The 57,671-nt window shown below is 53.4% G+C and carries 49 protein-coding genes and 1 tRNA gene (2 of these 50 only partly in view); 25 read left to right on the forward strand and 25 right to left on the reverse strand.

Annotated elements, in window-relative coordinates; translation table 11 throughout:
- The 4 genes in view from ABJM21_RS15655 to purE are tightly spaced (at most 35 nt apart) and all read right to left on the reverse strand, a layout consistent with a single transcriptional unit that may run on beyond the window.
- Positions 1 to 1,272: the 5' portion of a dipeptidase gene (locus tag ABJM21_RS15655; protein ID WP_348301860.1), read on the reverse strand. Its footprint begins 9 nt before the window's first position; 1,272 of the gene's 1,281 nt are visible here — the first part of the coding sequence; its start codon is at positions 1,270 to 1,272; the stop codon falls past the left edge of the window.
- 2 nt (positions 1,273 to 1,274) lie between these two features.
- Positions 1,275 to 1,763, reverse strand: coding sequence for a dihydrofolate reductase (locus ABJM21_RS15660; protein WP_348301861.1), 489 nt, complete (start codon positions 1,761 to 1,763; stop codon positions 1,275 to 1,277).
- A gap of 35 nt (positions 1,764 to 1,798) precedes the next feature.
- Entirely contained in the window at positions 1,799 to 2,869 is a 1,071-nt protein-coding gene (locus ABJM21_RS15665; RefSeq protein WP_348301862.1) for a 5-(carboxyamino)imidazole ribonucleotide synthase, read from the reverse strand.
- A gap of 9 nt (positions 2,870 to 2,878) precedes the next feature.
- Positions 2,879 to 3,379, reverse strand: coding sequence for a 5-(carboxyamino)imidazole ribonucleotide mutase (purE, locus tag ABJM21_RS15670; protein WP_348301863.1), 501 nt, complete (start codon positions 3,377 to 3,379; stop codon positions 2,879 to 2,881).
- A gap of 327 nt (positions 3,380 to 3,706) precedes the next feature.
- Between purE and ABJM21_RS15675 the strand changes: the two genes are divergently transcribed.
- Positions 3,707 to 4,186, forward strand: a complete 480-nt coding sequence (locus ABJM21_RS15675; RefSeq protein ID WP_348301864.1) for a GGDEF domain-containing protein — start codon at positions 3,707 to 3,709, stop codon at positions 4,184 to 4,186.
- A gap of 10 nt (positions 4,187 to 4,196) precedes the next feature.
- On the opposite strand, the gene gpmA is transcribed toward ABJM21_RS15675, so the two are convergent.
- The 4 genes from gpmA to ABJM21_RS15695 form a co-directional block, all read right to left on the reverse strand.
- The gene (gpmA, locus tag ABJM21_RS15680) at positions 4,197 to 4,883 is read right to left on the reverse strand and encodes a 2,3-diphosphoglycerate-dependent phosphoglycerate mutase (RefSeq protein ID WP_348301865.1); all 687 of its coding nucleotides are present in this window, start codon (positions 4,881 to 4,883) and stop codon (positions 4,197 to 4,199) included.
- A 296-nt stretch (positions 4,884 to 5,179) separates the two neighbouring features.
- Positions 5,180 to 6,151, reverse strand: coding sequence for a HupE/UreJ family protein (locus ABJM21_RS15685; RefSeq protein ID WP_348301866.1), 972 nt, complete (start codon positions 6,149 to 6,151; stop codon positions 5,180 to 5,182).
- Positions 6,148 to 6,990, reverse strand: coding sequence for a peptidylprolyl isomerase (locus tag ABJM21_RS15690; RefSeq protein ID WP_348301867.1), 843 nt, complete (start codon positions 6,988 to 6,990; stop codon positions 6,148 to 6,150). The genes ABJM21_RS15685 and ABJM21_RS15690 overlap by 4 nt, the downstream gene beginning before the upstream one ends.
- Positions 6,991 to 7,097: 107 nt before the next feature.
- Positions 7,098 to 9,005: a DUF3604 domain-containing protein gene (locus ABJM21_RS15695; protein ID WP_348301868.1), complete on the reverse strand. Its 1,908-nt coding sequence runs from the start codon at positions 9,003 to 9,005 to the stop codon at positions 7,098 to 7,100.
- A 265-nt stretch (positions 9,006 to 9,270) separates the two neighbouring features.
- Between ABJM21_RS15695 and ABJM21_RS15700 the strand changes: the two genes are divergently transcribed.
- The 7 genes from ABJM21_RS15700 (at position 9,271) to ABJM21_RS15730 (ending at position 19,603) form a co-directional block, all read left to right on the forward strand.
- Positions 9,271 to 11,745 (forward strand): TonB-dependent receptor, encoded by a 2,475-nt coding sequence (locus tag ABJM21_RS15700; protein WP_348301869.1) that lies wholly within the window; start codon positions 9,271 to 9,273, stop codon positions 11,743 to 11,745.
- A gap of 347 nt (positions 11,746 to 12,092) precedes the next feature.
- Positions 12,093 to 14,594, forward strand: a complete 2,502-nt coding sequence (locus tag ABJM21_RS15705) for a TonB-dependent receptor (protein ID WP_348301870.1) — start codon at positions 12,093 to 12,095, stop codon at positions 14,592 to 14,594.
- 124 nt (positions 14,595 to 14,718) lie between these two features.
- On the forward strand, positions 14,719 to 15,879 hold the full coding sequence (locus ABJM21_RS15710; protein WP_348301871.1) for an iron-containing alcohol dehydrogenase: 1,161 nt from the start codon (positions 14,719 to 14,721) through the stop codon (positions 15,877 to 15,879).
- Positions 15,869 to 16,312, forward strand: coding sequence for a thioesterase family protein (locus ABJM21_RS15715; RefSeq protein ID WP_348301872.1), 444 nt, complete (start codon positions 15,869 to 15,871; stop codon positions 16,310 to 16,312). Before ABJM21_RS15710 ends, ABJM21_RS15715 begins: the two co-directional genes overlap by 11 nt.
- A 24-nt stretch (positions 16,313 to 16,336) precedes the next feature.
- Positions 16,337 to 17,479, forward strand: a complete 1,143-nt coding sequence (locus ABJM21_RS15720; RefSeq protein ID WP_348301873.1) for an acyl-CoA dehydrogenase family protein — start codon at positions 16,337 to 16,339, stop codon at positions 17,477 to 17,479.
- Positions 17,480 to 17,520: 41 nt separating this feature from the next.
- Complete coding sequence (locus ABJM21_RS15725) at positions 17,521 to 18,435, forward strand: DMT family transporter (protein WP_348301874.1); 915 nt, start codon at positions 17,521 to 17,523, stop codon at positions 18,433 to 18,435.
- Position 18,436: 1 nt separating this feature from the next.
- Positions 18,437 to 19,603: a crosslink repair DNA glycosylase YcaQ family protein gene (locus ABJM21_RS15730; protein ID WP_348301875.1), complete on the forward strand. Its 1,167-nt coding sequence runs from the start codon at positions 18,437 to 18,439 to the stop codon at positions 19,601 to 19,603.
- 7 nt (positions 19,604 to 19,610) lie between these two features.
- On the opposite strand, the gene ABJM21_RS15735 is transcribed toward ABJM21_RS15730, so the two are convergent.
- Complete coding sequence (locus ABJM21_RS15735) at positions 19,611 to 20,177, reverse strand: hypothetical protein (RefSeq protein ID WP_348301876.1); 567 nt, start codon at positions 20,175 to 20,177, stop codon at positions 19,611 to 19,613.
- 251 nt (positions 20,178 to 20,428) lie between these two features.
- Between ABJM21_RS15735 and ABJM21_RS15740 the strand changes: the two genes are divergently transcribed.
- Entirely contained in the window at positions 20,429 to 22,579 is a 2,151-nt protein-coding gene (locus ABJM21_RS15740; RefSeq protein WP_348376476.1) for a BamA/TamA family outer membrane protein, read from the forward strand.
- Positions 22,579 to 26,760 carry a translocation/assembly module TamB domain-containing protein gene (locus tag ABJM21_RS15745; RefSeq protein WP_348301878.1) on the forward strand — a complete coding sequence of 1,394 codons (4,182 nt, stop codon included), beginning with the start codon at positions 22,579 to 22,581 and terminating at the stop codon, positions 26,758 to 26,760. Before ABJM21_RS15740 ends, ABJM21_RS15745 begins: the two co-directional genes overlap by 1 nt.
- 42 nt (positions 26,761 to 26,802) lie before the next feature.
- On the opposite strand, the gene ABJM21_RS15750 is transcribed toward ABJM21_RS15745, so the two are convergent.
- From ABJM21_RS15750 to ABJM21_RS15775, 6 genes are all read right to left on the reverse strand, one after another.
- Positions 26,803 to 27,447, reverse strand: coding sequence for a hypothetical protein (locus ABJM21_RS15750; RefSeq protein WP_348301879.1), 645 nt, complete (start codon positions 27,445 to 27,447; stop codon positions 26,803 to 26,805).
- Positions 27,448 to 27,581: 134 nt separating this feature from the next.
- A complete protein-coding gene (gene glnA / locus ABJM21_RS15755; protein ID WP_348301880.1) occupies positions 27,582 to 28,994 on the reverse strand; it encodes a type I glutamate--ammonia ligase in 1,413 nt (470 codons plus the stop codon).
- 82 nt (positions 28,995 to 29,076) lie between these two features.
- Positions 29,077 to 29,415 (reverse strand): P-II family nitrogen regulator, encoded by a 339-nt coding sequence (locus ABJM21_RS15760; protein WP_108811770.1) that lies wholly within the window; start codon positions 29,413 to 29,415, stop codon positions 29,077 to 29,079.
- A 233-nt stretch (positions 29,416 to 29,648) separates the two neighbouring features.
- On the reverse strand, positions 29,649 to 31,808 hold the full coding sequence (locus ABJM21_RS15765) for a PQQ-dependent dehydrogenase, methanol/ethanol family (RefSeq protein WP_348301881.1): 2,160 nt from the start codon (positions 31,806 to 31,808) through the stop codon (positions 29,649 to 29,651).
- A 94-nt stretch (positions 31,809 to 31,902) separates the two neighbouring features.
- Positions 31,903 to 32,730 (reverse strand): type I methionyl aminopeptidase, encoded by an 828-nt coding sequence (map, locus tag ABJM21_RS15770; protein WP_348301882.1) that lies wholly within the window; start codon positions 32,728 to 32,730, stop codon positions 31,903 to 31,905.
- A 42-nt stretch (positions 32,731 to 32,772) separates the two neighbouring features.
- A complete protein-coding gene (locus ABJM21_RS15775; protein ID WP_348301883.1) occupies positions 32,773 to 33,435 on the reverse strand; it encodes a hypothetical protein in 663 nt (220 codons plus the stop codon).
- 115 nt (positions 33,436 to 33,550) lie between these two features.
- Between ABJM21_RS15775 and ABJM21_RS15780 the strand changes: the two genes are divergently transcribed.
- Positions 33,551 to 34,309, forward strand: coding sequence for a competence/damage-inducible protein A (locus ABJM21_RS15780; RefSeq protein WP_348301884.1), 759 nt, complete (start codon positions 33,551 to 33,553; stop codon positions 34,307 to 34,309).
- A gap of 2 nt (positions 34,310 to 34,311) precedes the next feature.
- On the opposite strand, the gene ABJM21_RS15785 is transcribed toward ABJM21_RS15780, so the two are convergent.
- On the reverse strand, positions 34,312 to 34,959 hold the full coding sequence (locus ABJM21_RS15785) for a heme exporter protein CcmB (RefSeq protein ID WP_348302077.1): 648 nt from the start codon (positions 34,957 to 34,959) through the stop codon (positions 34,312 to 34,314).
- On the reverse strand, positions 34,959 to 35,573 hold the full coding sequence (ccmA, locus tag ABJM21_RS15790; protein ID WP_348301885.1) for a heme ABC exporter ATP-binding protein CcmA: 615 nt from the start codon (positions 35,571 to 35,573) through the stop codon (positions 34,959 to 34,961). Before ccmA ends, ABJM21_RS15785 begins: the two co-directional genes overlap by 1 nt.
- A 45-nt stretch (positions 35,574 to 35,618) precedes the next feature.
- On the opposite strand from ccmA, the gene ABJM21_RS15795 reads away from it, so the two are divergent.
- Entirely contained in the window at positions 35,619 to 35,948 is a 330-nt protein-coding gene (locus ABJM21_RS15795; RefSeq protein ID WP_348301886.1) for a 4a-hydroxytetrahydrobiopterin dehydratase, read from the forward strand.
- On the opposite strand, the gene ABJM21_RS15800 is transcribed toward ABJM21_RS15795, so the two are convergent.
- The gene (locus ABJM21_RS15800) at positions 35,945 to 36,778 is read right to left on the reverse strand and encodes an SDR family oxidoreductase (protein ID WP_348301887.1); all 834 of its coding nucleotides are present in this window, start codon (positions 36,776 to 36,778) and stop codon (positions 35,945 to 35,947) included. The two genes, ABJM21_RS15795 and ABJM21_RS15800, sit on opposite strands and share 4 nt — an antisense overlap.
- A gap of 118 nt (positions 36,779 to 36,896) precedes the next feature.
- Here ABJM21_RS15800 and ABJM21_RS15805 point away from each other — a divergent pair, with 118 nt between their 5' ends.
- Genes ABJM21_RS15805 through ABJM21_RS15815 form a run of 3 tightly spaced genes read left to right on the forward strand, consistent with a single transcriptional unit; the run spans position 36,897 to position 39,769 of the window.
- Positions 36,897 to 37,697 carry an ABC transporter ATP-binding protein gene (locus ABJM21_RS15805; RefSeq protein ID WP_348301888.1) on the forward strand — a complete coding sequence of 267 codons (801 nt, stop codon included), beginning with the start codon at positions 36,897 to 36,899 and terminating at the stop codon, positions 37,695 to 37,697.
- Positions 37,694 to 39,241: an ABC transporter permease/substrate-binding protein gene (locus tag ABJM21_RS15810; RefSeq protein WP_348301889.1), complete on the forward strand. Its 1,548-nt coding sequence runs from the start codon at positions 37,694 to 37,696 to the stop codon at positions 39,239 to 39,241. Before ABJM21_RS15805 ends, ABJM21_RS15810 begins: the two co-directional genes overlap by 4 nt.
- Positions 39,242 to 39,769, forward strand: coding sequence for a hypothetical protein (locus tag ABJM21_RS15815; protein ID WP_348301890.1), 528 nt, complete (start codon positions 39,242 to 39,244; stop codon positions 39,767 to 39,769).
- A 19-nt stretch (positions 39,770 to 39,788) separates the two neighbouring features.
- On the opposite strand, the gene ABJM21_RS15820 is transcribed toward ABJM21_RS15815, so the two are convergent.
- On the reverse strand, positions 39,789 to 40,406 hold the full coding sequence (locus ABJM21_RS15820) for a DNA-3-methyladenine glycosylase 2 family protein (protein WP_348301891.1): 618 nt from the start codon (positions 40,404 to 40,406) through the stop codon (positions 39,789 to 39,791).
- Positions 40,407 to 40,509: 103 nt separating this feature from the next.
- Here ABJM21_RS15820 and ABJM21_RS15825 point away from each other — a divergent pair, with 103 nt between their 5' ends.
- Positions 40,510 to 40,827, forward strand: coding sequence for a 2Fe-2S iron-sulfur cluster-binding protein (locus ABJM21_RS15825; protein ID WP_108811779.1), 318 nt, complete (start codon positions 40,510 to 40,512; stop codon positions 40,825 to 40,827).
- Positions 40,828 to 40,896: 69 nt separating this feature from the next.
- On the opposite strand, the gene ABJM21_RS15830 is transcribed toward ABJM21_RS15825, so the two are convergent.
- Both ABJM21_RS15830 and rlmB read right to left on the reverse strand, forming a co-directional pair.
- Positions 40,897 to 41,826, reverse strand: coding sequence for a hypothetical protein (locus tag ABJM21_RS15830; protein ID WP_348301892.1), 930 nt, complete (start codon positions 41,824 to 41,826; stop codon positions 40,897 to 40,899).
- Complete coding sequence (rlmB, locus tag ABJM21_RS15835; RefSeq protein WP_348301893.1) at positions 41,827 to 42,579, reverse strand: 23S rRNA (guanosine(2251)-2'-O)-methyltransferase RlmB; 753 nt, start codon at positions 42,577 to 42,579, stop codon at positions 41,827 to 41,829. It abuts the gene before it with no gap.
- Between the two features lie 156 nt (positions 42,580 to 42,735).
- On the opposite strand from rlmB, the gene ABJM21_RS15840 reads away from it, so the two are divergent.
- Together ABJM21_RS15840 and ABJM21_RS15845 are read left to right on the forward strand one after the other, a co-directional pair.
- Positions 42,736 to 42,821 (forward strand) — tRNA-Tyr (locus ABJM21_RS15840).
- A 274-nt stretch (positions 42,822 to 43,095) separates the two neighbouring features.
- Positions 43,096 to 43,872, forward strand: a complete 777-nt coding sequence (locus ABJM21_RS15845; RefSeq protein ID WP_348301894.1) for a glucose 1-dehydrogenase — start codon at positions 43,096 to 43,098, stop codon at positions 43,870 to 43,872.
- An 81-nt stretch (positions 43,873 to 43,953) separates the two neighbouring features.
- On the opposite strand, the gene ABJM21_RS15850 is transcribed toward ABJM21_RS15845, so the two are convergent.
- The gene (locus ABJM21_RS15850) at positions 43,954 to 46,821 is read right to left on the reverse strand and encodes a TonB-dependent receptor (RefSeq protein ID WP_348301895.1); all 2,868 of its coding nucleotides are present in this window, start codon (positions 46,819 to 46,821) and stop codon (positions 43,954 to 43,956) included.
- 189 nt (positions 46,822 to 47,010) lie between these two features.
- Complete coding sequence (locus ABJM21_RS15855; RefSeq protein ID WP_348301896.1) at positions 47,011 to 47,814, reverse strand: LytTR family DNA-binding domain-containing protein; 804 nt, start codon at positions 47,812 to 47,814, stop codon at positions 47,011 to 47,013.
- A 439-nt stretch (positions 47,815 to 48,253) separates the two neighbouring features.
- Here ABJM21_RS15855 and ABJM21_RS15860 point away from each other — a divergent pair, with 439 nt between their 5' ends.
- From ABJM21_RS15860 to ABJM21_RS15875, 4 genes are all read left to right on the forward strand, one after another.
- Positions 48,254 to 48,925 (forward strand): TetR/AcrR family transcriptional regulator, encoded by a 672-nt coding sequence (locus ABJM21_RS15860; RefSeq protein WP_348301897.1) that lies wholly within the window; start codon positions 48,254 to 48,256, stop codon positions 48,923 to 48,925.
- Positions 48,926 to 49,068: 143 nt separating this feature from the next.
- Positions 49,069 to 50,679 carry an N-6 DNA methylase gene (locus tag ABJM21_RS15865; protein ID WP_348301898.1) on the forward strand — a complete coding sequence of 537 codons (1,611 nt, stop codon included), beginning with the start codon at positions 49,069 to 49,071 and terminating at the stop codon, positions 50,677 to 50,679.
- A gap of 103 nt (positions 50,680 to 50,782) precedes the next feature.
- Positions 50,783 to 52,030 (forward strand): Na+/H+ antiporter NhaA, encoded by a 1,248-nt coding sequence (gene nhaA / locus ABJM21_RS15870; protein ID WP_348301899.1) that lies wholly within the window; start codon positions 50,783 to 50,785, stop codon positions 52,028 to 52,030.
- Entirely contained in the window at positions 52,030 to 53,358 is a 1,329-nt protein-coding gene (locus ABJM21_RS15875; protein ID WP_348301900.1) for a hypothetical protein, read from the forward strand. Before nhaA ends, ABJM21_RS15875 begins: the two co-directional genes overlap by 1 nt.
- Positions 53,359 to 53,417: 59 nt before the next feature.
- On the opposite strand, the gene ABJM21_RS15880 is transcribed toward ABJM21_RS15875, so the two are convergent.
- Entirely contained in the window at positions 53,418 to 53,921 is a 504-nt protein-coding gene (locus tag ABJM21_RS15880) for an N-acetyltransferase (RefSeq protein ID WP_348301901.1), read from the reverse strand.
- A 10-nt stretch (positions 53,922 to 53,931) separates the two neighbouring features.
- Positions 53,932 to 54,189 carry a YjhX family toxin gene (locus ABJM21_RS15885; protein ID WP_348301902.1) on the reverse strand — a complete coding sequence of 86 codons (258 nt, stop codon included), beginning with the start codon at positions 54,187 to 54,189 and terminating at the stop codon, positions 53,932 to 53,934.
- A 336-nt stretch (positions 54,190 to 54,525) separates the two neighbouring features.
- Between ABJM21_RS15885 and ABJM21_RS15890 the strand changes: the two genes are divergently transcribed.
- The 3 genes in view from ABJM21_RS15890 to ABJM21_RS15900 are tightly spaced (at most 5 nt apart) and all read left to right on the forward strand, a layout consistent with a single transcriptional unit that may run on beyond the window.
- On the forward strand, positions 54,526 to 56,088 hold the full coding sequence (locus ABJM21_RS15890) for an NAD(P)/FAD-dependent oxidoreductase (RefSeq protein WP_348301903.1): 1,563 nt from the start codon (positions 54,526 to 54,528) through the stop codon (positions 56,086 to 56,088).
- A gap of 5 nt (positions 56,089 to 56,093) precedes the next feature.
- Positions 56,094 to 56,546 (forward strand): GtrA family protein, encoded by a 453-nt coding sequence (locus ABJM21_RS15895; RefSeq protein ID WP_348301904.1) that lies wholly within the window; start codon positions 56,094 to 56,096, stop codon positions 56,544 to 56,546.
- Positions 56,543 to 57,671: the 5' portion of a sulfatase-like hydrolase/transferase gene (locus ABJM21_RS15900; RefSeq protein ID WP_348301905.1), read on the forward strand. The gene runs 242 nt beyond the window's last position; 1,129 of the gene's 1,371 nt are visible here — the first part of the coding sequence; its start codon is at positions 56,543 to 56,545; its stop codon lies beyond the right edge, outside the window. The genes ABJM21_RS15895 and ABJM21_RS15900 overlap by 4 nt, the downstream gene beginning before the upstream one ends.

The following is a 57,671-nucleotide window of genomic DNA, read 5'->3' on the forward strand; positions in this document are numbered from 1 at the left end:
AGTTTCACTGGTTTGTTCAACAGCTTGTTTTGGTAAATCGTTGAGCGGTATCAGACCTTGCTGCAAAACCCGCAGAGCATTGCCGCCCATGATCGCGCGAATCTCGGCTTCGGTAAAACCGGTATCCATCAGCGCCTGAGTGATATGAACAATGCCGCTGGTGTCAAAGCGGGTGGTCGTCGCGCCGTCAAAATCGCTGCCCAGTGCAGCATGTTCAATGCCAACCAGATCACGGATGTGTTTGGCGGCTTTGGCAACACTTTTGGGATCGGTATCACACATAGCGCCGGCCCAATAGCCAAGGCCGATGATGCCGCCAGTGGCAGCTACGCCTTTGATTTCCGCATCGCTGAGATTGCGATTGACGCCGCAAACCGCTTGCACGCCGCCATGGCTGGAGACGACGGGGCGGCGCGCTATTTTCAGAATGTCGGACACTGTCTCGTGACTGCTATGGGCGATATCGACGATCATGCCTTTTGCTTCCATGTCGCGGACAATTTGCCGGCCAAAGTCGGTCAGGCCGCCTTTCTCTTCGCCATGCATTGAACCGGCCAATTCATTGTCGAAAAAATGCACGAGACCCGCCATACGCATTCCTGAATTGTAGAGCTTGTCGAGATTTTCACGCTTTCCTTCCAGCGTTTGCAGGCCTTCAGCAGAGAATAGCGCGCCCACCATTTTTTCATTTTTGGATCGCGCCAGTGCGAGGCCATTAACATGGCCAGACGTGCTGATCGCGACCATGGCGCCATCTGAAGCGGTGACGGCCTCATCAAGCTTTTGGGCATGGTAGAGTTGGCGCTCCAGCAAAGAAAACCAGGTCCGGATCGGTTGCAACTGTGCGACTGCCAATAGCGTTATATTATCTGTATCGGCGCTGTTGCGATCATAATTCTGGTCTTTTGGTGTTTTGGTGACGCTGGAAAAAATCTGCAGACCGACATTGCCTTTCTGCATCCGTTTGAGATCAACATGACCATAGTCAACCGCGTCGGTAATCCGGCGTTTCCACAACAAGGTATCGGCGTGCAGGTCCACAATCATCAAACTATCATGCAGCTTCTGCGCTTCCGGCCGTATTATGGGTAAGCTTTTGTCGTCTATCTTGTTGATTTGCGTTTCGATAGCGCTGGAATCATGGTTCATTTCCGGCAAAGCATCTGCCTCCACCCGGTTTGTCTGCTTTTCGAACAGAGCGGGAGCGAAGGTGAAAAAGCCGATGGCCAGCACAACCACAATGATCAGCAAGGTCACCAAAAATTTCTTCATGCCTATTTCCGTTTCAACGTGACAAAGGAAAAGGCCGGTTTACCATTTGCGGCATCATGGCTCTCCCGCTGGCTTTCTTGCCAAATGGCTGGGTCAAAGCCATCCATGACCGTGTCCCCATCCACTTCCATGTGCACTTCCGTGAGCACAATCCGGTCGGCCTTGGGCAGGAACAGACGATAGATTTCTGCGCCACCAATAATGGCAATATGCGGCGCATTGGCAGTTTTCAGGGCACCCTCAACATCATGGACGACTTCGGCGCCTTCCGCTTCCCAATCCGTATCCCGGGTCAGCACGATATGCCGGCGACCCGGCAACAAGCCCGGCAAGCTATCAAAGGTTTTGCGTCCCATGATCATTGGCTTGCCTTGGGTAAGCGATTTAAAATGCCGCATATCGGCGGGTAAATGCCATGGCATCGTGCCGTCCTTGCCGATGGTGCCATTATCTGCGCGTGCAAGGATCAGAATGATTTCGGGATGATTCATAGCGTGGGCCTAGCTCAGATCAAATCCTGTGCAAATCAGAAAAATAATTTCGTGACATGGCCCATTTTACGCCCTGGCCGACTTTCGCCTTTTCCGTAAAGATGCAGGTGGTTTGCCGGGTCGGATAACAGTGCCTGCCATTCTTCTGCATTGCCGCCGATAAGGTTGATCATCTCGACCCTTTCAGCCGCCAATCCCGTGTCGCCCAATGGCAATCCGCAAATGGCCCGGATGTGATTTTCAAACTGGCTGGTGATCGCGCCTTCGATTGTCCAGTGCCCGCTATTGTGGACGCGCGGGGCCATTTCGTTGAACACCGGCCCGTCAGCAGTGGCAAAAAATTCGCAGGTCAGCACACCGGCATAATCCATAGCCTCTGCCATTTTCGCGGCAAGGGCACGGGCAGCATCCTGATGTTCCAATATTTCGGCCGGGGCGGGGGATGACGACATGGCCAATATCCCATCTTCGTGGACATTGTGCGGTGTATCCCAGTAGCGGACCTCTCCATCCTGGCCGCGGACGAGAATGACCGAAAATTCATGGGTAAAGGTTACGAACCCTTCTGCGACGCAAGGCTGCTGCCCCACAATATCCCAACATGCTTCAAGATCATCACCGTCTTTTATCCGGGCCTGACCTTTGCCGTCATAGCCCATACGGATCGTCTTAAGGATCGCCGGTGTACCGACTTGCGCGATAGCGCTGCTCAAGGAAGCGAGATCAGTCACTTCGGCAAAAGGGGCCGGGGTACCGCCATGGGTGCGCGCGAAATTTTTCTCGGCGATCCGGTTCTGGGCAATGTCTAGCGCGCCCACTGGTGGATGAAGGGGTGCTCTACCTGCAATCGCCCTCAGCGGAGCAACGGGAACATTTTCAAATTCAAAGGTGATGACATCACAGGCATCGGCAAATTTTTCCAGCGCCGGAATGTCGTCATCCTGCGCGCAGGTAAATTCCGCGGCGACATCCGCCGCAACGCTGGCTTCATCCGGTGCATAGATATGGCAGCGATAGCCAAGCTGCGCTGCAGCCACGCCCAGCATCCGGCCCAATTGACCGCCACCCAATATGCCAATGGTCGAACCGGGAGGAAGCGGAGTCATAGCAGCCGATTATTCCGGCTGCTCTGCAACAGCATCGCTTTGCACGGCGCGCCACGCATCTAGGCGCTCTGCCAAACCAGCATTTTCATTGGCCAATATGGCGGCAGCCAGCAAGGCTGCATTTTTGGCACCCGCGTCCCCTATCGCCAGAGTTCCAACCGGAATACCGGCAGGCATTTGCGCAATGGATAGCAAGCTATCGACACCGTTCAGGGTACGGGATTGAATCGGCACACCCAAGACGGGCACCCGTGTCATCGCTGCAGCCATGCCAGGCAAATGCGCCGCGCCGCCTGCCCCCGCAATGATCACCTTCAGATTACGATCGGCCGCTGATTTCGCATAATCATAGAGCCGATCCGGCGTCCGGTGTGCGGAGATGATTTTTACCTCATGCGCGACGTCCAGTTGCTCGAGAATTTCAGCAGCCAGACGCATAGTAGCCCAGTCGGACTGACTGCCCATGATAATTCCAATTTGTGGTCCAATATGCTGTGGGGCTTCGGTCATGCTTGCACCTGAATAGTGTCGCGGAAGCAAATTCGTTTAGCCATGAAATGCCTGTCGCGCAATGCGGCAATGATGATGAACGGTCATTTCGCGCTGTATTTTTACAAAACAGGACTCTGGACAGTCTCGGCCTATCAATTTTGTTGACGAAACTACTTTTACCAAACTAAAGAACAATAAAGCGTAAATACTAGTAAACAAGAGTATCGCGGCGGGGGTAAAAGGTTGATTAGTGAAGTTATCAGTAGAAATGAAGACAAACAAAAATGTACCGATTGTACAGCTCTTCAGTCAGAAAATTTGCGATTAAAAGAAGAACTTGCTGAAATGGAGAGACGAGCGAATCATGATGTTCTAACGGGACTGCCTAATCGCCGCTATTTTATTGAAAGTTTGGAAAAACGGATCATGCGGTGCCAGCGCTATGGCGATAATACTGCTTTGCTCTTCCTCGACGTGGATGATTTAAAACTAATTAATGATGCGCATGGCCATGTGGCTGGCGATATTTTGCTGACCCATCTTGCCGAAATATTGAAAGAGAATATCCGCGGCTGTGACATGGTGGCACGGATAGGCGGCGATGAATTTGCGTTGCTGCTCGACAATCTTGATGCTGACCAGGTCGAGAGCAAGATCCTGTCTTTGATTGATCGAATCAAGACCGCCAATCTGGTTCATGAAGGTCAGGCCCTAAAAATTGGCGCTGCAATCGGTTATAGTTTTGTTGGGCCGACTGATACCGTGGCGGCGCTGATGTCACGGGCAGATGAAGCCATGTATCAATCCAAAAAGGACGGTGCTTGAGCGCTCCGGCCTATCGTTCGGACAGATAATAGCGTTCTTTTTCGTTCAGATCATCATCAAGATCATAGATAATCGGCTGTCCGGTCGGGATTTCCAGACCAGTGATTTCATCATCCGAGATACCTGAAAGATGCTTGACCAATGCGCGCAGGCTATTGCCATGGGCGGAGATCAGGACGCGTTTGCCTGACTGTAGTTCCGGTGCAATCCGCGTTTTCCAATAAGGCAGTACGCGGGCGATAGTGTCTTTCAAACTCTCCGTCGCCGGTACTTCAATGCCGGCATAGCGGGGATCGGTCGACATTTGATATTCGCTATCAGCAGCCATGGGCGGCGGCGGTGTGTCAAAGCTGCGGCGCCAGATATGGACCTGTTCGTCGCCATGCTTGTCACGGGTTTCCTGTTTGTTGAGGCCGGTTAGCCCGCCATAATGGCGTTCATTGAGGCGGTAGTTTTTTTCCACTGGTAGCCACATCCGGTCCATTTCTTCCAGCGCTAGGTTCAGCGTCTTGATTGCGCGGCTTTGCAAGCTGGTGAAACACAGGTCCGACTCAATGCCTTTTTCTTTCATCAGACGCCCGGCGGCTTTGGCTTCTTCAATCCCTTTTTCAGTGACATCAACATCCCACCAACCGGTGAAGCGATTTTCGAGATTCCATTGTGACTGGCCGTGACGAAGAAGGATGAGCTGAGGCATAGAATGTCCTTAAATTTGCTGTTGAGGCTTCTGTAGCGGTGAAGGCGGGGTCCGCCAAGTCAGATATTCATTCATATTGAGACAGAAAAAGCTGAACTATTTATACAGTTTCTACGCAAAATGGGGGTCAAATTGCGACGAACCGAGTGGTGAATTAGCGGCTGCGCGATCCGTCTGGTGACGATTGCGAACGGGTGCAAATGGCAAAAAATGAAATGGCGAAGTCATAGCCCGCAAAGCCTATGAAAAATCCGCCGTGTAGGAAAGTCAGTTTTATCACCGCAGCCGTTCGGTGATCATAATATCCGGCTGAGCGTGTAAAAGGCACCGAGCCCGCCAACCAGATAGAGCGCCGGTGTCTCGATCCATTTGCGGCGATCCACACTGACAAGCCGCGTGCACCACAGCAATGTGAGGGCCAGAGCCACGAACATTATCTGCCCGATCTCCACGCCCAGGTTGAACAATAGCAAGGCCGATATTTCTTCACCTTTAGGCAAACCAATATCGGCCAGCGCGCCAGCGAATCCGAGACCATGTAGCAAGCCGAAAGCCAGAGCGATCAGCCAGGGCTTACGAATGGTGAGGCTGGTCTTGCCATTCCATTTCCGCACCACTTCCATGGCAAGGAAAAATATCGAGAGCGCTATCAGCAATTCCACCGGTTCGCTTGGCAGAGTGAACAGGCCCAGCGCGGTGATCGCAAGCGTGACACTATGACCGAGCGTGAAAGCGGTGATGACCCATAAGAGCTGCCGCGTCGCTGTCAGCAATAACAGGCCGAGCACGAATAACAGATGATCCCAGCCGAATAGCATATGCTCTGCGCCGATGCGCAGATAAGCGCTGGCCGGAGAACCGCTCGTTGTGCCCAAAGCAAAAGAAGCACTGGCGGGGCGCAAGATATGGGCGGTTTCCGCTCCATCCAAAAGGCGGATGCGGACAAACACATCGGTGAGCGTGCGGTCAAGTCCCTCTATTGTTATGCGCCCTGTGTTGAGCTTGCACTGTACTTGCCAGCTTTCGACAATCGCGTCGCCCGATATGGTCTGACTGGTCACCGCCGGTGGTGGACATTGGTCCGGCAGGATGGGGCGCATCTTGAGTTTGCGGCCAGACAATATCGGCTGTTTCCAGATCACTCCGACCAGGCCGTCCGGTTGCTCTGTCAGTTCCAGCGCTGCGGGTCTGATTTCATGGGCGCTGGCCGCTGCCGCGTTCAGCCAAATGATGATACAGCATAACAGACCAAGCCGGATGAAGGTCACTCGCTTGCGCTCTCAATCACCACATCATAACCGCGCACCAGTTTCTCCAATGCCGCCTGTTTGGCTTTACTGGTCTGGTCTTCCTGCCACGCGGCGGCAACCTCCGCTTTGATCGGTTCAAAACTTGCCTCGGCCGCGTTGTCGATGGTTTCGATGCGCACCAGATGCAGACCGAAAGCAGAGCCAATGGGCGGGCTCCACTCTCCAGCCGTCAGCTTGAACATGGCGCTAGCGAAATCCGGTCCGAACAATCGGGTGACTTCGCTCTCCGGTATGGCGGCATAGCTACGTTTTTGAATGAACGGATCGCCAAGACCTTTCCAATCGGTGCCTGATTTTGCCGCGCGCAGGGCGTTAGCAGCCGCTGTTTCAATGCTGCCGCCATGTTTTTCCGGACTGAAATAGATGTGCACAAAACTCCGTCGTTCGGGGGCGGCAAACTTGTCACGATTTTGTTCAAACCATATTTCCAAATCTGCATCGGAAGAAGGCGTGACCGCCTTGCTTTCGCCGCTGACCAGAAAATCCATTTTTTGGGCCAAACGACGTTTGATAATCGTGTCATCATCGCCAAGGCCAAGCCGCTCGGCCTCACGCACCAATGCTTCTTGTTGCACATATTGATCAATAATCTGCTGTTTATCTTCGCCGGTGGGCAACCGGCCAGCAGTATTGGCCCATAGGACGCTCAGCCGATCAATCTCGGCGGCGCTAACCGTGATCGTCCTACCCTGCTCGCCCTGATAGTTAGCCCAAAAATGGTTTATCGCGACCAGCGCCAGCCCGATCAGAACAAAATGCGTGATCGGATCTCGGAGGGCTTTTTTCAATATGCTCATGGCTTTTGCTATGATCTCAAACTGCGCTCTCCCTGAGCTTGTTGAAGGGCCGTGAGACCGGCTTCGACAGGCTCAGCCTGAGCGCCAATGGGTATTCGGGGCTGCAATCAGACCTTGGTCGGCACATACCAGATGGGCGAAGACCAGGCGCGTTCCTGAATGGTTTTCTGCAACGCTGGGTTTGGCGGCACGCCTGCGCGTATGGCGTCCCATGTGGACCAGCGACAAACCGGGTTCTCCAGCACCCGGACATAATAGGAAGCGCGTTGCCCCGCTTTATGCTCTGGATCACGCCAGAAGGTTTTGAGTTCCGGTGCGCCTTTGTCGGTGGAGATGGAGCAGTCTGCCAGATTGACTTTCGCGCCATTGTCGGGACAGCGCGCGGTTGCCGGGTCGACCTTCCCGCCATCGGAACAGGCAACATCAAACAGTTTTTCATTGGTCTTGCCGCCATCGGTCCAGACTTTGACAATCTGTACCCGTTGCAGCGGCGCGCTCATCGCATCGCGCATCGCCCAGACGATGAAGCCTGGGGCTTTGCCCTGACCAACGAGATCGCCGCCCATGCTGACGCCGTCCTTATAGGCTTTGGATACCATCTCCGGATCATCCAGCATCGCCGCGTCAAAACCAAAACCGCCAAAGAAGCGCAATTTAATCCGCGTTCCGGTGGTCGCGTAGGTTTCCTTGCGCCGCATCGCGTCAAATATCGCCTCGCGGGTATTTTCCTCGGCCCAGACTGCCGCATAGCCAGAAGCGCCCCAGCGAGAGAACCAGCTGGCCGCGCGCGGATCAACCGTCACGCCTTCCCAGCTTTTCTTGCCGCCCGGCGGAACCGAACCACGGGCTTCCGGCGTGCCATCCACAACGCCGACTTTGGACCAGAAATTCTTTTCATCAAACGAGCCGCCAGCGACATGGCTGTCGGTGGACCCGATCAGACCGAATTGGAAAGGATTGCTGCCGATCTTGTCTTCCAGCATCAGGCCATTGGCTAGTGCTTCGCGCACATAGCTTCCGTTGACCTTGGATTTGATCTGCGAGGACAGCAGATATTCGTAAATCCCGAAATCGGCCCATTCATCATTGGGTGAGAGTGACGGGTGGGTTTCGGATGTGCCCTTGACCTGCGTGATTTCTACAATCGGTTCATTGCGGATACGCTGATCGGCATAAGCCTTGGTCAGCGGCTGGCCATTATAGGTTTCCAGCTTGAACATCTCGCCGTCCGACACATTGCTGTTATGCGGGATCGAAAGCCCGTCATGTCCGGCGGCGCGCTGTTCGTCCATCCAGTTCCACAGCTCTTCAGGATTGGTGGAATCGAGTGTGCCAAAGGGCATGTCGGGGGCCGAACCGCGGAAGACGACATTGCGGTGGAGATTGCCGCCCGCAAAACCGCCACCTTCACCTTGCGTCACCCGCGTGGCGGTATATTCATAGGCGGAGAAGGTCGTGAATTTGCCGGGCTTGTAATATTTATCCGCGGCGTCGATCGTGGCTTTCCAGACGTCACCGATAATTTTCGGATCATAGACACCGTCCATCTTGCGGCCATCGCGCACCGCGCCGCCGATCAGCTGGAACGCCGCGATGATCTTGTCCGGATCGGCGCTGAACATATCCTTGGCCATGTCGAGCTTGGAAATTTCCGTGCCTTCGGTGTCCATCGCGGGCAGGTGACCGAGATAGGCTGCGTGATCGGTGACCGCCATGAAATCCAGCGCGGGACCTTCGAGTTTCAAATCATAGCCGGACGGGTGGGTAATACCTTCGCCCATACCGAATTTATAGGCATCTTCCGGTGTCGTGCGGACGTTGAAAATATAAGCATCAAAACTGTTGCGGGTATGGATATGGAGGTCGCCAAAATAGACATTGCGATCGGGATTGGGTTGTTCTGTCGTTTCGCCCGGTGCCAACGCGACATCATTTTGCTCGGTTGATTCGCTGCCGCCAGAACAGCCGGCCATCAATCCGCCAACTGCAGCCATAGCCAATAAATTGCGTTTCATTTCTTTCCCCTCCGCACGCCTCATTGACTGGGCGCATCCCTTTCATACCCCTTTTCACAATGCCTAGCCATATGGCTACACATCGCTGAGAAACGCTTGTTTCTCTAATATCACAGCGCCGTTTAATCTGCGCTGGATCGTGTTTCTCCGGTTGATTTAATGGCCCAGTTAAATGACTTATGCAAGCGTAACTGCGGCACGTAAGACCATTCCCCACCCCACCCAATGGCAATGCTGTGGTTACGTTCAACTGGAGAGAATGATTATGAAGAGTATGAATCGCGTCCTCATGGCGGCCTTGTGCAGCACCGCCATCGCAACCCCCGTTTTTGCTCAGGATCAAGGCGCTGAAGAAGCAGCGGTGGATGACAATATCATCATCGTGACAGCGACTCGCCGTGCGCAGGATGTCCAAGATATTCCGCTCGCGGTGACGGCGGTAAGCCCGGTTCAGCTGGAGCGGCAGGGCGTGGTCAATGTTCAGGATATCACACAGGTCTCTTCCAGTTTCTCAACCTCCAATGCCCAGGCAGCCTCGGGCAGTGTCGTGCTTCAAATAAGAGGGGTTGGCACAACTTCTAACAATATCGGTTTTGAAAGTGCGGTGGGCATTTTTATCGATGGTGTTTATCAGTCCCGTCCCGGTGTGGCCCTTTCCGAATTTGTCGATGTGGAACGGGTTGAAGTCCTGCGCGGACCACAGGGTACATTATTCGGCCGCAATACCTCGGCCGGCGCGCTGACCATTACAAATGTACGTCCGGATGTCAGTGAATTTGGCGGTTTCGTGAATGCAACCTACGGCAATCATGACCTGATAAACGTTCAGGGCGCGGTTAACGTGCCGATTGTAAAAGACACTTTGGCGCTGCGTTTAACCGGTGCCTATCGCGAGCGTGACGGTTTTATTGATGTGGTCGATGAGACCGGCAAGATTGGCGAGTCTAACGAGAAAGACCAATATCTTATTCGTGGTCAGCTTGGTTATGAAGGTGACAGCGGTCTGACCGTGCGCGTAATTGGTGATTTCTCCAAAAGCACGGCCAATTGCTGTTCTGCGATCGAATTACTGCCCTCGCCGCTCGAAACAGGCGGTGTGTTTGACGCCGTTGGCCTCGGTCCACGCGGCGGCCAGTTCCAACCCAATAACGGTCAGCAGTCTGCGGATGACCGAATCGCGTCTGCGAATTTCGCACCCCGCGGCGAGCTGGAGCAATGGGGCGTTACGGCGGAAGTAGAGTTTCCGATCAGCGACAATGCCGACATTATCTATATCGGCTCCTATCGCGAGTTTGATAGCAGAGAATCTTATGATTCCGATTTCACGGCGCTCGATATTTTCGATGTCGATCTGGCACGTGCCAATATCAACACGATGACCCATGAACTCAGGGTGCAGGGTGAAGCCTTTGACGGTGCGCTCAACTGGCTGGTTGGCGGCTATTATTCGGATGAAGATATCAAGCAAGATGTCGATTTCTCGCTGGGTGAAGATTATGATGCCTTGGTCGGGGCTCTTCTGGGCGGTGCCTTGGGCGCCAATCCGTTGCAGCAAATATCAGGCGGCGTCGATCCTTCGGTTGTGACGGCAACCAATAGCTATTCGCAGAGCAGCAAAAGCTGGTCCTTGTTCACCCATAACACGCTGGAAATTGTCGATGGTTTAGAATTGACCGTCGGGCTGCGCTATTCTGATGAAAGCAAAGATGGCGGGTTCGAACAGACCGCGAGCAACAATCCGCTGTGCACCGGTATTCGCGCGGCCTTTGCGAACAATCCAGCCGCCGTGCCGCCAGCGGTTGTATCCTTGGGGTGTTTTGCATTTCTTGCCCCTGCCGTCGGATCGGATGCAACGGATACAGAAATCCCATTCGCATTTTTGCCGCGGCCATTTGACGGTGATTTTAATGACAGCGAGCTCATCTATACCGGTAAAATTGCCTATGAGTTTGCAGCACCGATCAATATCTATGCGAGCTTTACGCACGGTTATAAATCAGGCGGGTTTAACCTCGATTCAACGGCAGCTGCCGGCGGCGCGGATCCCCGTTTCGATTCAGAAGAAGTTGATGCTTATGAAATCGGCCTGAAAGCCAAGTTCCTCGACAATGCTGTAACCTTGAACATCGCTGGCTTCCATGAAGAATTCTCGAATTTCCAAATTCTCGAATTCACCGGTGCCCAGTTCCAGACATTCAATGTCCCAAAGGCAAAAACCACCGGTGTTGAAATTGAGACAGTTATTCGTCCGGACGATAATTTCACGTTGAATGCTGGCCTTACTTATACGGATGCCAGATATCCTAATGACTGTGCCGGCAACCTGACGGATCGTCAGGTTCTCAATCTCTGCGGTGCCTCGCTCACCAACGCGCCGGATATCGTGGCTATTGCCGGTGCAACTTATGAAAGAGATATTGGCAGTAATCTGGACTTCTTCCTGAACGGGCAGATCCGTATGGAAAGCGATCGCCGGACATCGACTCAACCTTCTAATCCCGCTGATCTCGACGATCAGACGCCGCTTGCTTTCGATATTCAGGACGGCAACACCAAGATCAACCTGCGTGCTGGTATCGGCAGTCAGGATGATGTTTGGGCGATTGAGGCTTGGGTCAATAATCTGACCAATGAAGTTACCCGAGGTGTCACCTTTAACACGGTCCTGCGGTCTGGATCACGCTCCGCCTATATTCAGGAACCACGGACATTTGGTGTTACGCTGCGCGGAAAATTCTAAAACTATAGTGGTTTAGGGGGCATTTCGTCAGCATGATTGGGGCCGGTTTTCCGGCCCCTTTTTTGTGCGCGCAGCCAATCAACCATCGTCAGCTGGTATGAAAACAGCATCATATATACCACAGATTGTGTTTCTTTCGGCTGATCGCGTCGGAAATCTCGCTGTTTTCAATGTAACATTTTTACCACGGCTGGCTATTTTCTGCACAAACATGTGCATATCTCCTTGATTTAATGGTCCGATTAAAGGACCTATGCCTGTGAAGCCGACGCGACAAGATCATGGTCCTTCCCCAAAATACAGGGACAAATGACAAGCGGCGGTGAGTTCAACGGGAGAGAATAGTTATGAAAAGTTTGAATCGCGTCCTCATGGCAGCATTGTGCACAAGCGCAATGACAGCCCCCGCTTATGCACAAGATGCTGGTGCGGAAGAAGTTGATGATAATGTCATCATCGTGACCGCGACCCGCCGTGCACAAGATGTTCAGGATATTCCGCTCGCCGTAACCGCGGTTAGCCCGGTACAGCTGGAGCAACAGGGCGTCGTCAACGTTCAGAATATCGGTAGCGTATCGCCAAGCTTCTCAACCTCCAATGCGCAGATCGCATCCGGTTCGGTTGTTTTGCGAATTCGCGGTGTTGGTACGACGTCCAATAATATTGGCTTTGAGTCAGCCGTCGGTATTTTTGTTGATGGTGTTTATCAGTCTCGCCCCGGCGTAGCGCTTTCAGAATTTGTTGATGTTGAACGGGTTGAAGTTCTGCGTGGACCGCAAGGCACATTGTTCGGACGGAACACATCAGCTGGTGCTTTGAATATCACCAACAAACGTCCTGATGTTTCGGAATTTAGTGGTTTCGCAAATGCAAGCTATGGCAATTATGATCTGCTTAGCGTGCAGGGCGCGGTAAACGCACCAATTATTGAAGATACGCTCGCGGTTCGTTTGACCGGTGCTTATCGTCAACGCGACGGCTATATTGACGTTGTAGATGGTGCAGGTAACGATATTGGCGAAACCAATGATATTGATCAATACCTGATCCGTGGCCAGATTGGCTATGAAGGTGATAGCGGTTTGACGGTTCGCCTGATCGGTGACTATTCAAAGAGCACTTCCAGCTGTTGTGGTGCTGTAGAGCTGTTGGCGTCTCCGCTCGCAATTGGTGGCATGGCTGCCCCCAATGTCGCTACAAGCGCGTTTGACCAAACCGCTGCTGAAGAAGCATTGAATGACCGGGTATCAACACAGAGCTTCCTTCCCGAAGCAGATGTTGACCAATGGGGCGTAAGCGCTGAAATCGAATTCCCGCTCGGGGACAATGCAGATGTGATCTACATCGGCTCTTATCGCGATTTCGAATCAGTCGAGTCCTATGATTCTGACTTTTCTGGTTTGAGCGTATTCGACGTTGATCGTTTGAACACTGAAATTACCACGATGACACATGAACTTCGCTTCCAGGGTGAATTGTTTGACGGTAGATTGAGCTGGTTAGTCGGTGCTTACTATTCTGACGAAGAAATTCGCCAGCAAACCGATTTCTCACTGGGTGCTGACTATGACGCGCTCGTTGGGGCAATTTTTGGTGGCGCAGTTGGACCTGCACCGCTGACTTTGTTCTCTGGGGTTAGCCCAGCGACGGTAACAGCTACCAATGCTTATGCGCAGGACAGCGAAAGCTTCTCGTTCTTTACGCATAATACGTTTGAGGTCACAGACAGTTTGGACTTCACTGTTGGCCTGCGTTATTCTGATGAAAGCAAGACCGGTAGCTTTAGCCAACCTGCATCGAATAACGGTGTCTGCCCGGCAATTGTTAGTAACCTTGGCGGCGTAACACCTGCTGGCGCTGCTCCAATACCGCCTGCTTCACCCGCTACTGCTGCTTTGCGTGGCGGTTTGTTCGGACTGGGTTGCTTTGCCTTTGTTGCTCCAGCCGATCTGGCCGGATCAGCGACCGCGCCAGGTAATGGCCTGCCGTTGCCGCGTACCTATTCGGAAGATTTCAGTGACAGCGAGCTGATCTATACGGTCAAGGCTTCCTACGAATTTGCCGATCCAATCAACATTTATGCCAGCTTTACGCATGGCTATAAATCTGGCGGCTTCAACCTTGACTCTACAGCAGCGGTGAACGGTGCAGACCCAAGCTTCCTGTCCGAAGAAGTTGATGCCTATGAAATCGGTTTAAAAGGTAAGTTCCTTGATAATGCTGTGACATTGAATGTCGCCGCCTTCTATCAGGAATTTTCCAACTTTCAGGTCCTTGAATTTACGGGCGCTCAGTTCCAGACGTTCAACGTACCGAAAGCAGAAACGCAAGGTGTTGAAATCGAAACTGTGATCCGGCCTGATGACAATTTAACCATCAACGCTGGCCTCACATATACTGACGCAAACTACCCGAATGATTGTGCGGGCACACAGACATCAAACAATGTTCTTTCGCTATGCGGAAACTCATTGACCAACGCGCCTCAGATTGTTGCCATTACCGGTGCAACCTATGAGCGTGATCTTGGCGATAGTCTGGATTTCTTCCTGAACGGCTCCATCCGTTTCGAGAGCGATCGCCGGACGTCAACACAAGCGTTTGATCCATCGGATCTGACGACACGGACGCCAGTTCCATTTGATGTTCAAGACGGCAATGTCAAAATCAACCTGCGCGCCGGTATCGGTAGCCAGGATGACACATGGGGCATCGAGGCCTGGGTTCAGAACCTGACCAACGAAACGACGCGTGGTGTTACCTTTAACACTGTGCTGCGTGGCGGTTCACGTTCTGCTTTCCCGCAAGAGCCGCGGACATTTGGTTTGACCCTTCGCGGAGCATTCTAAAACGACATAAGGTTTGGGGGCATTTCGTCACCACCAAGGGGGGGCCGGTTTTTCCGGCCCCTTTTTTATTGCCCCTTAATCAATGCCGGTTGCGCGCACGCATGATCGGTGCAAAAGTCCGGCCATGAACAGCTATAGTTTTCAAACCGTACCGGTCCTGCATTTTGGTGAGGGTTGCCTTTCGATGCTGGCCGATCAGATCGCTGCCTTGGGCGGAACCCGCCCGCTCATTGTGACCGACAAAGGGATTATCAACGCCGGGTTGATTGCACCGGTGGAACAGGCTTTATCCGACGCCGGTTTAACCGCGCAGATATATGACGCAGTTATTGCCGATCCACCTGAAACAATTGTCGAGCAAGCCATTGATATGGCTAAGAACGCAGATGTTGATATTGTCATTGGTCTGGGTGGCGGCAGCTCGCTGGATACCGCTAAGGTGGTTGCCGCGCTAGCGATTGATGGAGCCCAGGGGCTTTCCGACATTTACGGGGTAGGTCAGTTGGCGCGCAAAGGCTTGCCGACCATCCTGATCCCCACAACATCGGGTACGGGTTCCGAGGTTACCGCCATTTCCATTCTTACCACTGGTGAGACAACCAAGGCCGGGATTGTTTCACCACATCTATTCGCCGACGCCGCGATCCTCGACCCCACGCTAACACTTGGCCTGCCAGCCGATGTCACGGCGGCCACGGGCATCGATGCGATGGTCCATGCGATCGAAGCTTATACAGGCCGCAATGCTAAAAATCCGGTGTCGGATATGCTGGCGATCGAGGCGCTCAAATTACTGACCGGCCATATCGAAACCGCCTGTTCGGACGGCACCAACATGGTGGCACGCGAAGCGATGCTGCGCGGTTCCATGCTAGCGGGACAGGCTTTTGCCAATTCCCCCGTTGGCGCAATCCACGCACTCGCCTATCCGCTCGGCGGAATTTATCATATCCCGCACGGTCTCTCCAATGCGCTGGTCATGCCGCATATCATGCAGTTTAATCTCGACGCTGCCGCCCCGCTTTATGCAGAACTGGCCGATGCGCTGGGTGTTCCGAAAACAGGCCCGAACAGCGCGGAGGCCAGGGCGCAGGAATTGATCGATTATCTTGAGGGTCTCGCCGTTAAGGTGAAAGCACCCCGACGCTTGCGGGAGGTTGGCATTGCGGAAGACGCGGTGGATGAACTCGCTGAGGCGGCCATGTTGCAAACGCGGCTATTGGTAAACAATCCCAAGGAACTGGACCTTGCCGACGCCAAACGGATTTATGCCGATGCCTGGTAAAGAGCGTACGCCGCCACCGCTATGGGACGACTACCGCGACGGTTCTTCCATCACTACCCGCTGGAATGACAATGACCCTTATGGTCACGTCAATAATGCGGTCTATTATTTCTGGTTCGATAGCGCGGTGAACCGCTATCTGATCGAACAAGGGGCACTCGACATTGGCAAGAGCAATGTCATTGGTCTGGTCGTGCAGACGTCTTGCGAATATTTTGCTCCGATTGCGTTTCCCGATCTGGTCGAAGCCCGCATCCGTGTCGAGAAGCTAGGTCGAACCAGTGTTACTTATGGTGTTGGCCTGTTTCGTGGCGATGAAAAAACTGCGTCCGCCGCAGGCAGCTTCACGCATGTCTATGTGGATCGGGAAAGCCGGCGGCCTACCCCGCTGTCCGCGCCCTTGCGTTCTGCGCTGGAATTGATAACCTTTTAACTGATCAGTTAAAGGACCGAAACCATGCGCCACGCCGAGGATACTGAAGAACGCCAGCAATTTCGGGAAATGACCCGGCGCTTTACCGAGACGGAATTGCAGCCCTTTGCCAATGACTGGGATGAAGCAGGCGAAATCCCTTGGGAAATCCATGAAAAAGTCGGCGCGCTGGGCGCCTGGGGCTTTGGTGTCGCAGAGCAATATGGCGGCCTTGGTTTTGACGATATGTATATGCGCTGCATCTGGGGCGAGGAAGCCGCACGCGCGCATAATGGCGGGACATTGGCGGCACTGGGTGGGCGCAGTATTTCCATTGGCCCGATCGAAAAAATGGCATCGCAAGAGATTAAAGACCGCATTCTCAAAGATATTGTCGAAGGGCGCACAGGCTCGAGTCTGGGCGTAACAGAACCAGGCGGTGGCTCTGATGTCGCCAATATGAAAACGACCGCGCGGCAAGATGGCAATCACTGGATCATTAATGGCTCCAAAACCTTTATCACGGGCGGGATGACATCGGACTATTTCGTCGTCGGCGCGCGCACCGGTGGGGAGGGACTGAACGGCATTTCACTCTTCTTGGTCGAGAAGGATATGGAAGGCTTTTCGCGCACCGCGCTGGACAAGAAAATGGGCTGGTGGGCGTCGGATCAAGCAACGCTCTACTTCGACGATGTCCGGGTTCCGGCAGGCAATATGCTCGGTGACGAAGGCCGCGGGTTCATCCAGATCATGCATAATTTCAACTATGAACGGCTTGGCATGGTTGCACAGTGCCTAGGCATGATGCGGGTGTTGCTGGAGGAATCCATCGCCTATGCCCAACAGCGCGAAACCTTTGGTAAGCCGCTGAGCCAGCATCAGGTTATCCGCCATAAAATTGCGGAAATGTCGGCCCGTGTCGACGCCACCGAAGCATGGGTCAACCAGATTTGCTTTCTCACAGAAAACGGCCAGATGCCGGTCGATCAAATTTGCAAAGCCAAATTTTTCAGTACCAAAAATCTCGAATATTGCGCGAGTGAAGCCATGCAAATCTGGGGCGGGGCCGCCTATTTGCGCGGCAATGTCGTCGAACGCTTTTATCGCGAAGTGAAAGTCATGGCAATTGGCGGCGGATCAGAAGAAATTATGCGCGATCTCGCAGTCCGGCAAATGGGACTTTAACATAGCTAGACAATTCGAGCCTCCGGTCCGATAGCGAGTTGATGTCCGTCTCCTCCGATTCCCAACAGCAAGGCACTCCCCTATTCCCGATTGGCTCGGTGCTGATCGGCCTAGCCTTTTTCTGTCTGATGGATGTGACGATGAAAAGCCTCAGCATCGCGCTGGGTGCTTATAATGCGATATTATGGCGCGTGCTGCTGGCACTGTTATTGGTGGGTGTGCTTTATTTTGCACGCCGTCCCAAAATGCCGGCGAGAGCCACCTTGAAAATCCATCTCCAACGCGGGATTATTACGGTTTTCATGGCGTTCCTGTTCTTCTGGGCGCTCGTCCGCGTACCGATTGCGGAAGCCGTGGCCCTGTCTTTTATCGCACCGATTATCGCGCTTTATCTGGCAGCCGTGTTTCTCGGCGAAACCATCCACCGCAATGCGATTTTTGCATCGATTCTTGGTCTCGCCGGTGTGATCGTCATCGGTTGGGGCAAGATGAGCGGCGATTATACGAACGACGAATTGCTCGGCTTTGGAGCAGTCCTGCTATCGGCGCTTCTCTATGCCGCCAATCTCGTGATCCAGCGCAGCCAGGCTTTGTTGGCTGATCCGATAGAAATAAGCTTCTTCCAGAATCTCCTTGTCGGGGTCAGCTATGCGCTGGTCGCTCCATTCCTGGCGGTTGTTCCGGACATTCAATATGCACCGGAGTTTCTGGCGGCCGCCCTGTTGTCGATCATTTCCGCGCTGTTCATCGCTTGGGGTTATGCCCGGGCACAGGCGCAAATTCTAATCAATCTGGAATATAGCGCCTTTATCTGGGCGGCAATTTTTGGTTGGTTTTTCTTTTCGGAACCTGTCACCCTGCCAACAATATTTGGCACGGTATTGATCGTTGCCGGGTGCATATTGGCGACCCGCCGCGGCCGATCAGTTGCTCATATCGAAACCACCGCTATCTAATATGGCGCTGAGGATCAAAAACCGCGATGCGCGTCGCTTGTGGCTGGACCGTCAGGGTCTTGCCCGTACACCAACCGGCCCGCTCGACCTTTTGCAGATCATCACAGATTTGGGATTTGTCCAACTCGACACGATCCGCAATGTAACCCGGGCGCACCATCACATCCTGTGGAGCCGCAACCAGAATTATCGCGAGCCGATGCTCAACAAATTGCTGGCCAACGACCGGTCGGTGTTTGAACATTTCACCCATGATGCATCCGTTCTACCAATGGAATTTTATCCGGTCTGGCAACGCCAGTTTCGCCGTCTTGGAGAACGGGCGGGCAAGCACAAGGTGATGGATGACGACGGCATATCAGCAATCAAGGCGCGTATTGCTGCGGAAGGGCCGTTATCGACCCATGCGTTCGATACAAAGATTGAGGGCAAGAAAGAAATGTGGGCGCGGCCGCCGCATAAGCGGGTCTTGGATCAACTCTGGTATGCCGGGGAATTAGCGACCTCGCACCGCGAAAAATTCATCAAATATTACGACCTGAGCGAACGCGTGGTTCCATCGCCCTATCGAGATATTGCGCATAGCGATGCGCATCAGATGGACTGGCTTTGTCGGGCGGCACTGGAGCGGCTGGGCTTTGGCACATTGGGTGAGATTCAGAGGTTTTGGGCTGCACTGGATGCCCGGGAAGTTAGATCATGGGCTGACAAAGCTGCTGATCATTTGGTTCCGGTCGAACTGGAAACGGTAAATGGCGATTGGATCAGCATGTTTGCGTCGTCCGATATCGAACGGCTGTTGGCCGAGACCAATGCACCAACATCACGGCTGCGAATATTAAGCCCGTTTGATCCGGCGGTGCGAGACCGCACGCGGCTTGAGCGGCTATTCGGCTTTGATTACCGCATCGAGATTTTCGTGCCCGCCGCCCAGCGCCGCTGGGGCTATTATGTCTACCCGCTGCTGGAACGAGACCGGTTCGTCGGCCGCATTGAACTGAAGGCCGACCGCAAGGCAGGAATAGTGAAAGTCATTCAGATCTGGCCGGAGCAAGGCGTCAGATGGACCAGCGATCGCGCGGAAAAGCTCGATGCCGAACTGGCGCGTCTGGCTCGTCTAGTAAGTGCGGAAATTGTCGAATGGCAATGCCAAAAACCAAGCCGTTAGGGCAAAGTTATTTTACGACACCGCTAAAGCGCAATTCGCCAGAGGCACCGGCGGCAATAGCCTTGTTGAAGGCCCAGCGGATATGAGTCACGTCATTGGGCTGTGCAGCACGGGTGATGCTCGCGCTTTCTGCCTCAGCAGTTTCAGCAGCGGCATCGGTGATGGTCAGTGCGGTCAATTTGCCGAAGTTTTTACCGCCATCGACAGATACCATGGCCCAATCCTCTTTGACATCGGCAAAGGCCACCGCTGAATGGATCGGGTTATTCACAACAAAACCAGTCACCGCTGTACCGCCGTTGTTGCGATAGCTATTTACGAAGACCAGCTTGTCGCCCGGAATGACCTTTACGTCACTTGGCGCGTATAATTTTGTAACTGGCTGGCCAGCGGCGTCTCTTTCGGCTCGCTCAACCAGAACCTTGCTTTCGATTTTGACATTAGCGCGCGGATCGGCGGCCTGTACGGCGGCTTGAAGCGGTGCCCCCTGCGCGGCTTGAGCTGTCGCTATTCCAGCGCCCAACAAGCCAATGACTATAGCTGTTTCGATCAATATGGTCCGTTTACTCGACATATTCGTACATTCCCACTGCGTTTCCCCCCCGATACGCGAGGGATGTCAGATTAACCTGCAAAATATGAGCTAAGTTGGTTAACAAACTGTTAAAATCACTGATAACGATCCTACAAAGTAAAAAGCACCAAGCGGTTTATGAGATACCCGTTTGTCCGATAAAATAGCGGATTATCGGGTTAATTGATGGACTTGCCCCATACCGACCTATTTTATTAGCTTCCTGCAGAACGAACGGCTAAAGAACCGGCATGGGCCTGACCATGTATCGTGACCGCCTTTTTTTGCCGCTGGTTGGAAGTATCGTTGCGGCCTTGTCGCTGGCGATATCATTCCCGGTCTTTGCACAAACGCCCGCAATTGAAAGCAGAACAGACAAGGCGGACATCTCCGTCGCACCGGATGTCGCGCCGCTTGATCCCGATAAACCGCTAACCGAGTTCCCAGATTTTGGTGTGGATTGGCCGGATCTTGATGTACCGATTGAGGATGGGTCCCAGCAGCAGGAGCAAATCGAGGAAACACCTCGCGATCTCGAGATGGATCGCCGCCTTGCCGAAGAGGAAATTGCCGAAATAGAAGATGATGGAATTCGAGAAGAAGCGGAGGCCGAATTGGAAGAGGGTATAGCGGCCAACTTTCAACCTGCAGACACTTTGGCGGAACGCCGCTACCAGGTCAGTTTTAACGGCCTACCCGATAACTTGGACACAATGTTTGATGAACGCTTCCAAGCGCTTTCCGCCCTAGAGGAATATAGGGATAAAGAAGCCAATTTTGCGCAGATCAGGCGTCGTGCGGAAACGGATCGCGAATTGGTCGAAAGACTGCTCCGCATAGAAGGCTATTATGATGCAATAGTGCGCAACAGCTTTGCAGCCGGGCGCGGTACCGATATCGTAGTGACGATCGCGATTGCCGCTGGCCCGCAATATCAACTCGACGCGATCACGCTGGAGGGCTTGGAGAAAAACGGAGGCGGCGACGCGGAAAAATTCCGCGACGCTTTTGTGCTGAAATCGGGCGATATTATCAATAGCGACCGGATCATTGAAGCTAAGGCCAAGCTGAACCGGGAAATGACCGAAAATGGTTATGCCTTCGCCGAAACGGCAGAACCGGAACTGACCGTTGATCATGCGGAACGTAAAGGCGATCTCGATATTGTCGTAACGCCTGGCGGGAAATATGTTTTCGGTTCGATCCTCATGGAAAATACCGACTTGTTTGGGCCTGACCATGCTGAGCTTATTGCGCGGTTTGATGCCGGCGATCTCTACCAGCAGTCCGAAGTCGAAGACCTCCGGCGCGCCCTCATTGCAACCGGACTGGTATCAACGGTGGCGCTAGAACCGGTGGCATCCAAGGAACAGCCAGGCGTTGTTGACGTTTCGGCCAGTGTTACGCCCGCACCACTGCGCACGATATCCGGTGCGTTGGGCTATGGCACCGGTGAAGGACTGCGTTCAGAGGTTAGTTGGGAACATCGCAATTTCTTCCCGCCAGAAGGACTGATCCGGTTGACCGGCGTTTTGGCGACCCAGGAGCAATCGGGTAGCATCATCTACCGCCGCAATAATTTCCGCCGGCGGGATAATGTCCTGAACGGTCAGGTCGCGCTGAGCAATATCGACAATTCCGCCTTTGAAGCGCGGACATTTTCCGTCTCTGGCAGTCTGGAGCGGCAAAGCAATTTGATTTTCCAAAAGAAATGGAACTGGTCAGCAGGGTTCGAACTTCTCGCCTCACAGGAACGCGATATTGACGGCAATATCCAGACGACGGCGCGCGATACTTTCTTCATCGGTGCGCTGCCCCTCACGCTGTCTTATGATGGCAGTGACGACCTGCTGGACCCGACGACCGGATTTCGGTTGAGCGCCCGTCTGTCGCCAGAGGCATCGCTGCAGTCCGGCAGCTTCTTCTACGCGCGCAGCCAGCTGGACGGCAGCGCCTATTTCCCAGTGTCGGAGAAAATCGTGTTGGCGGGCCGGGCGCGCATTGGTTCCATCGTCGGCGCAGGGCGCAACCGGATAGCGCCATCACGCCGGCTCTATTCAGGCGGCGGTGGCTCCGTGCGCGGTTTTGGCTTTCAGCGCATCGGTCCGCGCGATGTGAATAATGATCCTGCCGGTGGCCGTTCGCTCGTGGAATTTTCGCTAGAGGCACGGGTGCGGCTTGATGTATTCGGCGGAAACTTTGGCGTTGTGCCGTTTATTGATGCCGGCAATGTGTACAGTGCATCGCTGCCCGATTTTACCGGCATGCGGTTCGGGACCGGACTGGGTGTGCGCTATTATAGCGACTTTGGCCCCATTCGCGTTGATCTTGGCACGCCGATTAATCCGCAACCGGGCGATTCCCGGATTGCAGTCTATGTCTCGCTTGGGCAGGCATTTTGATGGATAGCGAAGAACTAGAAACCGATATTCAATCGACGAAACCGCGCCGGTCGATCGGCCGGAAAATACTCTTTGTCCTTGGCGGTCTATTGCTACTCGCGGCCATTGCTCTGGCGGCCGGGGCCTATTGGCTGGATAGCGATAGCGGTCATGAATTTATCATCCGCGAGGTCGAAGCACTGGAACCCAGTGACGGTCTGCGTATCCGCATCGGCGACATCAACGGATCCATCTATAACGAGATGGAGATTGTCGATCTCAGTCTCGCGGATCCCAAGGGCGTATTTTTTGAAGCGGGTAGTGTCGCACTGGACTGGAACCCGTTGGCATGGATTTTCAATGAACTGAACATCTCCAACGCCGTGATAGCCAAATCGCGGCTCAAGCGGTTGCCAGAGCTTCTTGATACGCAGGAAGACACGCCGCTGCTTCCCGACTTTGACATTTATCTTGGTGATTTTCGGGCCGAGAATCTGCTCTTGGAGGAAGCCGTCATCGGAGAGGAACAGCGCGCTGATTTGTCTGGAGCAGCCGATATACGATCGGGGCGCGCGATGATCAATCTTGATGCCGCGACCACACGCAGCGGTGACAAGATTATTCTCAGCCTTAATGCTGAACCGGACAAGGAAAAGCTCGACCTCAATGCGGAAATCATTGCACCGGCAAATGGCGCCATTGCCCGCCAAACTGGCTTCCAGCGGGATTATATAATCACTCTCGCCGGTGAAGGAGACTGGGCAAAATGGGACGGCAGCCTTTTGGCCAAGAGCGCGGACCAGCCGCTTGCCGAGCTAACGCTTGAGGCGCGGGATGGTTTATTTGGTTTTGATGGCAATATTGAATCAGATCTTTTTCCCAAAGGTCTCGGTGCAAAGTTCGCTGCGCCGCGGCTGGTGGTCAATGGCAACGCATCTGTCGAAGACAGGCTGGTCCAACTCGATCTGGTGGCCCGTTCTTCCGCCGCCAATCTGACGGCCAAGGGTGGGGTTGATCTCGCCCGCAATGCGTTTGATGCGCTGCGGATCGAATTTGACGTGCGTGATCCTTCGGTGCTGGCGGCCAATATGAAGGCGCAGGATTTGGAATTCAAAGCGCTGCTCAACGATAAATTTTCTGAGTTACGCTATCAATATCTGCTGACGGCGCCGCAATTGGCTTTTGGCAAAACCTTGCTAACGGGTGTTGCGGCGTCGGGCGAAGGACAGCGGGATGCTGCGGGCTTTGACATTCCGGTGGAACTCGCCGTTGGGTCGCTTATCGGCAATGGAGACCTGCTCAAACAACTTTTGTCCGGTTTCAACGGCAAGGCCTTTTTGCGGTTGGAGCAAGGTCGTCTATTTGCCGAAAGAGCAGCGATTGCAACGGATAGTGCCAAAGGAACCGCTGATATAGAGGCGCGACTGGCGACTGGCGAATATGTGATTGATCTTGATGCGCAAGCGCCGGGTTTTGCGCTGCGCGGTGTTGGTATTGCTGACATTATAGCCGGTCTGAAAATCGGACCGGGCGCTGCGGGTGTTGCCATTGACGGCACGGTGACGGCGAACCTGCGGCGGTTTGACAATAGTTTCTTGCGCGAGCTAGGCGGCGGCCTTCCGGTGGTCAAGACTGGACTGGTTCTCGGTGCCGATCGAAAGCTGCGCTTTCCTGATCTGAGCATCGAAGCACCGAAGCTGCGTTTTAAGGGCAGCGGTGTGCAACAAACGGCCACCATATTCGAATTTACCGGGCGCGGAGATCATGATCAATATGGCTCTTTCGATCTTGATCTTAACGGTCCTTTGGAGCGCCCCCAGATTGCATTATTGCTGGATAGCCCGCTGCCCGCTGCAGGTCTTGCCGCGGTAAAGCTTGATCTTGATCCTGCTGAAAATGGCTTTGCCTTTACGGCCGCTGGTGGCTCTACGCTCGGGCCGTTTACCGGCAATGGCTCGATTATCACCATCGCCGGGCAAGATGCCCAGATACGTGTCGACCGGCTAAAACTATCGGATACGCTGGCCACCGGGACTATTCGTCCGACCAATCTTGGTCTTGCCGGCAATCTTGCGATTAGCGGCGGTGGGGTAAATGGAAATGTCCTGTTTGAACCCGGCCAGAACCGCCAATTGATCCGCGCGAAACTCACGGCAAAAAATGCCCGTTTTGATGGTGCCCCGCCGATCCTCATCCGGACGGGCAAGCTGGATGCAGACGTTATACTCGTTGAAGGGCAGTCTGACATTGACGTGACCGTAAGCGCTCAAGGGATTAGTCGCGGGGATCTGATGGTTGGCCGGATCGCCGGCAATGCCAAGCTGATAAACGGAACCGGCGATGCGACATTTTCGATCGCTGGTACGCGCGGCAGCACCTTCAATTTTCAGGCAAAGGCGGACGTCACCCCGGATCGCTATGTCATGACCGGTAATGGTTTGTTTGAAGGTCGAACCTTGCGGTTTCTCCAGCCGCTTGAGCTTCGCCGGGTCAGTGGTGGTTGGTCGGTTTCGCCGACGATATTGGGCTATGGCAAAGGTCGCACACGCTTTTCTGGCCAATGGGCCAGCGGGAGCTCGCGGCTCGATATGACATTATCGAAAATGCCGCTCACTCTTGTGGATATTGTGGCGGATGATCTAGGCCTCGGCGGAGAAGCCAATGGTACAGTCAAATTAACTCAGACAGGCTCGCAAATGCCGGCCGGCGAAGCGAAATTGAATATCAAGGGTCTGACCAGATCCGGACTGATCCTGACGTCAACCCCGATTGATCTGGGTCTGAACATTGCCATTTCCAATCGCAACGCGGCGGCGCGCGGGATTATTCAGTCGCAATCCGAAACAATCGGTCGCTTTCAGGGGCGTGTCACCGGCTTTGGTAGTGGTAATTGGAAAGATGAATTGCAGCGCAGTCCTTTGTTCGCGCAAGCGCGGTTCAATGGCGCGGCCGATGCCCTGTGGCGCCTCACTGGGGTGGAAACATTTGATCTCACCGGCCCGCTTAGCCTCAGCGCCGATGTGCGGGGAACGCTAGCTAACCCACAAATAAATGGACAATTGCGTACAACCAACGCGCGGCTGGAAAGCGGTCTGACCGGAACGGTCATCTCCGGTATCAAGGCGCAGGGCCAATTTGACGGATCGCGGCTGGTCATGCCGGAGATTACGGGGTCGACCAGAGGCGGCGGATCGGTGAGCGGTAGCGGCAGCTTCAACTTCGCAGTGGCTCCGGGTGACGGCATTGGCATCATGCTTGACCTGAATGCCAAAAATGCCCGACTGATTGCTCGCGATGATTTTGCGGCAACAGTGACCGGGCCGATCCAAATTCGTAGCTCCGCTGATGGCGGTTTGATATCCGGTGATCTTACTTTGAACCGTAGCTTTTTCCAATTTGGTAATGCCACTGAAACCGTGGCACTGCCCAAGATCAAGGTAACCGAAATTAATCGCCGCGCTGATGAACGTGCCTCCGCCGTTCGCAGCCGCCCATGGCGCTTTGCCCTCAACGCAACGGCACCCAATCGCTTGCAGGTCGAGGGGCTGGGTCTCGACAGCGAATGGCGTGCTAATCTTAAAGTATCGGGTCCGGTCGATAATTTCGCTATGACCGGCAGCGCGGACCTTATTCGCGGAAATTATACTTTTGCCGGGCGCCGATTCCAGCTGGAACGCGGACGGATCCGCTTTGTCGGAAGTCAGCCGCCCAATCCGATATTGGATATTGAGGCAGAGGCAAATCTAACTGGTCTCAACGCCACTATTAATGTCACTGGTCGCGGCAACAGTCCGGAAATCGCCTTTAACAGCGTACCGGCCCTGCCAGAGGATGAGCTTCTATCGCGCGTCCTGTTCGGGGCATCGATATCCGATCTATCGGCACCTGAGGCGGTCCAGCTTGCCGCTGCTGTCGCATCGCTCAATAGTGGTGGCGGGCTGGATCCGATTAATCAGCTGCGCAAAGCAGTCGGCCTTGACCGCCTGCGGATATTACCAGCCGACGTGACAACGGGCCAGAGCACTTCAATTGCAGCAGGCAAATATATCACCCGCCGCGCCTATGTAGAGCTGATTACCGACGGTCAGGGTTATAGCGCGACACGGCTGGAATTTCAGATCACCCGCTGGCTATCGATATTGTCGAGCATTTCGACCATCGGCCGACAAAATGTCAATGTGCGGGTGTCGCGGGACTATTGAATTTCCTGTATTGCTGTGAATATTTAATGGTGCCCGCAATGACTATTTGGACAATGCTTGGTCGATCTGCTGCATGAGCAAGTCCTGAGCATGGGGATTGCGAAGGAGAATTTGTGGCATGGTTCTAGGAGAGCAAAGGAAACTCAGAATTTGCCCGTCTTCTCTCATTTGGCCATCTACCTTCATTGGCTTTTGCTTTGACGAATAGCGTGACTGACCCTGAGACGCATTGGTGTTGATATCGAGATCGTACCGTTCACCCATCTTGTCCATGAACTTTACACAATCAGGAATACTGCGGCCTAGCCAAGGCACGTCGTTGGAATATAGCCGCGCCGAAACGACAACCAGCCGGTCGACAAAAGGCATGAAGGAGACCAGCAAATGGCCCCGCTCGGTTTCGTAGCGCAGCTTGCTGGTTAGAGTATAGCCTGTGAACCGTTTTGGATCCTCCCGCTTTACAGAAACCAGATCTTGGAAGCTCGCCTTGTATTTCAACCTGTCGTCTTTGTCTTTTCCGGCTATGGGATTGCCTCTAGCTTGCATAGCGGCGCGCACTTGGTTCGCTGTCATTTCCAAGCTGACCCCCTCGAGTTCGAGAAAATCAGATATCTGTGCTGCGGCAAGATTACCGAACAATAGATGTGCTATTACTGCCAAAAACAACGTCAAGTTTCGTCGCATCATATCATACTCCCTATATTTTCATGTGCATGCGGAGCCTGTCGAGTTGCTGAACAGTGCCCGTTTGGAGATGACCAGAACAAAAAAACCCGGAGCAATTGCTTGCCCCGGGTTTCTCAATTTTATGATCGCCAGGCCTAGGACGAATAATACATATCGAACTCAACCGGGCTTGGCGTTGTTTCCAAACGGCTGACTTCTTCCCATTTCAGTTCGGCATAAGCGTCGATCTGGTCCTTGCTGAACACATCGCCTTTGAGCAGGAATTCATGATCCGCTTCCAATGCTTCCAGCGCTTCACGAAGCGAGCCACAGACGGTGGGCACTTCAGCCAGCTCTGCTGGCGGCAGATCATAGAGGTTTTTGTCCATCGCATCGCCGGGGTGGATTTTATTCTCGATGCCGTCAAGACCAGCCATCAACAGCGCCGCTGCCGACAGATATGGGTTAGCCAGTGCATCCGGGAAACGGAATTCAACGCGTTTGGCTTTGTCGCCTGCGCCGTAAGGAATACGGCAAGAGGCTGAACGGTTGCGGCTGGAATAAGCCAGCAGCACCGGTGCTTCAAAGCCGGGAACCAGACGCTTGTAGCTGTTGGTCGTGGCATTGGTGAACGCGTTACAGGCCTTCGCATGTTTGATCACGCCGCCAATATAGTGGAGGCACATTTCCGAAAGACCGGCATATTCATTGCCCGCGAAAAGCGGCTTGCCGTCTTTCCAGATCGACATGTGGGTGTGCATGCCAGAACCGTTATCATCCTTGATTGGTTTGGGCATGAAGGTCGCTGTTTTGCCATAAGCGTGAGCAACCTGCTGCACGACATATTTATAAACCTGCGTGCGGTCAGCGGTTTCCACCAGCGTGCCGAATGTAATACCCAGCTCATGCTGTGCAGCGGCAACTTCGTGATGATGCTTGTCCATCGGCAGGCCCATTTCCATCATGGTCGCAACCATTTCGCCGCGAATGTCCACGGCGCTATCAACAGGTGCTACGGGGAAATAGCCACCTTTGGCGCGTGGGCGGTGGCCCATATTGCCGATTTCATAATCGCGGCCGGTATTGGTTGGCAGCTCAACATCATCAATTTTGAAGCCGGAGCGGTCATAACCGTCTTCAAATTTGACATCGTCGAACATGAAAAATTCAGGTTCCGGTCCAACATAAACAGTGTCGCCAATGCCGGTGGATTTCAGATAAGCCTCAGCGCGCACAGCTGTGGAGCGTGGGTCGCGACCATAGAGCGAGCCATCGCCGGGCTCGACAATGTTACAAACCAGAACCATCATCGGTGTGGCTGAAAACGGATCCATATAAACAGCATCCAGATCGGGGCGCAGGATCATGTCGGATTCGTTAATCGCTTTCCAACCTTCGATGGACGAGCCATCAAACATGAAACCTTCTTCCAGAACATCTTCGTCAACAACTTCGGCACACATGGACAAATGTTGCCATTTGCCACGCGGATCGGTGAAACGCACGTCGACCCACTCAATCTCGTGTTCCTTGATCATTTTCATGACATCTGCGGTGGTATTGCCCATTATTTCGTCCCTTGGTTTGTTTTAAAGTTTGGTTTGTTGAAAAGTGAAAATTAAATGGCGTCGTTTGTCCTTTGGCGCTGCCCTAAATCGCATCGCTGTCACGTTCACCGGTGCGGATACGCAGCGCTGATTCGACTGGAATGACGAAGATTTTGCCGTCGCCGATACGGCCGGTTTGGGCGGCAGTGGAAATGGCTTCGACCACCCGTTCAGCGAGATTGTCATCAACGACAACCTCCAGCTTCACTTTGGGCAGGAAGTCCACGACATATTCCGCGCCGCGATAGAGTTCCGTATGGCCTTTCTGACGGCCAAAGCCTTTTGCTTCGGTGACAGTGATGCCGGATACGCCAACCTCGTGAAGCGCCTCTTTCACTTCATCGAGTTTGAAAGGTTTGATGATCGCTTCGATCTTTTTCATTTGTTCGTTCCGTCCCTGAATGTTGGTCACGTTTACTTTTATATTGGCGTGCCAATGCAGCGCCAAAATCGGGCGCTTTGCCCGCTACAATTCAATTACCATGCCAAATTGATATGACGAAAGAATCGTTGGTATTCTGCTAAAGCCAAACGAAGACAGTTTCAATGCCGCCCAAAAAACAGGCATTTTTGAGACGCGCCGCCTAAATTTTAGGCAGCGGTGTATTGTGCAAGCTAGCGTGCAATCGGGGCGGTCACCTCTGCAACATTGGCCTTGGTCCAGTTGGACCGGTCAATGACATAGTGGCGCAGAGCTTCGACTTGATCAGCTTTCAACTGAGACGAAAAGCTGACCATGCCATGCTGTTTCAACGCTCCGCCTGTGATGATAGAAGCCCAGGCTTCTTCACTAGCCAAAGTGCCGGACACGCGCAGATCGGGTGTGAAGCCGTTGCCCACCGCACTGTCGCCATGACAAACAAGGCAGAAGCGACCATAGAGCGCTTTGCCGTCAGCAACCTGTTTGGGTGTACCGGTTGGCTCTGGCGGGTTCCAGACGATTTCGGTTTTCTCTGGCAGCGCCGGCAAGCTTGCCTTGGCGCCCAACTTCATTACCACCAACCGCGGAATATTCGGCACTTTGCGCGACGCACCGCCGGCTACACCAGCAACCAATGGAAAGGCACCGCCCTTGCTAGTTAGGAATGCGACATATTGCTCGCCATCGATCATATAGGTGGAAGGCGCGGCGACAATGCCGGACTGCATGTCCATGCTCAAAAGTTCTTCGCCGCTATCAGCAGCGAAAGCTTTAAACAGCCCCACACTAGTGCCTTGAAACACCAGATTGCCAGCGGTCGTCATCGTACCGCCATTCCAGGCAGCAGGATAATCGACCGACCAGGCGACCTTGCCCGCTTTGGGGTCAAAGGCGACCAGCTTGCCGGTGGTCGCAGCGATTGCGGCTTTGTAAACATCCTTATCATCGGGCAGTTGGCCAATTGCCCAACCGATACCGACGTTGAAGCCGAGCCGTTCGCGCTTCTTGTCGAGATCGGAGGTAGGAACTTCATAACCCTGCGGGATTTGCTGGGCCGGGATATAGACCAGACCGGTGCTGGGATTATAGCTCATCGGATGCCAGTTATGGGCTCCCAACGCGCCAGGGATCGACACAAATGGCTTGCCGGTTTTGTAAAAACGAGATTCCGGCGTTTCGATCGGGCGTCCGGTTTCCAGATCATAGCCCTCAGCCCAGTTGATATTATCAACAAAAGGCTCTGCGCTCATCAACCGGCCGTTGGTCCGGTCGATGACAAAGAAAAAGCCGTTTTTCGGCGCGTGGAAAAGCACCTTGCGCTTTTCTGTCAGGGCCGTGGTTTCGCCCTCTTCGGTATCTTTGGGCCAGTCAATCTCGGCGATGATGATATGCTGCGTGGCGGTATAGTCCCACGTCTCCGCTGGCGTTTCCTGATAGTGCCAGAGATATTTGCCAGTATCGGGATTTACCGCAACAATGGACGAGAGGAACAGGTTGTCGCCTTCACCGCCGGACCGCAGGCCGTGGTTCCACGGATTGCCATTGCCAACGCCGAAATAGAGCTGATCAAGCTCTTCATCATAGACGATGCTATCCCAGACGGTGCCGCCACCGCCAGATTCTTTCCATTCGCCATCGCCCCAGGTCTTGTTGGCTGCTTTCTCGAAAATTTCGTCGCTCGCGGCGCCGTCGGCTTTCCCTTCAGGATTGGGGACCGTGTAGAAACGCCACTTCTGTGAACCGTCGGAAACGCTATAGGCTGTGACATAGCCGCGCACACCAAATTCAGCACCGCCATTACCAATGATTACCATATTTTTGACCACCCGCGGCGCGCCGGTAATCGTGTAAGGTTTGCTATTATCGGTAGTCTGGGTTTCCCAAAGCCGTGCGCCCGTATTCGCATCCAGCGCGATCAAGCGGCCGTCAATGGTTCCGAAAAATATCTTGCCGCGGGAAATGGCAATGCCGCGATTGACGACATCGCAACAGGCATCAACCGCTTTTTCGCCCGGGACTTCGGGGTCGTAAGACCAGAGTTCCTCGCCGGTTTTCGCGTCATAAGCAAAAACCTTGGACCAAGCGGTGGAGATATACATTTTGCCATCAACAACCACAGGCGTGGCTTCTTGCCCGCGTGCATCGGGTAAGTCCTTGAACCAGGCGATGCCGAGTTCGCCAACATTGCTCTCATCAATTTGATCGAGGGGACTGTGCCGCTGTTCTTTAGCATTAAAGCCGATATTGCTCCATTCCGCGCCTTTTGTTGCAGCTGATCCACTGCTGTCATCGGCTGTCTGACTTTGGCAAGCAGCCAGCAAACAGGTTGCGAAAAATAGTCCCAAACGACGCATCGTAACTTCTCCCGAGCCGGTTCAACCTTCATGGGTAAAACCTGATTTAACTGACTAGCTAAATTTAAGCGCTGCGGTCAAGGCTGATACTTGTTTATGCGTAAGGTGGACAGTCCAGACCGGTTGGGCTTTTGGTAAATATCTCACAGCCGGTTTCGGTAATTCCGATGCTGTGTTCAAACTGGGCTGACAGCGAACGATCACGGGTCACCGCGGTCCATCCGTCTTCGAGCATTTTCACGGTATATTTGCCGATATTGATCATCGGCTCGATGGTGAAGAACATGCCGGGGCGCAGTTCGGGGCCGGTACCGGGGCGTCCGGCATGGACAACCTCTGGCGCATCATGGAACATCTGTCCCAAGCCATGCCCGCAAAAATCGCGCACGACACTATAGCGGTTTCCTTCGGCATGGGATTGGATCGCATGAGCGACATCACCCATCCGGTTGCCCGGCTTGGCCTGTTCGATACCGAGCATCAGGCATTCATACGTGGTCTGGACTAGCCGCGCGGCCTTAACCGGTGTCTTGCCGATCAGGAACATGCGGCTGGTGTCGCCATGCCAGCCGTCGACGATCACGGTCACATCAATATTGACGATATCGCCTTCTTTGAGCTTCTTGTCGCCAGGAATGCCGTGGCAGACCACGTGGTTGATCGAGGTGCAGCAGCTATGGGTAAAGCCGCGATAGCCAAGCGTTGCGGGGACGGCGCCTTCCCGAAAGGCATGTTGGCGGACCATGTCATCCAGAAATCCAGTCGTGACACCCGGCACCACATGCGGCACCAGGCTATCAAGAATTTCGGCGGCCAGCCTGCCAGCTTTGCGCATGCCCTCAAAGCCTTCCGGCCCATGGAGTTTAATCGCGCCGGTCCGGCTTTGCGGGGTGGCATCTTCTACAGTCAGATAATCGGTCATGGGCTATATATATGTATAATTGCCCGGTTTGACGAGAGGGAATCAGATCCCGTGCTTGTTTTGCGGAATAAAGCTCCGGGGCAGGCCAATCTTTTCCTCCCCGAAAATATGGTCGCTCTGTGCGGCATCATTCATATGCCGGTAAATATAGTCGATGGCGATTTCGACCTCATAGAGCGCGCCCATTACCAATAAACCGCCACGCGGCCCGTCAGGCACTTTGACATAAAGGCCTGTGAAAGTCTGTTCAGCACCCGGTGCTGTATGATCGACATAGCCGGTATCGAATCTCTCGGCGTGGCGATAATCAAAAAAGCCCTTTGGCTGATATTGCCAGTCGTCATTCTTGCCTGCGACCATCTGGCCATATTCAATGGTCTGTGTTTCGCTGTCTGCGATCAGACGCCGGATCCTGTTCTTCCGGCTGATTACGAGCCATAATAGGCCAAGACCAAATAGTGCAAATATTCCGGCGACCGGAAAGCGCAGCGGTTCGCTGACAACATCCATTTCCCAGCTCGCGACAAACAGCCCGAAAGCCACAAAACACAAAGCAAAAGCGATGCCCGCGATGAGCGATATCTTGCTGGGCGGTGTATCCGCTTCCTCAATGATCAGGCGCGGGCCATCCTGCGAAATTGACAGGCTGGAGGCGCTATCGTGCAATGCCGCCTGAAAGCCGAATTGCCCAAATTCCATGGTCATAATATTCTCCTTTTGGAGATGATTTATATGCGCCCCATTTCAATTTAGATGCAGGACCTTACCAAATTGCAAATGGCCGTTGATGATTCCCGCAACTGCTCTATATCCAAATGGCATGAGCAAATCCCGCATTTACACCGCTGCCCTGATCGTCATTGGGGATGAAATCCTCTCTGGGCGTACCCAGGACAAGAATATCGCCCAGGTCGCCAAATGGCTGAATGTACAAGGTATCAGACTGGGCGAGGTTCGCGTGATTGCCGATGACATGGATGCGATTGCTGAAGCGGTGAACATATTGCGCGCGCGCAATGATTATCTTTTCACCACCGGGGGCATTGGTCCGACCCATGATGATATTACGGTGGATGCGATTTCCAAGGCGTTAGGCGTCGACGTGGTCATCCACCCGACGGCGCGCGCGATATTGGAGAAATATTATGCGGACAAAGGCGGTATCAACGAAGGCCGCCTGCGCATGGCGCGGGTGCCCGATGGCGCGGAACTGATCGAAAACCGTATGTCCGGCGCGCCGGGTATCAAGATCGATAATTTGTTCCTGATGGCGGGCGTTCCTCATATTACCGCCGGTATGCTCGATGCATTGACCGGAACATTGGAAGGCGGTGCACCGCTATTGTCCGAAACGCTAGGTGCGTGGGCACCAGAGAGCGAGATTGCCGACGTGCTTATCGCGGCAGAGAAGGCGCATGAAGGTTGCCAGATCGGCAGTTATCCGTTTTTCCGTAACGGCACGGTGGGCGCGAATTTTGTGGTGCGGTCAACCGATCCGGACGAGTTGGCAACTTGTACCGCCGCGTTGAAAACCGGTCTGGAAGCGGCCGGTTACGAGGTTACCGACGGCGGGATTTAAGGCTATTCCCGCATCGCTCTTAACGCGGCTCCTGCAGCAAAAGGCGTAATCGCGACGAGCAGCAGGGACACCGCGCTCAGGAACAACAGGGCGCTGCCGCTTTGATCCGCGAGACTGCCAGCACCAAAAATCAACAACGGAATGGCCAGCGGTACTAGTAGCAATCCGCCCAAGGCTCCGGCTCCTTTCAGGCCCGCGGTGAGGGCTGCGATCATTACCGCTAGTCCGGCGAGCGCCGGTGTGGCGATGGCGAGGCTGGCTAGCAAGGTGACAAGCGGCGGTCCTTCGAGACCCATGAGGCCGCTGGCAAGGAAAGCGGCAAACAACAACGGCGGCCCAAAAGACAGCCAATGCGAGATCAGCCGGGCAAAGGCGATCAACTCGTCGGTGATACCGCGCACCAGCAATTGATCATACAGGCCGTTATCAAGGTCGGGCTGAACCAGCCGGTCGAGCGGCAACAGGGTCGCCAACAATGCCGCTATCCATAATATCCCGCCGCCCGTTTGCAGCAGCAAATCGCGATCCGGCCCTACCGCAAAGGGGAACAAGGTTGCTGCCGAGAGATAGAAGATCACTGGCAACCATGTCCCGCCGCTAGCATAGCTTTGCCGGACATCGCGCCAGATCAGGGCGCTCAATGCACCAATCATAATGGCGTCTCCATCTCTTCCAGCGCTGCTAGTTCGAGCGATAAGTCAAAGCTAATCGGTAGCGCAATATGGCTAGCCGCCAATATCATACCGCCGCGGTCTAAATGATTCTGCAGAGTCTGACCCAATAACTCCACGGATGCTTTGTCGAGGCCGTTGGCGGGCTCGTCCAGCAACCATAGATCTGCTCCTGTCAAAAACGTTCGGGCAAGCCGGGCGCGCTGACGCTGGCCGGTCGAGAAATAGCGGATGGGCACTTCGGCCAAATGACTCATGCCCGCTGCGGCCATAGCGGTGGTGCAATCACCGTCTGTCTTGCCATCAAGTCTGGTCCAAAACCGAAGTGCATTTTCGAGCGGTAGATTTTCATCCAGCGCCATCCGGTCGTCGCACAATGCTATCGATGTCGGGACATGAATCGATCCGGAGAACGGGTCCAATAATCCGGCAATCAATCGAAGCAGGCTGGATTTACCGACGCCATTAGGACCAGTGACCAGGCCCGCTTGCCCCGGTGCCAGCGCAAAATTCAAATCGCGAAACAACAATTTGTCGCCGCGCACACACGAAAGGGCTTCGGCGTGCAGATTATCGCTGCCTTCTTTCCGCATTTTGGTTGACGCCCCTCGGTTCATGGGGAAGACTTAAGCCACGAAATGGCGGTAAAGCCAAGCAAGGAGTATCGAAATATGGTCGCAGCCCTTAATGACGCCGATCGGCAGGCCGCACTCGCCGCGCTTCCGGACTGGGAATATGACAGCGAACGCGACGCGATTAACCGCAAACTCAAATTTGCCGATTTTACCGAAGCCTATGCCTTCATGACCCGCGTGGCGATCCATGCCGAGAAAGCGGACCACCATCCCGAATGGTTTAACGTCTACAACAATGTGGACATCACGCTGACCACCCACGATGCCGGTGAAAATGGCGGGTTATCCCAACGCGATATCGATCTGGCCAAGATTATTGACGATATCCTCTAATTTTTAGGCTCTGCTCCGGCGAGGACATTGCCAAGATCAGCCAGTTCAAGCGATTGTTTGCGGATTCGTCCAGGCATCCAACGTGCGGCAAAGGCGAGTTGTTTCGCCATTTTGTTGACGGGTGTATGAACCTTTTTACCGTGCACGGCTTCCCAGGCTGCTGGGCCGATAATCGATACCGGGCTGACCAGCACACCGCTTTCTTCAAGCCGTTCTTTGCCCGTCTGATTGGTGCCTTCCACGACATCCGAGATGATATTGGTGTCGACAAAGCCTGGCATGAGTGAGCGCGACTTGATGCCATATTTGTTAAATTCCAGATCGTGCGATTCCGCCAGACCGCGCACCGCAAATTTCGTGGCGCTATAAACACTGAGGTCGGCAACGCCATAAATACCCGCTGCGGATGCCGTATAAAGCACACAGCTGTCTGGCGTGTTTTTCAGCATTTCGAAACAGGCGCGCGTGCCACTGATACAGCCCGTAAAATTAATAGCGATCATCAGGTCGATATCCTCATCGGTCATCTCCTCAATGGGGCCGCCTTCCCCAATGCCGGCATTGTTGAACAGGACGTTCATTGTGCTGCCGGTAATTTCACCAAAATCAGCTACTGCAGATTTCCAGTTGGCGCGGTCTGTAACATCCAGCTTGTGGGTTGAGCTTTGCCCTTCGGGAAGCAGCGATGCAGTTTCAGTCATCCCGGCGTCATTGATGTCGGCAATACCGATAAACCAGCCCTTGCCCGCAAAATAGCGCGCGACTTCGCGGCCCAGGCCTGATGCACCGCCGGTAATGAATATTGACTTCTGTCCGCTCTGATATGCCATCTTGTCCTCGCCCTCTTAATCACTGTCTTATTGACATTGATGTTCATTCGAGCGGTTTTTCCGCATCAGGTCAAGAGCGATTGGACATATTGGGTAAAGCTGGCCAATAGTATCGCTAATGAATTCTGCCCCTTCCGCCTCCGGTCCAGCCATCAGCTTGAAAAATGTCAGGCGCACCTATGGCGCTATCACGGCGGTGGACGATGTTTCTCTGGAGATTGCTGCGGGCAGTTTTGTTGCGCTGGTCGGGCTGTCTGGATCCGGAAAATCCACTTTGTTGAAGATGATTAACCGGCTAGTCGATCCGACAGCGGGGAAGGTTTTGGTCGCCGACGATAATGTGGAGGCGATTGATCCGCACATCCTGCGCCGCCGGATTGGTTATGTTTTTCAGAATATTGGCCTCTTCCCGCATATGACAATTGCGCGCAATATTGCCATCGGTCTGGAACTGGCAGGCGAGAAAGAGGGGCGTAGCGAGCGTGTCGCCGAACTGCTCGACCTCGTGGAGTTGCCGCAGGAGACGAGCAGCCGGATGCCGCATCAATTGAGCGGCGGGCAACAGCAACGGGTCGGCGTCGCCCGAGCACTGGCCACGCGGCCCGGCCTGATGTTGATGGACGAACCCTTCGGCGCACTCGACCCGGTGACGCGCGACAGTCTCGCTGGGCAATATAAGGCGCTGCATGAAAAGCTGGGACTGACCACAATTATCGTCACACACGATATGGCGGAGGCGCTTTATCTGGCGGACCGCATATTGGTGATGGAGGATGGCCAGATCAAGGCCGATGCAACCCCGGCACAATTGCTATCCGGCGGCGTTGGCGATGAAGCCGAAGCCCTGGTTGCAATCCCGCGCGCACAAGCCGCGCATCTTATCGCGCTTGGCCAAACGGATGGAGCGAAAGAGGCGTGACAGAGGCGTGGCAACAGGCTTTTGCGCGGGTCCCCGAATTACTTGCGGCCCATGTGCAATTGAGCTTTTCGGCCCTGCTGCTCGCCATGGCTCTATGTTTGCCACTTGCCATCTGGGCGGTGCGAGCGCCGAAAGTGGCGGCGGTCATTCTCGGATTTGCCAGCCTCATCCAGACCATCCCGGCATTGGCCCTACTTGCGCTTTTCTATCCCGTTTTGCTTGGACTGTCGGCGCTGCTCGGCGGGGAGATATCGGCGCTCGGGTTTCTGCCAGCCTTATTGGCTCTGACGCTCTACGCCCTGCTGCCGATATTGCGCAATGCGGTGACGGGACTGACCAGTGTGTCGCCTGCAGCCAAGCAGGCGGCCGATGGCTTGGGCATGACAACAGCACAGAAACTGCGGCTGGTGGAAGCACCGCTCGCCGCACCGATGATTATGGCGGGGATCAGGACGGCGGCGGTCTGGACCATTGGTGCCGCGACGCTCTCGACCACGGTGGGGCAAGCCAGTCTCGGCGATCTGATATTTGCGGGGCTCCAGACACAGAATTGGACTTTGGTGCTGACAGGCTGTTTTGCCTCGGCAGGGCTTGCGATTATCGTCGACCTGCTGCTGGGCATGATCGAACGAGCCATCCGCAACCGGCGCAAGATCATCGCTTGGGGTGGAACGGCGTTGATTGGTATCGGGCTGCTCTTTGCCTTGCTGCCCACACTTGGCCAGCGCGAAGACGTTGTGGATATTGGCGCAAAAGGCTTTTCCGAACAATTTATTTTGGCGCGCCTGATTGGTTCCCGGTTGGAGGAGGCCGGTTATAAAGTTCGCTATCATGATGGTCTTGGTTCGGCGGTGGTGTTTCAAGCGGTCGCAGCAGACGATATCGATATTTATGTCGATTATTCCGGGACCATCTGGACCAACCAGATGAAGCGGACCGATACGGTGCCTGCCGACGATATGGTGAATGAAATCGCAAAATGGGGCGCGTCTGAATATGGGGTGACAATGCTTGGCGCCTTGGGATTTGAAAACACCTATGCTTTTGCCGTGCGCCCCGAAGATGCGGAAAATAAAGGTCTTAAAACACTGGACGACCTTGCACGGGTATCGTCGGGCTTTGCTTTTGGCACGGATCTCGAATTTCTCGAACGACCAGAATGGGCAATGGTGAAAGATGTCTATCCGATTCAGTTTAAGGAAGCCCGGTCTTTTAATCCGACCTTCATGTATCCCGCTTTATCGAGCGGAGAAGTGGATGTGATTTCGGCCTTTTCTTCGGATGGACGTATTGCCGCCAATGGCTTTGTCGTTCTGGATGATAAAAAGGGCGCGGTGCCATCTTATGAAGCGATGATATTGGTCGCCCCGGGACGCAGCGGTGATGACAAACTCATGAATGCGATTAAACCGCTGGTTGGCGCGATCACGGTGGAAAATATGCGAGAGGCCAATTATAAGGTTGATCGCGAAGCCGACAAGCAGTCGCCCAGACAAGCGGCACGCTGGCTAGATGAGCAGATTAGAGACAGGAAAGATCAATAAGTGACGAGACAGTTTTTTGTGATGTTCCGGCTGCGTTTTCTGGCTGTTCTGATTCCGCTGTTGATGGCCGCTGTGCCAGCGCAGGCGCAAGTGACGGTGACCTTTTACTCTCATGATTTCGGCAAGAATTTCCCGCACGCGTTTTTTGTGATGAAAGGCAAGCTGGAGACGGGCGAGACTGTCGATACCAGCTTTGGCTTCACGGCGGTCAATGTTTCGCCCGGCATTTTATGGGGCTCGGTCAAGGGCAAGGTGGAGACACCCAAGGCAAAATATATAGCCAACAGCAACCCGCATTTTACGGTCACGGTTGCGGACAGCAAATATCGTGAACTATTGGCTGTGGTCGCCAAATGGCGCAACATGCCGCAGAAAAGCTATAGCCTTAACAAACGCAATTGCGTGCATTTTGCCAGTGAAGTGATTGCGGTACTGGGGTACAAGTTCAACAGTAAGACGAAATTCTGGAAGAAGCCGCGGTCCTTCATGGAAGAAGTGATGGCACTGAATCCAACGTTGAAAAAATAACTGCCTGCTGTCTTAGGACCTACATCACCATAGTGTTGTAATGGTGCCAGATGAAAATCGCCACTGACCCGCGATGTGGTGACCAGGGTAAGGCAATCTCTCGCAAATCCTGTTCCGATGGTCGTGTATCATGGCCCAATATATCGCCGACACCAGCCTGGATCGCCAGATCACCGGCTGGCCATATGTCAGGGCGCCCCAAGGCAAAGAGCAGGTAGATTTCCGCTGACCAGCGGCCAATGCCTTTAACTTGCGTGAGCCGCGCAATGGCTTCTTCATCGTCTTCCGGCAGGTTGCTCAAGTCCAAACCGCCAGACAATATCAGTTCGGCCAGGCTGCGCGCATAGCCCTGTTTCTGGCGTGACAGACCGCAGGCGCGCAGGTCGTCAAAATCAGTCGCGATGAGCGCTTCGGCCGGACAACCAGCGCCTAGTCGCGCCTCCAATTTATTCCACACCGAAGCGGCTGACGCTACGCTGACCTGCTGCCCGACAATGGTGCGCAGCAGCGTCTGATAGCCTTCGGGATTGATCCGCGGTTCGGGATAGCCGGCCGCCTTGACGGCTGTGCCCAAGACGGGCTCAACCTTGCTGATCGCATCCAAGCTGGTCTTTATCGTCTCTTTTGATAGGCCCATTGCGGCTCTGCCTTAGCTTACTGGCCTTTTCGGGCCTTGATTCTTTTCAATCGAGCGGACATAGCGTGCCGGATTTTGAATGAAAACAGCTTAAGGGGTTTATATGCCAACCATCCACGTCACCGGTCGTACCGGAGAAGAAAAAGCCGTTACCGTCGATAGCGGTATGAATGTCATGGAAGCGATCCGCGACAACGGTTTTGACGAATTGCTAGCGCTTTGCGGTGGATGCTGTTCTTGCGCGACCTGCCACGTGCATGTCGATGCGGACTGGAAAGATAAGCTGCCTGCGATGAGTGAAGATGAAGATGACCTGCTGGAAAGCAGCGATCACCGCGACGAGTTCTCGCGTCTGAGCTGCCAGATCGAATTAAATGACGATCTCGACGGGCTGAAGGTGAAAATCGCCGAAGAAGATTAAGCGCAACTATATTGTGATAGTAAAAGGGGAGCCGTGAAGCTCCCCTTTTTTATGCTTATCAAATGTTGATCAGAATCTAATCAGCGCGCGTGGTCCGTCTTCGGACTCGGCATTCTTGCCGATGTTCCAGCTCATCATTTTCCGGTCACCCTTTTCAGTAAAGCCATCAATGCTGTTATTGTTGACGACCGTACCATTGGTTTCGACCGTCAAAACGCCATCAATTTCAGAAATCTTGGGCGCTTTACCGCCGCTTTCTTTCATCATCATCACATTGAACAAGCTGCCTTGACCAGCGATGCCAGGCATAATCAATTCCACAGCGCCATCGCTGCGCCGGATGATCTGGAAGAACGGATATTGCATCTGTGCATCCGGGAGGACCGGGAAGCTGAAATAATTGCCGATAGTTCCGGTTTCACTATATTCGACATCAAATATGTTGCCACCAGCATGCTCGACCTTTTTCCAGCCCTGATATTTGCTCAATTTCTTGGCAAATGCAGCCATGCTTTCGTCATCGCCCGGAATAGGACCGCCGAAAAATGCGCCAGCCATTGCGGATTCTTCATTATACCGCTTTAGCTTGCGCGCTTGTTGACGATCATATTCGTCTTTGCGTTTGGTGATTTCTTCTTCGGCGCAGTCACGATCAACGATATCATAGCTGCGTTTGCTAGTGTCAATCGATGGATCAGCGTCTTTTCCATACTGGTCATAGTCATCCCCATAAACCGGGCGCTGGGCATTGACTTCACCATTGCTCTTATAAACGCGGTCACGGCATTTCAGCTTCGCCGTATCAAATGGTTCGTTGCTTGGTTTTTTCAATTTGCCATCGTCGGGCATGGACATCTGAATTTGTCCAGTATAACCGAATTCATAGCGATCGCCGTCGAGTATCTTCAGGTTCGCGTTGAACTTCCCGGGCAATAAAAAGCAGCCTGATAGCAATAACGGTGCGGAAAGCGCCGCAACAAATTTGAACATCTGTTTCATCTAATTCTCCCGGTTTCGTGTATATTCTGCATAAAGAGCAATGGCTGCTGCATTGGAGACATTCAGGCTCTCCATCCGCGGGGCCATGGGAAGCCGCGCCAGCGCATCACAATGAGCTGCAACATTTTGCCGCAGGCCTTCGCCTTCCGCGCCCATCACCAAAGCCAGTTTGCTTTGCCCCATGATGCCGCCCAGCGTGTCGTCCGCTTCGCCGTCCATACCGATGCGCCAATATCCCGCCTCTGCAATTTCATCCAGCGCCCGCGCCAGATTGACTACGCGTACCCAGGGAACAATCTCCAAGGCACCTGAAGCCGATTTCGCCAATGTACCAGACTCAGGCGGTGCATGGCGATCCTGCGTCACAATCGCTGCGGCATCAAAGGCCGCGGCGGAGCGCAATATGGCGCCTACATTATGGGGATCAGTGACCTGATCCAGCACCAATATCGGACGGCCTTTGTCTGCCGCTTTGTCGAGCATGTCGCCTAGCCAGATATCAGGTAAGGGATCAACATCGGCGATCATGCCTTGATGCGGCGCGTCGCGCGGAATGACCCGGCCAAGGTCGGCAACATCGCTATAAACCACGGCAAGGTCTGCCGGTAGGTCCAGCGTATCGAGTGCTTCTCGCGTCCCCGATATTTTCTTCACGAACCGATGGGGATTGGCCAGCGCCGCTTCCACAGCGTGCCGGCCCCAGAATTTCAAACCGCCGCCGGTTTTCTTCACAGATCTATTTTTGCGTGCCATAGAGCTCCTTAGCTGCTTGGTCGCAATGTCACACCCCTTTTTCGCCTTTTTTCACTGCAAATGTGCGATTTTGAAAGGGCAGGCATTGACACTGAGCGATGCTTTCGTCATTGAGCCGCATCTTGCCGAAAAACGGTCAAGATTAGGCAACCAAATGGACAGGTGGCCGAGTGGTTAAAGGCAGCAGACTGTAAATCTGCCCGCGTAAGCGTACATAGGTTCGAATCCTATCCTGTCCACCATTTTTGCCGAGCAGAGCCGATCCTGGGGATCGGAGTCGGCAAAAATCCCGCAGCGCAAGCAAGGGTAGCCTGACGAGGCGAAAACGTCTTTCAACAAACGGCAGTGTTTCTCGGAACCAAATCTCTAGATAATACAAATAGAGGCCCTACGGCCCCAAATAGACCATGTAAGAGCCAATCCTACTCGCAGAAGGCTCAAACGCTCATCACACGTGACAAGCGGGCACGGCTGTGGAATGGATGCGCTCATCGAAATCAGCACACAGGAGTGGATATGAAGAGCCTATTTGACGTGAGCGGTAAAGTCGCCGTTGTTTCTGGCGGATCAAGCGGCATTGGCGCGATGATGGCGCGCGGTTTGGTGGAGAACGGAGCGAAAGTCTACATCACCGCGCGCAAGGAAGAGCGATTGATGGCGATGGCGGAGGAGCTCTCTAAGCTGGGCGAATGTATCGCCATTCCCGCTGACCTGTCGAATGTCGAAGGCATTGAAGCCTTTGTCGCGGCGGTTAGCGAGCGGGAAAGCCAGGTCGATATCCTGATCAACAATGCGGGCGCCAACTGGGCTGCCCCGATCGAGGACTTTCCCGAAAAGGGTTGGGACAAGGTGATGGATATCAACATCAAGGCGATATTCTTTGCCACCCAGAAATTCTTGCCGCTGTTGAAGGCGTCCGGCAATGCAGATGATCCAGCGCGGGTTATCAATATCGCGTCGATCAATGGTATCCGAAATTCCGGAATGCCGACTTATGCCTATTCCGCTAGTAAATCCGGCGTGATCCATTTGACTGAGCATTTGGCAACTGACCTTGCGTCCTATCACATCAATGTGAACGCGATTGCACCAGGATTCTTCCCAAGCAACATGACCAAGCAGATTGTTGAGAATGACGGGATGACCAAAATGGCAATCTCCCAAATCCCGCGCGGCCGTATGGGGGCACCGGAAGATATTGCAGGAACGGCTCTCTACCTCAGTTCAAGAGCGTCTTCTTGGTTGGTCGGACAAACGATTGCTTTGGATGGCGGGATGATTTCGCGGCCTTGAACGGGGTGCTAAGCCTTCATTAAAACAAGAAAGGCGGCCATTTGCACGGCCGCCTTTCTTTTCCGATCTGTGAGTGCTTGTTTAGAACGTCAGCGTCGCACCAATTGTATAACGACGGCCTAGAGCGTCATAGGTCGTTGGGAACGTGTTTCCGCTGTTAAAGTCGGTCGTCCCAATATCGTTCCCGACAATTGGTGGTTTTTTGTCGAACAAGTTATCAACAGCAAAGGTAACGTTGAGTGTTTCCATCACGTTCCCTCTCACTGCCAGATCGAAGATATTGTAGGAATCAATGCTTTCGAACTCGGGCAGAAAACTTCCCTCGAGCGAGGGTTCAATATCCTGGCCAGAAATATGCCGCCAGCCCAGTGAGATGGAACCTTCCTCCCGGCTCAGACTGACCCGGCTGTTCAACTGAAACTCCGGTTTAATGCCTCCGATGGTTGTGCAAGCAACGCTATAAAACCCGGCACATTCGCGATTGACGCTGGTTGGTGTCGCCTGGAACTTATTTTCAATAGTATAGTTGCCGTTGAATTGCAGGCCAAGCGTAGCGAAATTTAACTCGCGCTGATAGTTTATGCCAAAGTCAATTCCCGATGTTTCAAAGCGCCCCAGATTGGAGAGAGTGAGAGTGGCGCCCGGCGTATCTGAACCACCGTTCAAGCTCCCGTTGAGCGGGTTTCTCTGGATCAAGGCACAGGTGGGGTTATTGGCGCTTGGTGCTGCAAAACAAGGTGCGAAAACATCGTTTACGGTGGTTTCAGAGATAGCGTCTTTGACGACGATGTCATAATAGTCAATGGATACCGTTAAACCAGGAACGATGGCCGGTTGTATAACAGCACCGATGGTTATGGTTCTCGCTTTTTCGACATCTAGGTTTTCATTTCCGCCGCTCGTCACGTTGATTTGACCCGCAGAAGGTTGAGGGATAGAACCGATTTGGCCCGCTGGCGCGCCCTGAGCAATACAGGTTGCTGTCAGTTGCGCATTGCCGACAGGATTTGCACCCGCGCAAGGATCAACTGCCAAATTATCCAATCCAGTGGTGGTCGGCTGGAACAGCTCTTCGATGTTGGGAGACCGCACCGCCTTTTGATAAATACCGCGCAGTTTGAAGCCTTCTACCGGCTCCCAGCTGCCGCCTGCTTTCCACGTAAAATTACTGCCGGTATTGGAATAATCCGAATAGCGACCACCAAGTTCCAAAGTCAGGCTATGAAAAAACGGTTTGTCTTCGACCAATGGCGCCACCAGTTCACCAAAGACCTCCACAACATCATAGCTACCCGACTGAGGCACAAGCGGCTCGCCATTGCCGAGTATCTCATCAGGCGTACCGGACGCGATATCAGGAATGATTGACGCGACATTATCACGATATTCGGCGCCGATGGCGAAGTTTACAGGTGTCTCTGCCCACGGAATGGTAAAGCCTGCGTCACCGGAAATCGAACCTGTCACAGTGGTTAGCTCGGTTTTAGTGGTTGCAGACACCGGCTGGTTGAAGAAAGCGACTGCTTCCTGAGAAATATCCTGACCGGAACCAAAGAGGTTGATTGGAACACAACCATTTGACGGGTCGATACAATTTTCGGCATCAACCGCAAACAATCCCTGCTGAATGCGTGAGCGCAGGCCACTATTATTCTGGCTGCGGACGCGTGTCGATCGCCCGTGTGCTGCATGAACATCAAACTGAATCGTATCGGTGATGTCTCCGCGAACACCGGCTTCTAGCTGGAAAACATCAAATTCCAGCGTCTGTTGGCGCTGACCTTGTTCGACAAGACGACGATTGATGGTCACTGCTGGTGCGCGGAAGTTCGGGTCAGTTGGGTCGGTAACACCTGCAGCCGCGTCACATTCGGCTTGGCCAAATCCGACAATAGGCTGCGCACAGATCTGGTTCCGCAAGGCATCGGTCAAGAACGGATTGCTAAGCGGCAAGTTATAAGTCGTGCCGAATAATCCAGAAGGCGCGAACTGTGTTTCGACGGTATTTTTGGAATAAAGGCCTTGCCCATAAACTTCGATACCCTCGGCAACCTCATAACGCGCAGCGCCGAAAACATTAAAACGTTCGAAAGGTGTTTGATAATAATTGAACGGATTGAAGTTGAACGTGTTGATATCGTCTGAAAGCAAACCGGTATCCGGATCAAGTTGCTGCCCGTTGATAGCCGTCGGGACTGACGTTCCGGATCCCCGCGGCTCACCGGTGCCAGAATTCAGCGACTCAAAACCGAAGCCTCGATCACCTTGCAGCACAGGATCCGATGTGCGGTAACCGACGCTCAATACGGCGTTACCGCGATCATCGGCAAAATTTCCGCCGAGCGTCAAATCGGCGCGGAAAACGGATCCATCGGATTCTTCAGTCACACCGTAGCTGGTTGAAATTTCTGCGCCTTCGAAATCGTCTTTGAGGACAAAGTTGACAACGCCGGAAATGGCATCAGCACCATAAACGGTACCGCCGCCGCCGGTTACGATATCAACCCGCTCAACCAATGCCAATGGAATCAGATTGGTGTCAGTAACACCGGTCAGACCGCTCGGAACGATCCGCCGGTTATTAAGCAAAACGAGGTTACGGTTGCTACCCAGTCCGCGCAAGTTGATTTCAGCTGCGCCGCTACTGCCGTTATTGACCGCTGAGCCCAGATCGGAGACTACGCCTGGCAGTTCGCGGATCAACTCTTCCGCAGTGAGAGACGGGGCAAGATCAATTTGGTCGCGGCCAATAACGTTGACCGGGCTGGATAGTTCCAGATTCGGATTGGTGATCCGAGATCCGGTAACAACAATCACATCCGCAGTATCTTCGCTCTCTGTACCTTCCTGATCTTGTGCTTTGGCGGTTGTGGCAGAGATGGCCACGGCCACGATTGCAGCTGATGTAAGACATTTGCGTAAAGTTTTGGTTTTGAAATTCGGCCGCATTGCTGGCTCCCTTGGTTAATTACAGCGGCAACCAAATAGATAGAAAGAGCGGCTCAGCAATCAAATATGACAGTATTTTGAACATTTCCAATGCGATGAAGTTTCAATGCAACGGTGGGTGTACAACATTGTAAATACACAATTAATCTGCCCAGTGCGGCTTTTACCTGCTTGATTATAAAAGCAGAATCATTCGATATTGGTTGATATTATAGCCATGACGTCTTTGGCATATTTTCTGCCGACGGCGACTTCATCACCGGTGCTCAAACGCAACATGCGGCTCCCATTTGTGCTCCGTTTTATCGCAGCTATCCGCGTGACGTTGACGGCTGCGGATCGGTGCACCCTCAAGAAACCGATGGCGGCGTTGTTAGCCACAAAGTCACCGATCATTTGCCGGTATAGATAAGATGTCTGGTCGCAATAGAGGCGTACATATTCGCCCTCTGCCTTGATCCAGTCGATGCTGTCGCAGTCCACGCGCACAATTTCACCATGGCGAGGCACCCAAAGATAATGATCGTCATCGACTACTCGGGATCGTTCCTGCCTCAGTTGATCGAGCGTTTTGCCAAGCAATGCGAGACGTTGTCGCGCTTCCCGGTCAGCATAAGCGGAGCGTGCGCGATCAATCGCCTCTACCAAGCGCGCATAGCGCACCGGCTTGGGTATAAAATCCAGCGCACCCGTTTCGAAAGCCCGGACCGCAAATTGGGGATAGGCCGTGATGAAAATAACCAGTGGGATATGCTCAGCCGCTTCATCAAGAGAAGCGGAAAGATGCTCGATTACATCAAATCCGTCGAGAATAGGCATTTCTATGTCTAACAAGACCACATTTGGTTTGAGCGAATCAATCAGTTCCAGTGTTTCCTGGCCATCAGATGCTTCCCCCACTAGCGTCACATCATCCATGCGCAGCACTAGTTCAGCCAGTCGGGATACCGCCAATGGCTCGTCATCGCTGATCAACAACGTAATAGGGGGCATGACTGGAACCTGAGGGAGACTGTTATCCACGGGATACAAGCAGATAGTTTGGGTGATATTAAATCGGGCTGAACAAAGCATTTTTCGTGAATGGAAAAGAACCGGTAGGGCTTCGCGATATTGCCGCGAGGATGCAGGCCGATACATACAATTCGGGTCAAACCTGCGAGCAGGATGAGTTGGAGGAAGGATGTCCCGCCCCTCATGGCTCCGCTGTTTATGCCCATGCGGAGATTATGCAGCCGTTTTTACTGGAGTGGAACTGCTGCGCCGGGTCGTTCATTTGGTTCAGAATGTCGTTTGTTGCTCCTTGGTCATTTTTGTCGGTTCTTAGAGCTCATTCGTAGAATAGCAGAAGATATTTTACACCGCTTTACGTAAACTCATTCGTGCATTTTAGAGGCCGACCCCCCGGCTGATAGTGATACAGGAGTGTAAAATGGCGACCCGAGTACAAACAAGAAATCTGAAGACTGATGCAAATGCAGAAGGATCCGCATGGCGGCCCGCATCCTCTCGACGGATGATTTTGGACGCGGCGCGGCGAAAGCTGCGGGCGGAGAGTTTTAACGAATTTGCGATGGAAGCTGTAGCGGCGGAAGCAGGCGTTTCACGTCGTACCGTTTATAATCAATTCGCCAATCGTGAAGAACTATATTGTGCTTCGCGTCTTGAGCTTTTTGAGAAGATTGACCTGGCCATGGCCGAGATCAAGTTTGACCTTGATCAGCCGGTGGAAAAAATGCTCCGCCGTTTCTGCAAAGCCGGCATTGCTATTCTGCTATCGCCGGAAAGCTTCGAACTCAGAGCTTCGCGGGCCAGAGACCGTCGTGCCTTTCGGTGGATTGAAGAACAATATGATCACCGGATAGACGAGCCATTGCGGTTGAAGATCGAGCATTTTTTGCAAAGCCTGATGCTGAAGGGCGATATCGAGAATACCGATCCGGCACCATTGGCTGACTCGTTGTTGATGGCCATTAATGCTTGTGTAGGCGATGATGGTCAAGCGGAGACCAATTTGAAACAGCCGCCGGTTTTTACCGCTGGCGAGATCGCTGATATCTATCTCAAGCGATTGCCGCTGAAAGACCATGCCCTGGCTGGGTAAGCTCTGTTTGAGGTATCAAAAAGCCATGCAAAAGGGCCTTATCGGCTTTTGTTTTGGGAACTGTTGAGCGTACCGTCGATTTCTTCGGCGGTACGCTTATCAAATGGCTCGACAATGGCGGTCGGTGATTTATGTCCTTGTAAATGGACTCCACGGCACCCCTTTCTAAACCCAAAACGGATATTGCGCCTTCGCCTGAGATAATATTTGCCAGATCGGCCGATCTGGCGCGCCGAAAAAAACACGGCCAGTTTTTCACTCCTACTGTTTATGCGAATATCATGATCGACTGGATCGCTGATGCTTCGCCGGTGTCGGTGCTTGATCCAGCAATGGGTACCGGGCTGCTCATCGATATGAGTCAACAGCGGCGCATAGGGTGCAAGTTCACTGGCTATGATATTGATCGACAGCTGCTGGAACTGGCCCAAGCCCGAATAGCTGGTGGAGCTGATTGCCAGTTTGATTTTCGGGAAAGAGATTTCCTCGCGACAGGTTGGGATGATCGTTTTGACGGGATTGTTGCGAACCCACCTTATGTCATTCACCGCGACCACGATCTTAGTAGCGAGATCGCAGCCGATATTGAGCGGCGGTCAGGGCAAAAATTGAGCCGGCAGTCTAATCTTTATGTCTATTTCGTCATCAAGATTTGCGAGCAACTGGCCCAGGGTGGACGGGCCGCAATATTAATCCCCGCCGAATGGATGGGGGCAAATTACGGTCAATCACTAAAAGCCTATTTGCTGCAACGGGGACTGCTTAGCGGGTTGGTGGCGATCGATCATGCTGGTCATGCCTTTGCAGACAATATGTCCACTGCTTCCATTCTGTTGATCGAGAAAGCAGGGAAACCCCATCGCACGGTAAAAAGCTATTATGTTCCTCGGGATACTGCACCGGCTTCACTGGCGGCGCTAGAGCAGGATATCTCCATTATTCGTCAGACACTGCCTGGCGACTTTCTACAGTCTCGCAAAAAATGGGATGTGTTGCTGCGTCAACCCGCGACGCCGAGAATTAAGGAGCACATCCCGCTTGGAGAGCTAGTTACAACTAAGCGCGGAATTGCAACCGGTGCAAATCAGTATTTTCTCATGTCCCGGCAGCAGGCCGAGGATCATGGGCTCAATACCGCGCGGATGGACCGCTGTTTGGGCAAGGCGGCGCAAGTGGCGGACATCATGTTCACTCAGGCTGATTTTGAAAAATTGGCCGACGCCGGGCAAGCCTGTTTCCTGTTCAACCCGCCTAGTGATCTTACCCCGGCCGAGACTGCCTATATTAGGCAAGGCGAAGCGGCAGCTATTCCGCTTAAACACGGGCCTCGAACCAAACGGATATGGTATACTGCAGAAGCGCGGGAACCAGCGCCGATCTGGGCTAGTACCTTCGGTCGTGGTCGGATGCGCTTCATCCACAATGATGCGGGGGTCAAGGCGCTGACCTGTTTTCATAGCCTTTATGTCAAAGCACTGGACCCGATCCAGACCCGTTCACTGGTTGCTCTTCTCAACAGTGATGCGATGCAGGAAGCGATTATCACTCAAGCTCGCGTTCTCACCAGCGGCTTGATGAAACTGGAGCCACGCGACATATTGGATATAGATATTCCCGATATCCGGCTGCTACCGCGAGATATTGTCGTTGAGCTCGCAGAGTGGCTGGATGACATACCCTCTGACACGAACGAGCGTAACAATGCTACACTAGAACAGCTGATGGCGCAGACATTCCAGGCCACCACCAGCTAAAAGGCTCTGATTTCTACCTGAAAGAAACCTATACTCCCTCTTGATTTTACAGGCATGTCTGCGCATGGGTCTTAGCAAATCATAGATCAACAAAAGGCCTTTTATGACCTCTGAGAAACTAGCGCGAACCGGCACTGATTCTGCGCTGCGGAATTTCCTGAAAAGTGAAGCGGCAGGCGGTATATTGCTGATGGTCGCAGCGGCGCTGGCAATGGTTGTGGCAAACAGTCCGCTCTATGACATGTACCATCATTTCCTGCATGAGCTGGAAGGTCCTGTGCTCAGCGAGAAGCTTGGCCCCATGACCCCACATCTGTGGATTAATGATGGCCTGATGGCGATATTCTTCCTGCTTGTTGGTCTTGAGATTAAGCGTGAATTTGTTGATGGCCGTCTGAATACCTGGGAGCGGCGGCGCTTGCCGGTATTGGCGGCCGCCGCAGGAATGGTGGTTCCGGCACTCATCTATCTGGCGATAGTGCGCGATATGCCCGAACTTTATAATGGCTGGGCGATTCCGGCCGCAACGGACATTGCTTTTGCTATTGGCGTGTTGGCGCTGCTTGGGCCGCGGGCTCCAACGTCGCTAAAGCTGTTTCTCGTCACGGTTGCAATTGTCGATGATATGGGCGCAGTGGCGATTATTGCGCTGGTCTATACAGCCGAAATTAATGGTGCGGCCTTGCTCGCTTCTGCGGTCATTTTGGGTATCATGTATACGATGAACAAAGCGGGAGTGAAGTCCCTGCTCGCATATTTATTCTTCGCCTTTTTACTGTGGTTTGCGGTCTTGCTATCTGGCGTTCACGCTACGATTGCTGGCGTACTAGCAGCGATGGTGATACCGATTGTGGTGACGCCAGGCTCGCCGGATGCACAAGATTCACCGCTTCACCGATTGGAACATGCGATTGCGCCGTGGAGTGCTTTCCTGATCGTACCAGTATTTGGCTTCGCCAACGCTGGCGTTTCGCTAGAGGGTCTTGGAATGGAACAGATATTCGCACCCTTGCCGCTAGGCATTGCGGCCGGCCTGTTCTTTGGCAAGCAGGTTGGTATTTTTGCCAGCGTCTGGATCGCTGTGAAAACCGGTTTTGCTCAGCGCCTAGGCGGTGCAACTTGGCTGCAAGTCTATGGCGTTTCGATGCTTTGCGGTATCGGCTTTACCATGAGCCTGTTCATTGGCGCGCTGGCCTTTCCTGGTGAAGCGTTGTTGATAGAAGAGGCCAAAATTGGCGTGTTGATGGGATCTTTCCTGTCTGCGGTGGTCGGCTTTTGTATCCTGCGCTTTGCACCGCAGCCTTCCAAAGATGAAGACGAACTGACGGCTGAACCGGCCAAGGCTGCGTGATGGCGTTTCGGGGCAAGAGTAGCTTTGCCTTGATGCTGCTGCTGTGCAGTTGCGCAGTGCCCCAAAATGCCGTCGCACCTGCTGACGCGATGACAGAGAATGTTGAGCGCAGCACTGACCTGGACGCAATCGCAAGTGACTATGTTCAGCTAACGCTGGAACTCGGTGAGCAGGAAGCGGGCTATGTCGATGCCTATTATGGTCCGGCGGATTGGGCAGCGGCGGCCAAAGCGAAGCCCCGTGACATGCGGGAGCTTGGTAACGGCATAGTGGATCTGATGCTGCGGCTTGATGCCCTGCCAGCCAGCGACGATACGTTGGTGGAGGCCCGCAAGCGTTTTTTGTCGGCACAGCTCGAAGCTGCTTTAACCCGGCATGCAATGATGCAGGATGAGGTTTTTCCTTTTGCGAGGGAAGCAAAAGGTCTGTTCGCGGTGACACCGGCATTTCTGCCTTTGAGCAGCTATGATGCGGCGCTGACGAAGATCGAAGCCCTAGTCCCGGGTGAAGGCGCACTGCATGAACGGGTCGAAGCCTATCAGACACGCTTCACTATCCCCACTGACCGTTTGAAACCGGTTTTTGATGCCGCCATTGCCGAATGCAAACGCCGGACAGCAGCACATATCACGCTGCCAGCAGATGAAAATTTCAAGATGGAATTTGTCACTGGCAAGAGCTGGAGCGGCTATAATTATTATCAAGGTAACTTCCAAAGCTTGATCCAGATCAATACCGACCTGCCAATCCGCATTAGCCGTGCGGTCGATCTGGGTTGCCATGAAGGTTATCCGGGTCATCATGTTTACAACATGCTGCTCGAGCAGCGCCTGACCCGCGAGCGTGGCTGGCAGGAATTTTCCATCTACCCGCTCTATTCGCCGCAATCACTCATCGCCGAAGGGTCAGCCAATTACGGCATTGATCTGGCTTTTCCGGGTGAGGAACGCCTGACTTTTGAACGGGACGTGCTTTACCCTCTGGCCGGACTAGACCCCACCACAGCGGCGGATTATTTTGAGTTACAACAAGCGCTCAGCGATCTGAAAGGCGCGCGCTTTGTCATTGCTCAGGCCTATCTCGACAAGAAAATCATGAAGGAAGAAGCGCTTACGCTCATCCAGAAATATCAATTGGTGAGCCGTGAACGTGCAGAGCAATCCTTGTCATTTAACGACCAGTATCGCAGCTATGTGATCAACTATGGGCTTGGTCAGGATATGGTCAAGGCCTGGGTCGAACGCCAAGGCGATGCTCCGGTTTGGCGCTGGAAGGCGATGGAAAAATTGCTGAGCGAGCCGTTGCTGCCGGATGATTTGGTGGAGTGACCAACAATAAAACGCCCAACCTATCGCGAGACAGGCTGGGCGTTTTTGATCCAGAAATGTCAGCCCTGCAAGGCTTTCCAGAATGTGATTTTATCGTCACCATCTTCATAATAGTCACGGATGCGTGATTCTTGATCATATTGGCATAGCCGATAAAATTCACGGGTGCGGGCCAAGGCGTCTGCTCCCGATGTTTCAACGATCAGAACACGCTGCTTTCGTGCGGCCAAGTGCTCCTCGATATGGTTCATCAAGGCAGCACCCATGCCTTCGCCCTGACAGTCTGGATGAACAGCGATGAGCAGCAGATTCCATGTTCTGTCGGTCATTTCTTCCGGCCTGCAATAGGCAACCGCTTTGGCGTCACCCATGCCACTGACCTTATCATCGTCGGTGTCATAGGTGAGCCATATTTCGTTACTGCCCTCATCAGTGAAAAAGCCGGCAATCATATCGTCGAGCATTTCAGAGGGGAACATATCGGTTGCATCGATAATCCGCTTCAGAGCCGGTATGTCTTCATGTACAATTGGTCTGATCGGATTGTGCGTAGGTTTGTTCATCGTTTTTCCTTTATCTATTGTCGAGTTGGGGGCGTACAGACACCCTGCCGAGATGAGAGATGCGATAGGGGCTACCCCTTCGGGACATGATCAGCCGCCTGCGTTTCAAGCGCGCGAATATGTCGAGCGTGCAGTCGGACAGGATATAGCCGTCACGGGTCACGCACATGACCTCGTCTATCTTGCTATTCTTGTTGCGTTTGTGGCGGATATGCCCGCCTTGAGCGAGCGCGTGAAGCACGCGCTGCTCAGCTTTTGAAATGTTCATTAAACTTACTCGGAAATTAAACCATAGGGTACGACGAAGGGGCCTTTGCGCCATGCGCACTGGTTCCGCCGTTACTGTGATTTGAAACGCTAAACGGGTTTCAAATCAGTTGGTTGTTACATTCTCTAACAAAAAAGCTCCGAGTATTGGCAAAGGCAATTGGCCTCTGCGAATCAGGAATTATTCCAAATTTCCCGGAAATTCAACAATAATCCGCGACTTATGACCAATTTTACGCTTGCGTTAACTTATCGCTAACCAATTTCGTTCACTCCGGTTTCTGAAACATGAACTGGCGCTGTCGAGTGCCGTGTTTTTGAACAGGGATCGGATTTTATGACTGAAGCGACTAAACCCGTAGATGTAGCTGTTATCGGCGCAGGACCAGCAGGCCTCACCGCCGCGTATCTCCTCAGCAAAAAAGGCTATACGGTCAAGGTGATCGAAAAAGACCCGACTTATGTTGGCGGGATCAGCCGGACGGTCGAGTATGAAGGCTTTCGTTTTGATATTGGTGGGCACCGGTTCTTCTCGAAATCCAAGGAAGTTGTCGACCTTTGGAATGAAATCCTGCCTGACGATTTCATTCAACGTCCGCGGATGAGCCGCATCTATTATGAAGGCAAATTTTACAGCTATCCGCTGCGTGCTTTTGAAGCTTTGTGGAACCTCGGCATCTGGCGTTCGACCTTGTGTATGGTCAGCTATGCCAAGGCGAAGGTCTTCCCCAATAAAAACGTCAAAAGCTTTGAAGATTGGACGGTTAATCAGTTCGGTTGGAAGCTTTATTCGATCTTCTTCAAAACCTATACCGAGAAAGTCTGGGGCATGCCCTGTGACGAAATGTCTGCGGATTGGGCAGCACAACGGATTAAAGGCTTGAGCCTTTGGAGCGCGGTTGTCGACGGTTTGAAACGCTCATTGGGTCTCAACAAAAAGCCCAATGACGGCATGGAAACCAAGACTTTGCTCGAAACCTTCCGTTATCCTCGCCTCGGCCCCGGCATGATGTGGGACGCGGCGCGCGATTTCGTGCGGTCCAAGGGCAATGAAGTGCTCATGGGTCATAGCTTGAAACAATTGGCGCAGGATGCCGACGGCAACTGGCGCGTGTCGGCTTCGACCGAAGATGGCGAAACCGTTATCAATGCAAAACATGTAATCAGCTCTGCGCCGATGCGCGAACTAGCCACGCGTATTCACCCGCTTCCGCAATCTCTGCCGGAAGCACAGGATCTTAACTATCGTGACTTCTTGACGGTAGCATTGATGGTGAAATCCGAAGATTTGTTCCCGGATAACTGGATATATATCCATGATGACCGGGTGCAAGTCGGCCGCGTACAGAATTTCCGAAGCTGGTCGCCGGAAATGGTGCCGGATGAGTCGATCGCTTGTGTAGGCCTCGAATATTTCTGCTTTGAAAATGATGGTCTTTGGTCTTCAACCGATGAAGATCTTGTTGAATTGGCCAAGAAAGAAATGGCGATCCTCGGTCTGTGCAAACCAGAAGATGTGGTTGGTGGCGCGGTTGTGCGTCAGGAAAAAGCCTATCCGGTTTACGATGACAGCTACGAAGAGAATGTAGAGTCCATGCGCAGCGATCTTGAGGACCGTTTCCCGACTCTGCATATGGTCGGCCGCAACGGCATGCACCGTTATAACAATCAGGATCACGCGATGATGACCGCGATGCTGACGGTGGAAAATATCGAAGCCGGTTCGCGCAAATGGAATGTGTGGAACGTTAACGAAGATGCTGAGTATCATGAAGCCGGCGACGAAGGCGCGGAAAGCGTGATTTCCGAAGATCGGGCAGCGGCGCTGGAAAGCATGCGCGATGTTCCGAGCCGGATAGAGGGCGACGCTCCTGAAGCCAAGCCTTCCAAGGCAGCCTAAACAAGATGGAGCGGAGCGGTCAGGATAGACGGTCTACCGTCGGGATCTGGGTAGGCAATCTACCCGGACCGCTGGCTTTGCTGAACCGCTTTTCCATCACCCGCTATTTGCTGGCCAGTATTGTCAGTCTTGCCTTTGATGTCGCTCTGTTCATGGTTTTGGTCGCATTCGCATCCGACCCGGGTTGGGCGTCGGCCGCAGGATATAGCGCGGGCATAATTGTACACTGGTTGATCTCATCCAGCTTCGTTTTCCCTGGTAAAACCAGAGAAGGTGCCGCGCTGCAGCTGCAACGGGTCGGCTTTATCGCCACCGCTGTGCTGGGCTTAGGGATTACCGTAAGTATCGTGAGTGGACTCACTGAAATGGGCGTATTGCCGGTTGTCGCAAAAGGTGCAGCGGTTTTTGTCAGCTTTTTTGCGGTCTATCTGACCCGTAAATTTGGAGTATTCCGGTGACTGCAATTACGATGGAAGCTCCGCAGGCTGGTTTGTCCGCAGATTTCAAAAAGTTTCTCAACTGGGCATTGATCTGGTTGGGGCTGGCCAATATTCCATTCATGGCTATGTGGTTCGTGGGCGCGCCGCCACGCTATTTCGAAATCGCTTTGGCTGGTCTTGTCGGTTTGATCGTGAAGCGTATGCCGCGTGTCGTCCAGTGGCTGGCCTTTACCGGCGTCATTGCCTATTCGATTCTCTCATTTGTAGCAGGCCTGTTCAATCTTGGAATGAGTTCGCTCCTCTATTCAATGCAGTTTTTTGCCGAGATCAAGCCATCCAATTCCATGGAATATATCGCCGCGGCAGTTGTTATCGTTGGCATACTAATCACAGTCTGGTTCGTGCTTAAGCGTGACACGAATTTTGCAAAGCCTCTGTATATTTTGCTCGGTGGGGGTTTGATTTTTGGCTTGGCAGCAACCGATTTTGCCATGGGGCAAAGTATGCGGGGCCACTATTTCCGCGAGGCGCCAGTGGGTGCTAATTTCGAATCAGCTGTTGAAATGACCGGATTGGTCGCGCGCGCAGATGGTAAGCGCCATCTCATCCTGATCATGGTGGAATCACTTGGCGTGCCGGTTGACAATCAAGTCATCGCCGACAAGCTGTTCGCCTACTATGAGAATAGCGCCATTCAAGCGCGCTATGATGTGAGTCAAGGCACCAGTCTTTACTATAACAGCACGACATCAGGTGAATTTCGCGAAATGTGTGGGCAGTGGGGCGACTATTATGAATTGCTCGATCCCGCGGAGGCCGCGAAGCTAAACTGCCTGCCCGCCATGCTGGCGAAAAAAGGCTATGCAACCCATGCGATGCACAGCTTTAAAGGTGAGTTTTTCAAACGGGACGAATGGTATCCGAATATCGGTTTCCAAAAACAGGAATTCTGGTCCGATCTTCAGGAAAAGGGTGCGGAATGGTGCGGCGGCGTTTTTGCCGGTGCTTGTGATCGTCAGATACCAACGCTGCTTGCTGAAAATTTAAAACAGGCAAGCCAGCCAACCTTTCTCTATTGGCTGACGCTCAATGCGCATCTACCTGTGCCGACGGGGCTTAATTTGAATGCTGACGACTGCACGA

The organism is Parasphingorhabdus sp. (assembly GCF_039977335.1).
GTDB lineage: Bacteria > Pseudomonadota > Alphaproteobacteria > Sphingomonadales > Sphingomonadaceae > Parasphingorhabdus.

Bases quoted from the DNA above. Each gene is read 5' to 3' on its own strand.
- ABJM21_RS15660 (WP_348301861.1), bottom strand. From the start codon at position 1,763: ATGAATCATCCCGAAATCATTCTGATCCTTGCACGCGCAGATAATGGC.
- ABJM21_RS15665 (WP_348301862.1), bottom strand. From the start codon at position 2,869: ATGACTCCGCTTCCTCCCGGTTCGACCATTGGCATATTGGGTGGCGGT.
- purE (WP_348301863.1), bottom strand. From the start codon at position 3,379: ATGACCGAAGCCCCACAGCATATTGGACCACAAATTGGAATTATCATG.
- ABJM21_RS15675 (WP_348301864.1), top strand. From the start codon at position 3,707: ATGGAGAGACGAGCGAATCATGATGTTCTAACGGGACTGCCTAATCGC.
- gpmA (WP_348301865.1), bottom strand. From the start codon at position 4,883: ATGCCTCAGCTCATCCTTCTTCGTCACGGCCAGTCACAATGGAATCTC.
- ABJM21_RS15690 (WP_348301867.1), bottom strand. From the start codon at position 6,990: ATGAGCATATTGAAAAAAGCCCTCCGAGATCCGATCACGCATTTTGTT.
- ABJM21_RS15695 (WP_348301868.1), bottom strand. From the start codon at position 9,005: ATGAAACGCAATTTATTGGCTATGGCTGCAGTTGGCGGATTGATGGCC.
- ABJM21_RS15700 (WP_348301869.1), top strand. From the start codon at position 9,271: ATGAAGAGTATGAATCGCGTCCTCATGGCGGCCTTGTGCAGCACCGCC.
- ABJM21_RS15705 (WP_348301870.1), top strand. From the start codon at position 12,093: ATGAAAAGTTTGAATCGCGTCCTCATGGCAGCATTGTGCACAAGCGCA.
- ABJM21_RS15710 (WP_348301871.1), top strand. From the start codon at position 14,719: ATGAACAGCTATAGTTTTCAAACCGTACCGGTCCTGCATTTTGGTGAG.
- ABJM21_RS15715 (WP_348301872.1), top strand. From the start codon at position 15,869: ATGCCTGGTAAAGAGCGTACGCCGCCACCGCTATGGGACGACTACCGC.
- ABJM21_RS15720 (WP_348301873.1), top strand. From the start codon at position 16,337: ATGCGCCACGCCGAGGATACTGAAGAACGCCAGCAATTTCGGGAAATG.
- ABJM21_RS15725 (WP_348301874.1), top strand. From the start codon at position 17,521: ATGTCCGTCTCCTCCGATTCCCAACAGCAAGGCACTCCCCTATTCCCG.
- ABJM21_RS15730 (WP_348301875.1), top strand. From the start codon at position 18,437: ATGGCGCTGAGGATCAAAAACCGCGATGCGCGTCGCTTGTGGCTGGAC.
- ABJM21_RS15735 (WP_348301876.1), bottom strand. From the start codon at position 20,177: ATGTCGAGTAAACGGACCATATTGATCGAAACAGCTATAGTCATTGGC.
- ABJM21_RS15740 (WP_348376476.1), top strand. From the start codon at position 20,429: ATGGGCCTGACCATGTATCGTGACCGCCTTTTTTTGCCGCTGGTTGGA.
- ABJM21_RS15745 (WP_348301878.1), top strand. From the start codon at position 22,579: ATGGATAGCGAAGAACTAGAAACCGATATTCAATCGACGAAACCGCGC.
- ABJM21_RS15750 (WP_348301879.1), bottom strand. From the start codon at position 27,447: ATGATGCGACGAAACTTGACGTTGTTTTTGGCAGTAATAGCACATCTA.
- glnA (WP_348301880.1), bottom strand. From the start codon at position 28,994: ATGGGCAATACCACCGCAGATGTCATGAAAATGATCAAGGAACACGAG.
- ABJM21_RS15760 (WP_108811770.1), bottom strand. From the start codon at position 29,415: ATGAAAAAGATCGAAGCGATCATCAAACCTTTCAAACTCGATGAAGTG.
- ABJM21_RS15765 (WP_348301881.1), bottom strand. From the start codon at position 31,808: ATGCGTCGTTTGGGACTATTTTTCGCAACCTGTTTGCTGGCTGCTTGC.
- map (WP_348301882.1), bottom strand. From the start codon at position 32,730: ATGACCGATTATCTGACTGTAGAAGATGCCACCCCGCAAAGCCGGACC.
- ABJM21_RS15775 (WP_348301883.1), bottom strand. From the start codon at position 33,435: ATGACCATGGAATTTGGGCAATTCGGCTTTCAGGCGGCATTGCACGAT.
- ABJM21_RS15780 (WP_348301884.1), top strand. From the start codon at position 33,551: ATGAGCAAATCCCGCATTTACACCGCTGCCCTGATCGTCATTGGGGAT.
- ccmA (WP_348301885.1), bottom strand. From the start codon at position 35,573: ATGCGGAAAGAAGGCAGCGATAATCTGCACGCCGAAGCCCTTTCGTGT.
- ABJM21_RS15795 (WP_348301886.1), top strand. From the start codon at position 35,619: ATGGCGGTAAAGCCAAGCAAGGAGTATCGAAATATGGTCGCAGCCCTT.
- ABJM21_RS15800 (WP_348301887.1), bottom strand. From the start codon at position 36,778: ATGGCATATCAGAGCGGACAGAAGTCAATATTCATTACCGGCGGTGCA.
- ABJM21_RS15805 (WP_348301888.1), top strand. From the start codon at position 36,897: ATGAATTCTGCCCCTTCCGCCTCCGGTCCAGCCATCAGCTTGAAAAAT.
- ABJM21_RS15820 (WP_348301891.1), bottom strand. From the start codon at position 40,406: ATGGGCCTATCAAAAGAGACGATAAAGACCAGCTTGGATGCGATCAGC.
- ABJM21_RS15825 (WP_108811779.1), top strand. From the start codon at position 40,510: ATGCCAACCATCCACGTCACCGGTCGTACCGGAGAAGAAAAAGCCGTT.
- ABJM21_RS15830 (WP_348301892.1), bottom strand. From the start codon at position 41,826: ATGAAACAGATGTTCAAATTTGTTGCGGCGCTTTCCGCACCGTTATTG.
- rlmB (WP_348301893.1), bottom strand. From the start codon at position 42,579: ATGGCACGCAAAAATAGATCTGTGAAGAAAACCGGCGGCGGTTTGAAA.
- ABJM21_RS15845 (WP_348301894.1), top strand. From the start codon at position 43,096: ATGAAGAGCCTATTTGACGTGAGCGGTAAAGTCGCCGTTGTTTCTGGC.
- ABJM21_RS15850 (WP_348301895.1), bottom strand. From the start codon at position 46,821: ATGCGGCCGAATTTCAAAACCAAAACTTTACGCAAATGTCTTACATCA.
- ABJM21_RS15855 (WP_348301896.1), bottom strand. From the start codon at position 47,814: ATGCCCCCTATTACGTTGTTGATCAGCGATGACGAGCCATTGGCGGTA.
- ABJM21_RS15860 (WP_348301897.1), top strand. From the start codon at position 48,254: ATGGCGACCCGAGTACAAACAAGAAATCTGAAGACTGATGCAAATGCA.
- ABJM21_RS15865 (WP_348301898.1), top strand. From the start codon at position 49,069: ATGGACTCCACGGCACCCCTTTCTAAACCCAAAACGGATATTGCGCCT.
- nhaA (WP_348301899.1), top strand. From the start codon at position 50,783: ATGACCTCTGAGAAACTAGCGCGAACCGGCACTGATTCTGCGCTGCGG.
- ABJM21_RS15875 (WP_348301900.1), top strand. From the start codon at position 52,030: ATGGCGTTTCGGGGCAAGAGTAGCTTTGCCTTGATGCTGCTGCTGTGC.
- ABJM21_RS15880 (WP_348301901.1), bottom strand. From the start codon at position 53,921: ATGAACAAACCTACGCACAATCCGATCAGACCAATTGTACATGAAGAC.
- ABJM21_RS15885 (WP_348301902.1), bottom strand. From the start codon at position 54,189: ATGAACATTTCAAAAGCTGAGCAGCGCGTGCTTCACGCGCTCGCTCAA.
- ABJM21_RS15890 (WP_348301903.1), top strand. From the start codon at position 54,526: ATGACTGAAGCGACTAAACCCGTAGATGTAGCTGTTATCGGCGCAGGA.
- ABJM21_RS15895 (WP_348301904.1), top strand. From the start codon at position 56,094: ATGGAGCGGAGCGGTCAGGATAGACGGTCTACCGTCGGGATCTGGGTA.